The sequence below is a fragment of the Sulfuricurvum sp. genome (genome assembly GCF_019163035.1).
Taxonomy (GTDB): Bacteria; Campylobacterota; Campylobacteria; order Campylobacterales; family Sulfurimonadaceae; genus Sulfuricurvum.
The window spans coordinates 1-44,360 of the sequence record NZ_JAFLKV010000050.1; the positions used below are offsets into that span (position 1 = coordinate 1).

General features: G+C 40.0%; 53 protein-coding genes and 2 tRNA genes. 26 read left to right on the forward strand and 29 right to left on the reverse strand.

Annotated features, from left to right (window positions below; genetic code table 11):
- Nucleotides 1–78 precede the first annotated feature (78 nt).
- Nucleotides 79–1,311, forward strand: coding sequence for a glutamate-5-semialdehyde dehydrogenase (locus tag JZU62_RS04485; RefSeq protein ID WP_295012319.1), 1,233 nt, complete (start codon nt 79–81; stop codon nt 1,309–1,311).
- The gene (locus tag JZU62_RS04490) at nt 1,308–1,880 is read left to right on the forward strand and encodes an ATP-binding cassette domain-containing protein (RefSeq protein ID WP_295012321.1); all 573 of its coding nucleotides are present in this window, start codon (nt 1,308–1,310) and stop codon (nt 1,878–1,880) included. The genes JZU62_RS04485 and JZU62_RS04490 overlap by 4 nt, the downstream gene beginning before the upstream one ends.
- Here JZU62_RS04490 and JZU62_RS04495 read toward each other — a convergent pair whose 3' ends face one another.
- The 8 genes from JZU62_RS04495 to JZU62_RS04530 all read right to left on the reverse strand — a co-directional run bounded on the left by JZU62_RS04495 (nt 1,881) and on the right by JZU62_RS04530 (nt 7,299).
- Nucleotides 1,881–2,576 (reverse strand): lysophospholipid acyltransferase family protein, encoded by a 696-nt coding sequence (locus JZU62_RS04495; protein ID WP_295012323.1) that lies wholly within the window; start codon nt 2,574–2,576, stop codon nt 1,881–1,883.
- Entirely contained in the window at nt 2,557–3,702 is a 1,146-nt protein-coding gene (locus JZU62_RS04500) for a hypothetical protein (protein WP_295012325.1), read from the reverse strand. The genes JZU62_RS04495 and JZU62_RS04500 overlap by 20 nt, the downstream gene beginning before the upstream one ends.
- Entirely contained in the window at nt 3,699–4,373 is a 675-nt protein-coding gene (gene purQ, locus JZU62_RS04505; RefSeq protein WP_295012327.1) for a phosphoribosylformylglycinamidine synthase subunit PurQ, read from the reverse strand. The genes JZU62_RS04500 and purQ overlap by 4 nt, the downstream gene beginning before the upstream one ends.
- A complete protein-coding gene (gene purS, locus JZU62_RS04510; RefSeq protein WP_295012329.1) occupies nt 4,370–4,612 on the reverse strand; it encodes a phosphoribosylformylglycinamidine synthase subunit PurS in 243 nt (80 codons plus the stop codon). Before purS ends, purQ begins: the two co-directional genes overlap by 4 nt.
- Nucleotides 4,613–4,616: 4 nt before the next feature.
- Nucleotides 4,617–5,327, reverse strand: a complete 711-nt coding sequence (gene purC / locus JZU62_RS04515; protein ID WP_295012331.1) for a phosphoribosylaminoimidazolesuccinocarboxamide synthase — start codon at nt 5,325–5,327, stop codon at nt 4,617–4,619.
- A 2-nt stretch (nt 5,328–5,329) separates the two neighbouring features.
- The gene (locus JZU62_RS04520; protein WP_295012333.1) at nt 5,330–6,652 is read right to left on the reverse strand and encodes a S41 family peptidase; all 1,323 of its coding nucleotides are present in this window, start codon (nt 6,650–6,652) and stop codon (nt 5,330–5,332) included.
- A 76-nt stretch (nt 6,653–6,728) separates the two neighbouring features.
- On the reverse strand, nt 6,729–6,932 hold the full coding sequence (locus JZU62_RS04525) for an RNA-binding S4 domain-containing protein (protein WP_295012335.1): 204 nt from the start codon (nt 6,930–6,932) through the stop codon (nt 6,729–6,731).
- 94 nt (nt 6,933–7,026) lie between these two features.
- The gene (locus tag JZU62_RS04530) at nt 7,027–7,299 is read right to left on the reverse strand and encodes an RNA-binding protein (RefSeq protein ID WP_015652803.1); all 273 of its coding nucleotides are present in this window, start codon (nt 7,297–7,299) and stop codon (nt 7,027–7,029) included.
- Between the two features lie 211 nt (nt 7,300–7,510).
- On the opposite strand from JZU62_RS04530, the gene JZU62_RS04535 reads away from it, so the two are divergent.
- The 4 genes from JZU62_RS04535 to JZU62_RS04550 are packed head-to-tail and all read left to right on the forward strand — an operon-like array spanning nt 7,511 to nt 10,463.
- Nucleotides 7,511–9,115, forward strand: coding sequence for an ATP-binding cassette domain-containing protein (locus JZU62_RS04535; RefSeq protein WP_295012337.1), 1,605 nt, complete (start codon nt 7,511–7,513; stop codon nt 9,113–9,115).
- Entirely contained in the window at nt 9,102–9,935 is an 834-nt protein-coding gene (locus JZU62_RS04540; protein WP_295012340.1) for a DUF5718 family protein, read from the forward strand. Before JZU62_RS04535 ends, JZU62_RS04540 begins: the two co-directional genes overlap by 14 nt.
- Entirely contained in the window at nt 9,928–10,134 is a 207-nt protein-coding gene (locus tag JZU62_RS04545) for a DUF1653 domain-containing protein (protein WP_295012342.1), read from the forward strand. Before JZU62_RS04540 ends, JZU62_RS04545 begins: the two co-directional genes overlap by 8 nt.
- Nucleotides 10,131–10,463 (forward strand): translation initiation factor, encoded by a 333-nt coding sequence (locus JZU62_RS04550; protein WP_295012344.1) that lies wholly within the window; start codon nt 10,131–10,133, stop codon nt 10,461–10,463. Before JZU62_RS04545 ends, JZU62_RS04550 begins: the two co-directional genes overlap by 4 nt.
- Here the strand turns inward: JZU62_RS04550 and JZU62_RS04555 are convergent, their stop codons facing one another.
- Nucleotides 10,464–11,672, reverse strand: coding sequence for a diguanylate cyclase (locus tag JZU62_RS04555; RefSeq protein ID WP_295012346.1), 1,209 nt, complete (start codon nt 11,670–11,672; stop codon nt 10,464–10,466).
- 93 nt (nt 11,673–11,765) lie between these two features.
- Between JZU62_RS04555 and JZU62_RS04560 the strand changes: the two genes are divergently transcribed.
- A complete protein-coding gene (locus tag JZU62_RS04560) occupies nt 11,766–12,080 on the forward strand; it encodes a hypothetical protein (RefSeq protein WP_295012348.1) in 315 nt (104 codons plus the stop codon).
- A 23-nt stretch (nt 12,081–12,103) separates the two neighbouring features.
- Nucleotides 12,104–12,490, forward strand: coding sequence for a hypothetical protein (locus JZU62_RS04565; RefSeq protein ID WP_295012350.1), 387 nt, complete (start codon nt 12,104–12,106; stop codon nt 12,488–12,490).
- On the opposite strand, the gene JZU62_RS04570 is transcribed toward JZU62_RS04565, so the two are convergent.
- Nucleotides 12,487–12,882: a rhodanese-like domain-containing protein gene (locus tag JZU62_RS04570; protein ID WP_295012352.1), complete on the reverse strand. Its 396-nt coding sequence runs from the start codon at nt 12,880–12,882 to the stop codon at nt 12,487–12,489. The genes JZU62_RS04565 and JZU62_RS04570 overlap by 4 nt on opposite strands.
- 60 nt (nt 12,883–12,942) lie before the next feature.
- Here JZU62_RS04570 and JZU62_RS04575 point away from each other — a divergent pair, with 60 nt between their 5' ends.
- A complete protein-coding gene (locus JZU62_RS04575) occupies nt 12,943–13,305 on the forward strand; it encodes a hypothetical protein (protein ID WP_295012354.1) in 363 nt (120 codons plus the stop codon).
- Here the strand turns inward: JZU62_RS04575 and JZU62_RS04580 are convergent, their stop codons facing one another.
- The 5 genes from JZU62_RS04580 to JZU62_RS04600 all read right to left on the reverse strand — a co-directional run bounded on the left by JZU62_RS04580 (nt 13,306) and on the right by JZU62_RS04600 (nt 17,027).
- The gene (locus tag JZU62_RS04580; RefSeq protein ID WP_295012356.1) at nt 13,306–13,863 is read right to left on the reverse strand and encodes a manganese efflux pump MntP family protein; all 558 of its coding nucleotides are present in this window, start codon (nt 13,861–13,863) and stop codon (nt 13,306–13,308) included.
- Between the two features lie 60 nt (nt 13,864–13,923).
- Nucleotides 13,924–14,988, reverse strand: coding sequence for an SO_0444 family Cu/Zn efflux transporter (locus JZU62_RS04585; RefSeq protein WP_295012358.1), 1,065 nt, complete (start codon nt 14,986–14,988; stop codon nt 13,924–13,926).
- Between the two features lie 87 nt (nt 14,989–15,075).
- On the reverse strand, nt 15,076–15,996 hold the full coding sequence (dmeF, locus tag JZU62_RS04590) for a CDF family Co(II)/Ni(II) efflux transporter DmeF (protein ID WP_295012360.1): 921 nt from the start codon (nt 15,994–15,996) through the stop codon (nt 15,076–15,078).
- Nucleotides 15,997–16,085: 89 nt separating this feature from the next.
- A complete protein-coding gene (locus tag JZU62_RS04595) occupies nt 16,086–16,271 on the reverse strand; it encodes a hypothetical protein (protein WP_295012362.1) in 186 nt (61 codons plus the stop codon).
- A 12-nt stretch (nt 16,272–16,283) separates the two neighbouring features.
- Complete coding sequence (locus JZU62_RS04600; protein ID WP_295012364.1) at nt 16,284–17,027, reverse strand: polysaccharide deacetylase family protein; 744 nt, start codon at nt 17,025–17,027, stop codon at nt 16,284–16,286.
- 187 nt (nt 17,028–17,214) lie between these two features.
- On the opposite strand from JZU62_RS04600, the gene JZU62_RS04605 reads away from it, so the two are divergent.
- Nucleotides 17,215–19,188, forward strand: a complete 1,974-nt coding sequence (locus JZU62_RS04605; protein ID WP_295012366.1) for an EAL domain-containing protein — start codon at nt 17,215–17,217, stop codon at nt 19,186–19,188.
- Here the strand turns inward: JZU62_RS04605 and JZU62_RS04610 are convergent.
- The 8 genes from JZU62_RS04610 to JZU62_RS04645 all read right to left on the reverse strand — a co-directional run bounded on the left by JZU62_RS04610 (nt 19,169) and on the right by JZU62_RS04645 (nt 24,191).
- Entirely contained in the window at nt 19,169–19,324 is a 156-nt protein-coding gene (locus tag JZU62_RS04610) for a hypothetical protein (RefSeq protein ID WP_295012367.1), read from the reverse strand. The genes JZU62_RS04605 and JZU62_RS04610 overlap by 20 nt on opposite strands.
- Nucleotides 19,325–19,409: 85 nt before the next feature.
- Complete coding sequence (locus tag JZU62_RS04615; RefSeq protein WP_295012369.1) at nt 19,410–20,849, reverse strand: sensor domain-containing diguanylate cyclase; 1,440 nt, start codon at nt 20,847–20,849, stop codon at nt 19,410–19,412.
- 80 nt (nt 20,850–20,929) lie between these two features.
- Nucleotides 20,930–21,610, reverse strand: coding sequence for a response regulator (locus JZU62_RS04620; RefSeq protein WP_295012371.1), 681 nt, complete (start codon nt 21,608–21,610; stop codon nt 20,930–20,932).
- Between the two features lie 12 nt (nt 21,611–21,622).
- Nucleotides 21,623–22,489, reverse strand: a complete 867-nt coding sequence (locus JZU62_RS04625) for a diguanylate cyclase (protein WP_295012373.1) — start codon at nt 22,487–22,489, stop codon at nt 21,623–21,625.
- A 260-nt stretch (nt 22,490–22,749) separates the two neighbouring features.
- Nucleotides 22,750–23,193, reverse strand: coding sequence for a hypothetical protein (locus JZU62_RS04630; protein WP_295012375.1), 444 nt, complete (start codon nt 23,191–23,193; stop codon nt 22,750–22,752).
- A gap of 16 nt (nt 23,194–23,209) precedes the next feature.
- A complete protein-coding gene (locus JZU62_RS04635; protein WP_295012377.1) occupies nt 23,210–23,788 on the reverse strand; it encodes a hypothetical protein in 579 nt (192 codons plus the stop codon).
- 231 nt (nt 23,789–24,019) lie between these two features.
- Nucleotides 24,020–24,094, reverse strand: a tRNA-Glu gene (locus tag JZU62_RS04640).
- A gap of 21 nt (nt 24,095–24,115) precedes the next feature.
- Nucleotides 24,116–24,191 (reverse strand) — tRNA-Lys (locus tag JZU62_RS04645).
- 122 nt (nt 24,192–24,313) lie between these two features.
- Between JZU62_RS04645 and JZU62_RS04650 the strand changes: the two genes are divergently transcribed.
- From JZU62_RS04650 to JZU62_RS04665, 4 genes are all read left to right on the forward strand, one after another.
- The gene (locus JZU62_RS04650) at nt 24,314–24,712 is read left to right on the forward strand and encodes a thioredoxin family protein (RefSeq protein ID WP_295012418.1); all 399 of its coding nucleotides are present in this window, start codon (nt 24,314–24,316) and stop codon (nt 24,710–24,712) included.
- 8 nt (nt 24,713–24,720) lie between these two features.
- Nucleotides 24,721–25,305 carry a pentapeptide repeat-containing protein gene (locus JZU62_RS04655; protein ID WP_295012420.1) on the forward strand — a complete coding sequence of 195 codons (585 nt, stop codon included), beginning with the start codon at nt 24,721–24,723 and terminating at the stop codon, nt 25,303–25,305.
- 41 nt (nt 25,306–25,346) lie between these two features.
- Entirely contained in the window at nt 25,347–25,751 is a 405-nt protein-coding gene (locus JZU62_RS04660; protein WP_295012379.1) for a DUF350 domain-containing protein, read from the forward strand.
- Between the two features lie 66 nt (nt 25,752–25,817).
- Nucleotides 25,818–26,705, forward strand: a complete 888-nt coding sequence (locus tag JZU62_RS04665) for a cation diffusion facilitator family transporter (RefSeq protein ID WP_295012381.1) — start codon at nt 25,818–25,820, stop codon at nt 26,703–26,705.
- A gap of 19 nt (nt 26,706–26,724) precedes the next feature.
- Here the strand turns inward: JZU62_RS04665 and JZU62_RS04670 are convergent, their stop codons facing one another.
- Entirely contained in the window at nt 26,725–27,477 is a 753-nt protein-coding gene (locus JZU62_RS04670; RefSeq protein ID WP_295012383.1) for a transporter, read from the reverse strand.
- A 157-nt stretch (nt 27,478–27,634) separates the two neighbouring features.
- Here JZU62_RS04670 and JZU62_RS04675 point away from each other — a divergent pair, with 157 nt between their 5' ends.
- Genes JZU62_RS04675 through JZU62_RS04705 form a run of 7 tightly spaced genes read left to right on the forward strand, consistent with a single transcriptional unit; the run spans nt 27,635 to nt 35,410 of the window.
- On the forward strand, nt 27,635–27,994 hold the full coding sequence (locus tag JZU62_RS04675; protein ID WP_295012385.1) for a hypothetical protein: 360 nt from the start codon (nt 27,635–27,637) through the stop codon (nt 27,992–27,994).
- Nucleotides 27,991–29,175, forward strand: coding sequence for a TolC family protein (locus JZU62_RS04680; protein ID WP_295012387.1), 1,185 nt, complete (start codon nt 27,991–27,993; stop codon nt 29,173–29,175). The genes JZU62_RS04675 and JZU62_RS04680 overlap by 4 nt, the downstream gene beginning before the upstream one ends.
- A complete protein-coding gene (locus tag JZU62_RS04685; protein WP_295012389.1) occupies nt 29,175–30,224 on the forward strand; it encodes an efflux RND transporter periplasmic adaptor subunit in 1,050 nt (349 codons plus the stop codon). The genes JZU62_RS04680 and JZU62_RS04685 overlap by 1 nt, the downstream gene beginning before the upstream one ends.
- The gene (locus JZU62_RS04690) at nt 30,224–33,280 is read left to right on the forward strand and encodes an efflux RND transporter permease subunit (protein WP_295012391.1); all 3,057 of its coding nucleotides are present in this window, start codon (nt 30,224–30,226) and stop codon (nt 33,278–33,280) included. The genes JZU62_RS04685 and JZU62_RS04690 overlap by 1 nt, the downstream gene beginning before the upstream one ends.
- Entirely contained in the window at nt 33,280–33,567 is a 288-nt protein-coding gene (locus JZU62_RS04695; RefSeq protein ID WP_295012393.1) for a DUF3240 family protein, read from the forward strand. Before JZU62_RS04690 ends, JZU62_RS04695 begins: the two co-directional genes overlap by 1 nt.
- Nucleotides 33,568–34,215 (forward strand): response regulator transcription factor, encoded by a 648-nt coding sequence (locus tag JZU62_RS04700; RefSeq protein ID WP_295012395.1) that lies wholly within the window; start codon nt 33,568–33,570, stop codon nt 34,213–34,215. It begins immediately after the preceding gene.
- Complete coding sequence (locus JZU62_RS04705; RefSeq protein ID WP_295012397.1) at nt 34,205–35,410, forward strand: hypothetical protein; 1,206 nt, start codon at nt 34,205–34,207, stop codon at nt 35,408–35,410. The genes JZU62_RS04700 and JZU62_RS04705 overlap by 11 nt, the downstream gene beginning before the upstream one ends.
- On the opposite strand, the gene JZU62_RS04710 is transcribed toward JZU62_RS04705, so the two are convergent.
- The 3 genes from JZU62_RS04710 to JZU62_RS04720 are packed head-to-tail and all read right to left on the reverse strand — an operon-like array spanning nt 35,407 to nt 36,391.
- Nucleotides 35,407–35,682 carry a hypothetical protein gene (locus JZU62_RS04710; RefSeq protein WP_295012399.1) on the reverse strand — a complete coding sequence of 92 codons (276 nt, stop codon included), beginning with the start codon at nt 35,680–35,682 and terminating at the stop codon, nt 35,407–35,409. The genes JZU62_RS04705 and JZU62_RS04710 overlap by 4 nt on opposite strands.
- Before the next feature lie 54 nt (nt 35,683–35,736).
- Nucleotides 35,737–35,928, reverse strand: a complete 192-nt coding sequence (locus JZU62_RS04715) for a hypothetical protein (protein WP_295012401.1) — start codon at nt 35,926–35,928, stop codon at nt 35,737–35,739.
- Nucleotide 35,929: 1 nt separating this feature from the next.
- On the reverse strand, nt 35,930–36,391 hold the full coding sequence (locus JZU62_RS04720; RefSeq protein WP_295012403.1) for a DsrE family protein: 462 nt from the start codon (nt 36,389–36,391) through the stop codon (nt 35,930–35,932).
- Between the two features lie 102 nt (nt 36,392–36,493).
- Here JZU62_RS04720 and JZU62_RS04725 point away from each other — a divergent pair, with 102 nt between their 5' ends.
- Genes JZU62_RS04725 through JZU62_RS04735 form a run of 3 tightly spaced genes read left to right on the forward strand, consistent with a single transcriptional unit; the run spans nt 36,494 to nt 40,015 of the window.
- Nucleotides 36,494–37,405 carry a VWA domain-containing protein gene (locus tag JZU62_RS04725; RefSeq protein ID WP_295012405.1) on the forward strand — a complete coding sequence of 304 codons (912 nt, stop codon included), beginning with the start codon at nt 36,494–36,496 and terminating at the stop codon, nt 37,403–37,405.
- Nucleotides 37,402–38,928 (forward strand): VWA domain-containing protein, encoded by a 1,527-nt coding sequence (locus tag JZU62_RS04730; protein ID WP_295012407.1) that lies wholly within the window; start codon nt 37,402–37,404, stop codon nt 38,926–38,928. Before JZU62_RS04725 ends, JZU62_RS04730 begins: the two co-directional genes overlap by 4 nt.
- Entirely contained in the window at nt 38,909–40,015 is a 1,107-nt protein-coding gene (locus JZU62_RS04735) for a hypothetical protein (RefSeq protein WP_295012409.1), read from the forward strand. The genes JZU62_RS04730 and JZU62_RS04735 overlap by 20 nt, the downstream gene beginning before the upstream one ends.
- On the opposite strand, the gene JZU62_RS04740 is transcribed toward JZU62_RS04735, so the two are convergent.
- Both JZU62_RS04740 and JZU62_RS04745 read right to left on the reverse strand, forming a co-directional pair.
- On the reverse strand, nt 39,991–40,302 hold the full coding sequence (locus tag JZU62_RS04740) for a DUF2442 domain-containing protein (protein ID WP_295012411.1): 312 nt from the start codon (nt 40,300–40,302) through the stop codon (nt 39,991–39,993). The two genes, JZU62_RS04735 and JZU62_RS04740, sit on opposite strands and share 25 nt — an antisense overlap.
- Before the next feature lie 86 nt (nt 40,303–40,388).
- A complete protein-coding gene (locus JZU62_RS04745) occupies nt 40,389–40,640 on the reverse strand; it encodes a type II toxin-antitoxin system RelB/DinJ family antitoxin (RefSeq protein WP_295012412.1) in 252 nt (83 codons plus the stop codon).
- A gap of 260 nt (nt 40,641–40,900) precedes the next feature.
- Between JZU62_RS04745 and JZU62_RS04750 the strand changes: the two genes are divergently transcribed.
- Together JZU62_RS04750 and JZU62_RS04755 are read left to right on the forward strand one after the other, a co-directional pair.
- Nucleotides 40,901–43,057: a RecQ family ATP-dependent DNA helicase gene (locus tag JZU62_RS04750; RefSeq protein ID WP_295012413.1), complete on the forward strand. Its 2,157-nt coding sequence runs from the start codon at nt 40,901–40,903 to the stop codon at nt 43,055–43,057.
- Nucleotides 43,047–44,147 (forward strand): DNA-processing protein DprA, encoded by a 1,101-nt coding sequence (locus JZU62_RS04755; RefSeq protein WP_295012416.1) that lies wholly within the window; start codon nt 43,047–43,049, stop codon nt 44,145–44,147. Before JZU62_RS04750 ends, JZU62_RS04755 begins: the two co-directional genes overlap by 11 nt.
- Nucleotides 44,148–44,360 lie beyond the last annotated feature (213 nt).

Genomic DNA, 44,360 nt, shown 5'->3' on the forward strand with positions numbered 1-44,360 from the left:
TCTTTGATGAATAGCGCGGCTGTGAGTGTTAATTAAACCGCATTTGTTATAATATCCCTAAGAATAAAGGGAATCAGTATGGAAAACTTTTTAGAAAAAGCAAAATTCGCAAGCCGTGCGTTGGCAATACTCAGCGGAAGTGAACGTAACCGAATATTGCGAGAGATGGCCGAAGCGCTTCGCTCCAATATGATGAACATTATCGAAGCTAATGCGATCGATATGAAAAAAGCTGAGGAAGAGGACCTCTCCTCGTCACTCAAAGACCGCTTGATGCTTGATGAGAAGCGCCTCGACGCGATGGCAGTCGCGATCGAAGAGATAGCCGCTCTAAAAGATCCGATCGGTCGAGTGATCGAGGGGTGGGTCACCGAGGCAGGGCTTAAAATAGAGAAAGTGAGTATCCCTATCGGGGTGGTCGGGATCATTTACGAATCGCGCCCGAATGTCACGTCCGATACAGCGGCACTGTGTTTCAAAAGTTCCAACGGCTGTGTCCTCAAAGGGGGCAAAGAGGCTGAGCACTCCAACAAGATCATTGCTGATGTATTGCAGCAGGTACTGATCCGTAACAATCTTCCCCGTGAACTGATTGCGCTACTTCCTGATTCCTCACGCGAAGGGGTAGCTAAACTGATCAAGATGGACAAATACGTCGATTTGATCGTTCCGCGCGGCGGAGAAACGTTGATTCGATTTGTGAGTCAAAACTCCAGTGTCCCTGTCGTCAAACACGATAAAGGGCAATGCCACCTCTATATTGATAAAGATGCAAATATAGAGGATGCACTAAAAATAGCGGTCAACGCAAAAGTTCAACGTCCTTCCGCGTGTAATTCAATCGAGACACTCTTAGTAGATAGTACGATTGCGACAGAAGTATTGCCACTCTTTAAAGAGGTATTTGATCGTGCTCATACTCAGCTCAAAGGGTGTGAACAGACTCGCGAAGTGATCGCCATCGAGCGAGCGAGTGAAGAGGATTTCGATACCGAGTATTTAGCGAATATCCTCAATATTCGGGTCGTGGATGGTGTGGATGGTGCGATTAGTCACATCGTCCGCTACGGGTCAGGGCACTCTGAGGCGATCATCACCGAAAATATTACGGCGGCGGAGCGTTTTATGAACGCTATCGATGCGGCGGCGGTTTATGTAAATGCCTCGACCCGTTTTACCGACGGTGGAGCTTTCGGATTTGGAGCCGAGGTTGGGATCAGTACCAATAAACTTCATGCTCGCGGTCCGATGGGAGTTGAGGGATTGACGACCTATAAATACAAAGTGTACGGTAAAGGTCAGATTCGTTGAGTCGCGTTTTAGATATCGAAAATATATCTTTTGGATATATAAAAGATACGCTATTGTTCGATAATTTCTCACTCACCCTCAAGGAGGGAGAGATCAAAGCGATAGTGGGATCCAGCGGTGTCGGGAAATCGACCCTGTTTGAACTCATTTTAGGGCATCGTAAGCCTCATCACGGTTCTATCCGATCATTATCCCTCTCTCAAGTGTTTCAGGACCCCTACAGCTCTTTTCATCCTACTTACACAGTACGTGAACAGATTAGAGATGTGACATTGATGGAGGGACGTGAGATTTTAATAGAGCAGATGGGGTTGGAAGAGGCACTTTTGGATACACTTCCTCATAAACTCTCCGGCGGACAGTTGCAGAGGTGCTCTATATTACGAGCGCTGTTGATGAAGCCGAAACTTTTACTCCTGGATGAGCCGACGTCGGCACTCGATAATCTTAATCAACTCGATATTATGAAACTGATTGTAAATCACATCGAGGGGATGGGTGTCTTACTCATTACCCATGATGGAGATTTGGCACAGTGGTGTGCCGATGAGATTGTTACGTTAAAGTAGTTAGTGATAGCGAGGAAGCTCTAGGAGGGCAGAGTCATACATATGTTGCATTTTCTCACGGGTTTCATTGAGCCATTCAGGATTACTTTTATCGGCAACAAAAGAATCCAAATAAATGGCGGTCATAGTTCCTGAGTTGAAAATTTTTCGTTTGTTGCTGAAATGCCATGCAGTGGCGATTAAAACAACTGGTTGAACTTTGAGACTGAATTTATCGGCAACCATTTTGGCTCCCGCTTTGAACGGTTTCATTTGACCCGTTTCAGTCCGAGTTCCCTCAGGGAAAATAGTGATGACACGTCCGTGATCGAGTCGATCTTTACAATCTTTAATCAGTTTAACCAAGGCGGTTTTAGATTCGCGTTCCAGTGCGATATCTTTGGGTAAACGGACAACCAGACCGAAAAATGGTACTTTGAAGAGCTCTTTTTTGGCAACCCATGCTAAATCTTTAGAGGTAATAGTCTCCATAATTCCGATATCGATATCACTTTGGTGATTGATGAGATACATTTGCGCATCAGGATCAGGTGAGCCTTTGATCTGAACGGGGACAAAGACGAGCAGGCGGATAAACCATGCCGAAAATTTTACGGCATAGGGCTTAGGGAGAAGGTAGAACGTAACGATCATCAGTGTCATCCCGCTAAAGATGACGATGACCGCATAGAGCCACTTAATTCGTGCAAATATCACGTTTGTTTACCCATCCCACTTTATCATTACTCAGATGTATTTTGACAAACTCACCCACTTCTTTTTCTGCTTCTAGATGCTCTTCTTGGAGAGTCATCTCAAATATGGTTCCGTTTTTGATCGGAAGTAGGTATACCGGTGCATCTTTTTTGATACAGAGATTCTGATTCGGGAGTAGCACATAGACGATGTAAAACATCGGTAATACAGAGATATAAATATACCATTTATTTCGTCTCCAGTAAAACAATCCGAAAAGGATGGCAACAAAGACTCCCGCCGCACTAATTTTTAGCTCTGTATGGCGTGCATCGGTCGGAGAAAGATCACTTTGACCTGTCGATACGGTATCATCATCCACAACAATAGGGATATTCAACGCTTCATAACGTTGCTTTTTAAGGTTGAAATAAGAAAAACTGAGACTTTTATCGGTATTCGGAATAATCGCATAATAGGTCATTTGCGATTCTCCTACATTGGAAAGTTTAGATTCAAAGCCTTGCTTGATTGCATTGGGGATCGAAAAGTCACTTAGATTACATCGTAAAGCTTTGACGGTGAAAATAACGACGTTACTCTCGTTATTATAAGGGGTTGTTTTATAATTAATCACTTCAAACTTATCAGCTAAAACATTAGCAAATCCGGTAGGAGGGCTTAGCGTGGTTGCACTAATAGCTGTTCCTGTAAGTGTTTCTGATGTTGCACCAGATGTGGTTAGCATTGCAGTGATATCAGGGAAACGAACTGATGCAGATTGAACGAGAAAATAGAAGGTGTCATAGATTCCGTCTTCTTTAACGCTCCGTTTAGGGGTATCACTGAAGATACGAATCCCCTCTTCGTTTTGAAGGGTATATTCAATATTTCCCGATGCCACATCAACGGGAGTGAGTTTGATGTTAAGGGCTATAATCTCACCAACATAAGGGTGCTCAGGAAGATTGGTAAATTCGAGTTTTAGCCCTGTGGAGGAAGAAACACCAGAGAATAGAGTATTGATCTCAGATGAGGGATTTTGATCGGCAGTAGCTTCAACTGAGGGTGCTGGTTCGGTTAGAACGGAGGGCTCAGCGATAAGGATTTGTCCGATAAGACAAAAGAGAAGAGCTAAAGCTTTCAAATGTTTATAAACCCCTCTAACATCGCTCTGCCATCATCAGAACCTAACAGTGCCTCCATCGCCCGCTCAGGGTGTGGCATAAGACCGAAAACATTTTTAGCCTTATTGCAAATTCCGGCTATGCTATCGACCGATCCGTTCGGATTGTCAATTTTTCCTGAGGCATCGGTGTATTTTAGGAGAACTTGATTGTTGGCATAAAGTTCTTTGAGACCTGCCTCATCAATGTAAAAATTACCGTCATGGTGAGCGATAGGTATATTAACCACTTGATCCACTTTGCAATGGCGGAGAAAATCGTTATCGTTCTGGATCACTTTGAGATGATGGTGAGTGGAAATAAAGTGAAGTCCTTCGTTACGTTTCAATGCACCCGGAAGGAGACCGGTTTCGGTAAGAACTTGAAATCCATTACAAATTCCGAGTACTTTTCCACCGTTATCAGCATACGCATTGAGCGCTTTCATAATCGGAGACATTTTGGCGATAGCACCGCTACGAAGATAATCGCCGTAGCTAAACCCACCTGCAACTACAAGGAGATCACACCCTTGTGGGATCGTATCTTCTTTGTGCCAAAGGATTTGTGTTTCACACCCTAATGCGGCAAACGCGTGTTGGGTATCGTACTCGCAGTTTGTCCCTGGAAACTGAACAATGCCGACTTTCATGCTTGAATCTCGATCTCGTAATCTTCGATAACGGTGTTTGCCAAAAGCTCTTCACACATATGGGCTACTTTTTCTTTAGCAGTCGCGGCATCGCTCTCATTCATCTCGATAATGATTTGTTTTCCGACACGAACATCTTTAACACTTTCAAAACCATGACCGCTAAGGGCGTGTTGAACCGCTTTACCCTGAGAGTCCAAAACTCCGTTTTTCAAAAATACGTTTACAATTGCTTTCATATCATTACCCCAATATTCTGTTTAATACTTCTTCGTAAGCGACTTTAAGTCCGCCAAGACCTTGACGAAAACGGTCTTTATCCATTTTTTCACCGGTTGCTAAATCCCAAAAACGGCAGTTGTCAGGACTGATCTCATCGGCAAGGATAATTTTGCCGTTTTCATCACGACCGAATTCAAGCTTGAAATCGACCAAGTTAAGCCCTTTTTCGTGGAAGTAAGGGCGTAAAATAGAGTTAACTTCACGTGCCATTGCACGGAGTTGATCGAGCTCTGCTTCATTTTTAACGAGTTCTAGTATAAGGCAGTGTTGATCGTTGAGTTTCGGATCACCGAGCGCATCGTTTTTGTAGTCGAATTCGACCAAGGTAAACGGCAAGATAGTTCCATCGGCGATACCGAGATTTTTGCTAAGGCTTCCGGTTGCGATGTTACGGACGATCACTTCGATAAGGATAATGTCCACTTTTTTGCAGAGCATGTTGTTATCATCGAGCATCTCTACGAAGTGGGACTCTACGCCGTTTTTAGCTAACATTTTGAACAGTTCGGTTGAAATTTTATTATTCAGCGCCCCTTTACCGGATTCACTATCTTTTTTAGCACCGTTAAATGCAGTCAGATCATCTTTAAACTCGGCAATCACTAAATTCGCATCGTCGGTGCTAAAGAGGCGTTTAGCCTTTCCTTCGTAGATGATATCGCGTTTTTCCATGGTTATTTTCCTTTGACTATGATTAGAGCTTTGATAATATCGACACCCTCTTTAAGCTGAATATCTTTGGTCAGCTGTTCGGTGGTGATAACGGTTTTATTGGTAGCGTTGACTTCGGTAACATCGATCATTCCACCCTCTTTTTCGAGTTCGGATTCCAGATGTTTTTTGAGATCAGATTCTTTGATATTGAACGATTTATCGTGATTTTTGACTTCTCCGGCTACGACTTCAATATCGGGTGCTACACCGACGGCTTGAATAGTTCGGCCGCTTGGGAGATAGTAGCGGGCAATGGTGAGTTTGACCGCTTCACTTTCAGTGATCGGCATAACGACTTGGACGGAACCTTTACCGAAGGTTTTCTCACCGACGATTACGGCACGTTTGAGATCTTGGAGTGCTCCACTGACGATTTCAGAAGCGCTGGCTGAGCCTTCGTTGACTAAAACAACGAGCGGAAGATCGGTGATAGTAGCACTTTTAGTTGCTTTATAGGTGACATCATCTGCTTTGTTGCGCCCTTTTTGGGAGACGATAATTCCCTCATTAACAAACAAGTCTGTTAGTTCAACCGCCTGATCCAAAAGCCCGCCCGGATTGTTGCGAAGATCGAGGATGATCCCTTTGCTTTTTGTGGCATGTTTTTTGATCGCTTTTTTGACATCACTTGCTACTTTTTTGTCAAAGCTGGTAACACGGACATAGAGGATATCAGCTCCTATGGTGCGGGTATAGACAGATTCTACAGTGATGATGTCACGGATAATATGAACTTTGATCGGATCAGCAACCCCTTTTCGGACGATAGTGATATCAATTGGAGTTTTAGGGGCTCCGCGCATCAATCCGACTGCATCGTCAATGGTCATGCTGAGGGTTGACTTAGCGTTGATTTTCAGGATGATATCACCCGCTTTAATCCCTGCTTTATCGGCGGGTGTCCCCTCAATAGGGGCGATAACGGTGAGGGCATTGTCTCTCATACCGACCGTTATCCCTAATCCGCCGAATTCACCGTCGGTTTGGGTTTTAAGGTTATCGTAGCTTTTTTTATCCATGTAGGTGGAGTGGGCATCGAGGTTGGAGAGCATCCCCTGAAGTGATTTATCAATCAGTTGATCGACGCTCAGTCCGTCTACATTGTATTGCTCAACGATTCCCAATACTTTGGTGAATTTGGCTAAGGATTGAAGACGGGAGGCTTCTACAGAGGCTTCGGTAGCTTCGGGAACATTGTTTTTTGCTAACAACGACGTAGAGAGGGCGACGCTAATCGCTACTGCACTAACAAAACCGACTACCATCATTTTTGTGTTTTTCATACGTTTTTTTAACCTTGTGTAGAGCCGTTAAATAAGATCACGAATTATAGTGAAAACTCCATTAAATAACAATGGATCAAATCACTTCGATAACGACATCTCCGATCACAATTTTTTCCCCCTTGATGATCTTGGCGCGCTTTCGGGTTTCGACTTCTCCGTTACGGTAAACATGGGAGTTTTCGATGAGCATTTTGGCCTGACCGCCGGTATCGACAAGGTCTAAAAGTTTAATCAGTTTATGGAGTTCGATATAAGGTTCGGTGAGTGTATAAGTCATGTTAGTATCTTTACAAGTTGAAAATTGATATTATTTAGAAAAAAGGGAAAAGCAAAAGGAGACATGAGAGCCCGATAAGGGCTTCATGATGTGATTACCAGCGATCGCGTGGAGGGCGTGGAGCACGTGGGCGTGCTTCGTTAACACGAAGTGTACGTCCGCCGAAATCGTTACCTTCAAGAGCAGTGATCGCTTTGTTAGCTTCATCTTGGTTCGCCATTTCTACGAAGCCAAAACCGCGAAAACGGCCTGTTTCTTTGTCATTTACGAATTTAACTGAACTAACTTCACCGTATTGTCCAAAAAGATCTTTAAGATCGTTTTCGTCTTTGCCGTAGGGAATATTCCCGACATAAATTTGTGTCACATTGTACTCCGTGGAAAAATCGAACTATAACCAGCATAATCCTTGCGCACATTTTAGCTTTTACAATCTTATGGGAATGTTAAAACTAATTGTGTATTAATAATTAGTCAAAACCCATGTTAAAAGTTTACAAAATCAGACATAAGAGCTTATCTGATAGTAATCTGAATTTAGCTATAATCGCGTAATTTTTATGTAAAGAGTTTTAAGTATGGTACAAGTCACAAGATTAACAATGCGCTTCGGCAGTCGAATTTTATTTGAGGGGATTAACCTCAAACTAGACCGTAACAAACGTTATGGTCTTATCGGTGCAAACGGTGCGGGGAAAACAACATTCCTAAAAATTCTCAGCGGAGAGATCAAAGAGTACGAGGGGGATATCTCCATCGAACCGGGTCTCAAAGTAGGGATTTTAGGACAAAATCAGTTTGCGTTTGAAGATTTCACCATTGCCGATGCGGTATTATGGGGGAACAAACGTCTATATGACGCAATCAAAGAGAAAGAAGATCTCTACGCCAACGGTGATTTCGAAGATGAAAAAACCAATGACCGCCTCGCGGAGTTGGAGATGATTTCGGTTGAAGAAGATCCGACCTATGAGTACGACGTTCAAATCGCCAAGATTTTGGAAAACGTCGGAATTTCGGCAGAACATCATAATGATTTGATGTCAAGTCTCCCTTCCTCGGAAAAATTCAAAGTTCTCCTCGCGCAAGTGCTTTATCCGAAACCGGACGTTTTGTTCCTCGATGAGCCTACGAATAACCTTGATATCGATACCATCGGATGGTTGGAGCGTGAGCTTCAACGCCATGAGGGGACATTGGTTATCATCTCGCATGACCGTCACTTTATCAACGCCGTTGTGACCAACATTCTCGACGTCGATTTCCAAAAAATCCGTGAATTTACGGGAACGTATGATGATTGGTATATGGCGTCTACTATCATGGCAAACCAAATGCAGCTTGATCGCGATAAAAAAGTAAAAGAGAAAGAGCAACTCGAAGCGTTTGTACGCCGATTCTCCGCGAATGCGTCGAAAGCAAAGCAAGCAACGTCTCGTCAGAAACAACTTGATAAATTGACCATCGAAGATATCAAACCTTCAAGCAGACGTGACCCAAGTATCGTCTTTAAACCGAAGCGTCCTATGGGAGATGAAGCGTTGCGTGTAGCGAATGTTTCTCACAGCTATGATGATTTGAATGTTTTACGTGATTTTGATATTCTCGTAGCTCCGGGTGAAAAAATCGCGATTATCGGTCCCAACGGTGCGGGTAAATCAACCTTGTGTAAAATCCTCATGGAAGAGATGAAGCCGACCAGCGGAAGTGTTACATGGGGAGCGACGATTGAATACAGTTATTTCCCGCAAGATACGACCGATAAAATCAAAGGGGACGGAACCCTGTACGACTGGCTTCGCGGGTTTGATCCGAAACGTGAAATCTCCGAGATTCGTAACTGTTTAGGGCGTATGCTTTTCAATGGTGAACAGCAAGAGAAAAGTGTCGAGAAGATTTCAGGGGGAGAAAAACATCGTATGATGCTCTCTAAAATGATGTTAGAGGGGGGGAATTTCCTCGTTCTCGATGAGCCTACCAATCACCTTGACCTCGAAGCGATTATTGCTCTTGGTGAGGCATTGCTTGATTTCGAAGGAAATGTTATTTGTGTGAGTCATGACCGTGAGTTGCTCGATGCGTTCGCCGATCGTATTATTGAATTGCACCTTGATGGTACTTATATCGATTTCAAAGGTTCGTACGAAGAGTTTGCTGAGGCAAAAGCAAGTGGAAGCTTATAAAAATTATGTCGGACTCGGTGTCGCGGGCAACTTCGCCCTCCACCTTGAACAAGCCGGCGAGAGTGTCGATTTCAAAGATATTTTAACCGAAGATCCGAATGGGCCGAAAGGGATGTTCCCTTTTTATGTCCCCCATCGTGAGGGGCAACTCGGTATCTATCCGATCAGTTCCGATACGATCCTCCTCGCGAATGAAACGTGCAATGTCCAGCCTGAGCCTGAAGTGGCTTTGATTTGTGATTTCTTTTACGATGGAGAGGGAAATGTCATCGAAATTACCCCTAAATTTTTCGGTGCTTATAATGATTGTTCCCTACGTAAAGAGGGAGCCGCAAAGATTAGCCACAAAAAAAACTGGGGTGAAGCCTCCAAGGGGCTATCTTCAACTCTAATCCCTATCGATACCTTTGAAAAGGGTGGAATAATGGACAGTTATCGTATCGCTTCGTTTTTGCGACGCGAAGGGATGCTGATGCGCTACGGTGAAGATGTTGAACTTACCGGATACAGTTTCTTTTACGGTAAACTCATCGAGTGGATGAAAAAACAGATCAATACTCAAAGTGATTTCGGTCCACTGGAGTCAATCGGAAGCTATTTAAAAGAAGCCAGAAATCCTGCACATGCGATTATAAGCATCGGTGCTACCCGTTATACCCATTTTGGTGAGACCAATTTCCTAGAAGAGGGGGATGAGGTGATTGTCGTCGTGTATGATAACAACAAATACTGCATGAATCCGATTCTCTCGATGGCTAACAGCAATGCTTTTGAAGTCGAGGGTATTAGCGCTCTCGTTCAGAAGGTTGTGCGTGGTTGAGAAAGGGTTGTACCGTCACTACAAGGGTAAATATTACGAAGTGATCGGAGAAGCAAAACACTCTGAAACCGGTGAAATTCTTGTCATTTATCGACCACTGTACGGTGAACAGGGGCTATGGGTACGTCCAAGCACGATGTTTGAAGAGACCCTGCCAAACGGAGTAAAAAGGTTTACTTACAGCGGAGAAGCTAAATGAGTCGTGGAAGAAAACTTTCTTTCGATTTGGGAGCATCGTGGGGTGAGGGGTGGAGCATGGAAGAGGAGAAAACCGCAAAGGTTTTTACCATTCTTGAGCCCTCTGCGCACCGCCTTGTCTTCCAAAAGGAAAAACGTCGTGGGAAATTGGTGACACTTGTTGGACCTTTTAATCTTAGTGAAGAAGATGCCCAAAAAGTTCTCTCAGTTCTCAAAAAATCGTTAGCTTGCGGCGGAGCATACAAAGAATTTTGGATGGAGTTTCAAGGCGATATTGCCCCAAAAGCACGAGAAGCACTCGAAAAACTTTCTTTTAAATTCAAAAAATAATTACAGCTTATTACTAAATACCACCTGATTACGTCCACGCTCTTTTGCCGCATAGAGGTTAGTATCAGCAGTATGTATAAGGGCATCTTCTCCCATATCTACGGTAGGAACAATACAAATTCCCCCGATAGAGACACTGAGGGTAGGGAGAATTTTGGAGCCTTTGTGCTCTATTTTTAGGTGTTCAATACTCGTACGTACTTTTTCGCCCATAATACGAGCATTTTTACAATCGGTATCACTCAGGATGATTCCGAACTCTTCGCCGCCTAAACGAAATGGGTAATCTCCTGGACGCTGAAGAACTGTTTTAAGTACTTTGGAAACAGCTTGGAGGGCAAGGTCACCTTGCAAATGTCCGTAAGTATCGTTGTATTGCTTGAAAAAATCGATATCGAGCATCATAAAGACAAATGGGGTGTTAGAGCGTAATGCACGTTTAAATTCACGTTCATATATCACATTAAAATAACGTCGATTGAACAGTGCGGTAAGTGAGTCTGTATAAGAAGCCTGTTCGAGTTTGAGATTGAGATGTTTGAGGGTTTCACTCGATTCGATGAGCTGTTGCTGTTGTACTTCAATACGGGAAAAGATCATCCATGCGAGCCCCATTACTAATGTTAAAATAACACCCAAAAAGAAAATAAGCTGCATCACAGCATTTTCATACTGTGTTAATAGCATTGAGTGTTCATATTTGGCTTCAGCGTTTTCATAACTAATGAGTTGAGAAATAGTACTTTGAATAGATTGAATATTCTCATCCATAGTAATAAGAGAGAGCGGATGAGAGCGATCAGGATCATTGATCAAAGAGCGTACCTGAGTAAAATAATTGTTAATACTTTGAATTTGAGTTTCGGTATAAGTTATATATGTCATCTCTTCAGGGCGCTTATGATGGGAAGTGTATGAGCCCCACAGCTGATTAATTCGCTCTAAAGAGGTAACAATCTTATCGCTCACTTGATCATCACTCATGCGTTGGTTATCCCATCGATAGATCGAAGAAGCGAGATCGTTATGGTAGGTAGCATTGATGCTATTCAACTCACTTAGAGGAAGGAGAGAGCCGAAATAGAGAGTATCCATATTTCTTTTAATATTTTGAATATTGATATAACCGATTAGTCCTACTACAACGAGACCAAAGCCCACGAGCAGTAACAAATAAAGTAATTTAGTTTTGAGGTTAAGTGATTTCACGGATTTAATTAATCTTTATTATATGGTTGTGGTATCTAAGCAACTCCTATACCAACAGAGATTATAATTTGATATTTTCAGCAGGAGGAAAATATGGCAAAACGACTCATAAAAGATGAACGGATTAAGACGATCATCCACAACATTGCCGACGATTTTCGTTTTTCTCATGAAACAGGCGATTATGCACTATTGTTTTACAAGAGCGATACGGAAGGGGTGATCCGTGGAGCTGATATCGATACGATGATCGAGTACCTCTCAACAGGACTTTCAGAGTTGCAAGATAATATCCAATGGCGACGCGATTTTCTGAGCGAAAACCACGGGGTCGATGAGATGCGAATGCTCGAAAATCTCGGTGTGATCGAGAAAGAATATCTTGATCTACTGGAATTTTTGCGTTAAGGTATTGAAAAAAGGAGAAGATAATGAATATCAAAACATTATTGGTTAGCAGTTTGATAGTTACATCGCTTAACTCAGCAGAGGATTTTAACAGCGAATTTAGTCATTTTGTTGGGGGAGCTTTATTAGCAGGAGGGGCTACGGCTATTGTCGATCATTATTATCCAGAAGATCGATCCGATAGAGGTACGATAGGATTTGTTATTAGTACGGCAGCAGTCCTTGTGGATCAAAGTATTCAATATGCTGAGTATGGGAATATTAGAGGGCAGTTATTGGATACTGCTGCGCATATAGCCGGTTCAGCGTTAGGGGCATTTATTACGGATGAATATTTTTTGAGTCCTGTAATCCAAAACTCAAAAAGTGAAGGAGAGTATATCGGAGTGAGTCTCCGGCACGCTTTTTAGTGTTTGTAAGGCTCTAACGGGAGTTTTTTCGCTATAGCGTATTGGATCCCCCCTTGTAAATCGATGACGCTGTAGCCCAGCTGTTTATCTAAAAAATTACCAACCATTTGGGTGCGGTTTCCGCTGTTGCAGATGAGGGCAAATTTTTCATTCTTTTTGACTATTTTGTTCAATTTCCCCAAAAAAAGTTCGGCGTTGTAATTACCTTGTTCGTCAAAAAAGGTAATAGGGATGGAACCTTTGATGAGTCCGGTCGTTTTCCACTCAGAGGGAGTCCGGATATCGATAATTTTGATTTTACTATCAAGTAGTTTTTGATCGATTGGCTGGCGGACATATTCGGCACTGAGTGTCGTAATCGTGAGTAATAAAGTGATAAGTGCTAAGCGCATATTGGCTCCTAATAGGTATAATGGCGGTATTGTATCTATGAATGATTAATATGAGGTTTTATGGGTGAATCTAAAACAGAAAATGCAAAACGGCTCCGGTATATTCGGTTACTTGGACGTTTTATTAATGGAATACTCTCTTACCTAGCAAAAAGTGATAACCCAACCAAAGAACAGTATGACCAAAAAGTAGATATGAATTTTCGCTTTTTAGAAAAAAATGAAGCAGTTAAACTCTATAAAGATGAATACCTCGTCCTTGAAGCGCTAGGACAGAAGATTCTTGATTTCCGCGCCAGTGACGAACAGATAGAGACGATCAAAGAGGAACTTTTTTACGCTCAAAACCAGTTGGAAAAACGGGTAAATGCCAGCCGCTATAAAAAATCAAAACACGATAACCATGCAACAGATGGGTGGTGATTAAATAACCCCTAAATGTTCTAAGAGGATCTTGGTTCCCAATCCGATTAGGATAACTCCTCCGAGCATCTCCGCTTTACTCTCCAACAATGACCCCAGTTTTTTCCCGACATACACTGCAATGACACACAATGCAAAGGTGACTAACGCAATCACACCTGCCGCCGTATAGATATCAGTTTGTAAAAAGGCAAACGTTATCCCGATTGCCATTGCATCGATACTGGTAGCGATACCGAGGGTAATGAGGGTTTTAGCGGAGAGATCGGTTACTTCGTCATCAAACTCATTTTGATACGCTTCATAGAGCATTTTCCCACCTAATCCTACGAGGAGTATAAAGGCTATCCAGTGATCAAAGGATTGCACATATTCAGCAAAGCTAATTCCGATGAAATATCCAGCGACGGGCATGGCACCTTGGAAAAATCCGAAAACTGCGGCGGTAAAGATAGCTTTTGAAACTAAAAGATTTTTGTATTTAGAGCCGATTGCAATGGACACGGCGACAGAGTCCATCGCTAAAGCGACGGCGAGGATAAGGAGGGTTTCATTCACGGGAAGTCCTAAGCAATAAGTGCGGAATTATAGCGGACTACATCCCGAATCGTTAAGGTTTTAGGAACAACACGATCCTCCCTTGCAGGATTTATCCTTTTTTTGAAACCGTTCTTGTACTAAATGCCATCCCATAAGCCCCAGCAGGAGAACAGCGGCACCCTCTTGGAGGATTCCGTGATGCTCATATAAGTCTACACTCATATTAATGGAGAAAGATTTAAATAATAGGTCGATGGATGCGCCAAATACAATACTTCCGATTGCAATCACTGAGAGATAAATCACTAAAGCGCGTACTCCCAACATCGATTTGACCGCTCCCATCGTTACGGTATTGGTAGCAGGTCCTGCACTTAAGAAGATAAAGGCGGCACCTGGAGAAACTCCAGCAATGAGGAGAGAAGCGGCTATCGGAAGCGATTCGGTAGCGCATACATACATGGGGACGGCGATCGCTACGGCTATCAGATAGCTTAAAATGAGATTGTCATTAAAAAGTTCTTGAAGATTAGAGGGGATAGCTGCTGTAATAAAGGCACCGATTAATAATCCCCAAAAGAGAGGTTTGCTAAAGCTTCCCAACAGTGTTACCAAGCCGTAGTGAAATACAGCCACTATTGAAAATGGCTTTTTAGCTTCTATTTGAGTCCCTTGGATAATCTTTGGAGTAGATTCCGGTGCTGTCGATGTGAAAACAACCCATTGTTTATTAACCTCTTTTGGCTCAAACATATTCATGAGCATTCCAGCAACAATAGCAATAATGACAGAAGTGAAAACGCGGTAAAGGGTAAATATCCCTCCGAACATCCCAAAGGTCGCCAATATAGAATCTATCCCCGTGATCGGAGTGGAGATCAAAAATGACATCGTTGCCCCTTTAGAAGCTCCGTTACGGCGAAGTGATGCGGCAAAAGGGATAACACTGCAAGAACATAGTGGAAGTGGTGTTCCAAATAGGGCTGCTTTGTAGATAGACCCGTGAGTATTGGAGCCTAAATGCTTTTGAACCCATTTTTCACTGATGATCTGGTGCAATACCCCTGCCGCCAAGAGACCAAATAGGATATAAATCCCCATATTAACACTTAAGTGCCAAAATGCTTCGAAAATCAAATACATCTGATGCTCCTGAAAATAATAACTATTATCGAATTCTAAACATTTTGACTTAATTTGTTCTTATGAAATGAATGGGGCTAAGATAGGTTACTCTTGATTTATCTCAACCGTAATGTGTACCAGCTCTTCATGAATCGATAAAGCTTCACGAAAATCATTTGGACACATTCCATTATTGCTTTGCAAAGAGAGGATAACGGAGTATTTCCCTTTTCCCACTCGCCATACATGTAAATCTTTGATGTGTGCTTCGGGATCAACTTGTACAATTACCTCACGGACTTCTTCAACAACAGGATCATCCATATGGGCATCGAGAAGAATTCGTCCCGTATCCCGTAGCAGTCCAGCTGCCCACACACTCACTAATATTCCCCCTACAATCCCCATAGCCGGATCGAGCCATGAAGCGCCCCAAAGCTTTCCCGCCACCAAAGCGATTATCGCCAATACCGAAGTCGCAGCATCCGCTAATACGTGGAGATAAGCAGAACGTAGGTTGAGATCATGATTATGTCCATGATGATCGTGATGGTGCCCATGGTCATGATGATTATCCCCCAGTAACCATGCTGTGATAAGATTGATAAATAACCCAATTAAAGCAACTATGATGGCTTCGTTGTAGTGGATAGTAACCGGTTCTATTAGACGTTCCGCTGATTGATAAAACATGAATAGAGCAACTGCAATTAAGAAAAGGGCGCTGGTATATCCCGCTAATACCTCGATCTTCCATGTGCCGAATGCAAATCGATTATCTCGTGCATATCGGCGTGCCAAAACATAGGCTCCTACCGAAAGTCCAAGGGCAAGGGCATGAGTGCTCATATGCCATCCATCGGCAAGAAGTGCCATTGACCCGTAATAATATCCACCGATAATTTCAGCGACCATCATTACCACTGTTAAGATAACGGCGTATCGAGTTTTACCCTCAGCTACAGGGTTCCCTTCATCAAACTGGTGGGAGTGATTCCAGCGTTCGGCAGAAGATGAAATGTCCATAAAATTTTGTCCTGTATTAAAAGTAGAGTTTTATATCCTAATAGACTTGAAAGAGACTAAAATATGAGTATTAGTTCAAGAATTACAAATTATTTTCGAGTATTACAATCGGTATCTTTACCAAAAATACATCGCCCATTAAAAATCAGTTTTCGGATAAAAAAGAAAAGGGAAACGGAGGCAAGAAGTCCGCTAATAATTGCATGAGGAATAAGCCCCTGAGAGAAAAAAGAGAGGGTCGCTACGATAAAGGCAAAGGTTAAAATGAGACACATGGATTAACTTCTTCAGGGGATACGGTTAAGATGCTCTTTGACATCACTAAGACGGATAAAACTGAAACTTTGTGCTTTGAGTTTGGTAATACCCTCCACTATACCCGCTCGAGTTCCACTTTCAGGGTGGTTCATGTGAAAAATAACGATATCACCGCTGTGCACACTTTCAAGCTGTTGCGCTACTTTGGCTGGACTAAAGGTTGCCCCTGCATCCCCTAACACACTGAACCCGGCTATTTCAACTCCATTTTTATGCGCTATGGAAACGGCTTGTTCATCGTAATAGGCAGTTCCTGATCGGAAAAATCGTGGCCGTTTTCCCGTGAGTTTTTCGATCAGATCTCCGTTCGCGTTGATCTCATGTTCCACCTCTTCGACGGATGCAGTACCGACTATGTTATAAATGCTTTTTCCATTCACGGAGAGGGGGCGGTGTGCGGTACCGTGATTGGCAATTTCAAATAGAGGATTAGTTGCTAATTGGATAAAAATTTCAGGGTTACTTTGTATCCATCGTGAGTTGATAAAGAGGGTCGCTGGGATACGGTTTTCATTGAGAAAGTTGATAAGTTCGGTATCGTATTGTGAACTTTTTACACTCCCTCCGCATGCATCGAAGGTGAGGGCAATCTGTTTTTTGGGAGAGTTAAAGCTAGTAACAACACCGGTTACATTTTCACCCCATTGTACAGGTTCATCTGCAAATAGATAAAAAGGGATCAAAAAGAGAAATAAAGTTATCAGTTTTGCCATTTTGAATACCTTTGAAGCGATATATAAAATTGTAGCGCAGCTGTAGAAAAGAAGAGCTTTATCCCATTTTAAGAGACACTTTAAAGCTTATCAGATATTATGCTTTAAGATTTTCATAAAAAATATTTAATATATAAACGTTATAAATATTATTATATTTATAACGTTTATAAAAAAATGGAAAAACATGTCACACAAAACGACCTATACAAAGATCGCTGCAAAAATCATTTTTGTAACCATGTTTTTGACCCTAATTGTTGCCTATTTTTATGGTGAGTATATGAAAAAGGATGCCATTTCCAATCTAGCCCATATTGATGCGAAAAAAACGAGTAAACTTGTTTTTGAAGCGCTCTATTCTGCGATGCAGAGAGGATGGAACAAAGATGATTTAGAAGAGATTATTAGTCGTCTTAATAGTGTTGATAAGAATATGAAAGTTAATGTATATCGAAGTGCAATCGTTGCAGAGCGTTTTGGAGAAATCGAAAAAGATAAGCTAGCACGTGAATCAAATGTTGATATTGTAAAAGCAATTAAAGGCACGGAAGTTCTAAATATTTCCAATTCAGAATTTATCAAATTCTATTATCCCGTCGTTGCGAAAGATGCTTGTTTAAAGTGTCACACAAATGCTAATATAGGAGATGTTCTAGGTGTGATCGATGTATCGTATCCTATTGATGATTTGAAAGTTTCACTCAGTGAAATGATTAACTTTTTCATTATCTTCATCATTGTATTTTCACTTATTGTCTATTTGGCTATTTTTATTGAACTTAAACAGTATTTGATTAAACCGATTAAAAACTTTGCGAATGTCATAAAGAATATCACCGCATCACATGATATGAAAAAACGGGTAGAGGTGAATGATAATATCGAAGAGATTGACTCGATAAAAGACATTTTCAACAGTATGCTCGACTCAATAGAACACCAATTTTATTTTGATAGTTTAACAGGGCTAGAAAATCGGAGAATGTTGACCGAGAAACTCGAAGAGAAGCAGAATGTTTTTTTAATGATTATTAATATTGATGGGTTTCAAGAGTTCAATGATCTTTATGGAGATCCTGCCGGAGATTTGATTTTACAAGAGTTTGCCCTATTTTTACAAGAGATAATGCCTAAAAAAGAGGGACTTTATCGATTGCATTCGGATGAATTCGCCCATTTGTGCAACAGTGGTATGGATATCCATGAGTTTAAACTTTTTGCATCATTGGTAAGTGAAAAAATTTCCCAAAAAAGTTTTACGATCAGTGAGAAAGGGGAGATCAGTTTAAGTGCAACCATTGGTATATCTTATGGCTCTGAGTTATTGCTTATGAATGCGGATATCGCTCTTAAATTGGCGAAGAAAAATAAAAAGAATTTTTTGATTTATGATGAGACGATGGCGATGGCAAAAGAATATGAGAAAAATTTTGACTGGACAAAGCGTCTCAAAAAAGCGATTGAAGAGGATAGAATCGTCCCTGTTTTTCAACCAATTGTTGATACTAAAACCGAAAAAATAGTGAAATATGAAGCGCTGATGAGAATAGTAGACGATCAAGGGTTATTTATAGCACCGATCCATTTTCTGGAACTTGCAAAGAAAAATAAACTGTATCATCAGCTAACCAAGATAATCATAGAAAAAACATTCAATAAATTTGAGAACTTGCCCTATATAGTATCGATCAATATTTCGGTGGAAGATATTTTGAATAAAGAGATATACAACTTTATCATCAAAAAATTAGAAGAGAGTCAGATAGGGGAAAAAATTGTTTTTGAGATTATAGAATCGGAGGGGATCGAAAACTTTGATCAAGTGTTAGAGTTTATCAATGATGTCAAACGATTCGGTGTCAAAATCTCTATCGATGATTTTGGTACAGGATACTCGAATTTTGAGTATCTTATGAAATTAAAAGTAGATTATATAAAAATAGACGGGTCGATGATCAAAAATATCGACAGCGATAAAAACTCGCAGATGATTACAAAATCGATCGTTAGTTTTGCAAAAAGTATGAATATCAAGACCGTTGCCGAGTTTGTCCACTCTAAAAATGTATGTGAAAAGGTCAAAGAAATGGATGTCGATTTTTCACAGGGGTATTATTTTGGAGAACCGACCGATTTGATTATTCCGTTTTCTCTTTGATATAATTTGCCCCTTGGTTCACTTTAGACTTTGTCCAATCGACTGAGTTGGTGGTATCTTCTTTAACGCCGTTCCATGTGGCGGCACAGCCTGATAAAAAAACTAAAGTTAGTAGAAGAGAGAGTATATATTTCATGAGATTACCTCTGAGCTTAAAATTATAAAATTTTATCTCAAGAATGTTAACGTAGAAAAAGGGATTTGATTCTGGGGTGAGAAATCTACTCTGTTTCTATACGATTTTTCCCAAGCTCTTTTGCCCGATACATTGCCGAATCAGCCCGTGAGAGGATAGTCTCTATCGCATCAGCGGTACGAGCGGTGGCAATCCCGAAGCTTGCGGTTATATGAGAGGGTGTGAGATGAATGAGGTGTGCATCTTCTTCGAACGCTTTACGTAGGGTTTCAGCAATCACCTCGGCACTCTCCTGATCGGTATCAATCAGCCCAATGATAAATTCTTCACCTCCCCAGCGACCTATGATATCAGTACGGCGTAGGCGGTTTTTAAGAAGCTCGGCAATTCGGATTAGGACATTGTCTCCTGCCTGATGGCCTAGTGTATCGTTGATCATTTTGAAATTATCGATGTCGAAAAAGATAAGGCTTAGCGGATTGCCGTTTCGTTTACTGAGGCGGAGAAAATCATTAAAGGAATCATTGAAGGCACTTCGGTTCATTAATCCGGTTAGGGTGTCGTTACTTGCCATAAATTCGAGCTTTTTGTTGTACCCTCGGATTGTTAGGAGAATAATGAGGGTGATTATGACGGTCATTAGCAGTGATATGGCTAGATTCATATAAAAAGTTTGGCGTACGTTTTTGATAAAATCATCCAGTTTTGCTTCAACAATAAGGTATAAATTGAGTTCGGGAATGTACTTGGTTTTGAGAAGATAGTTTTCGCCATTTTTTTGATATTCGAGTATTTTGGACTCTTTGACGATGATTTGATCACTAATTCTATGCAGTTCTGGCGTATCGGAAAGATTTTTGATTTTGGAGTCACTCCGTTCGGATAAAATAATTTCCCCTTTTTCATTGACGAACATTACGGTGAAATTGTACTCCTGACGAAACCGCTTGAGCATATCGTTGATGTAGGATATTTTTAGTCCGATTCCCGTGGCTCCAACGAAATGGTACTCGTTGTCGTAGATTTTATGGTTGATAAACATGATGAGTGAGTTGTCCAGATTGTTATTGAAATCAAGATTGATTTCATTATCTCCTTGCACCTTTTTAAAATTAAAATACCATGCATTATCGGGTTTTGAACTGTTGAGATGTTCGAGAAAACCGCTTTGCGTGTAGTAGCTTTGGGTTTTTTCTGAAACTAAAAATGCGACGAACATGCCGTATTTATTATTGATCGCTTCGAGATAACGGATGATTTTTTCACTGTTTTGCTCATCGTTTATGAGCCAGTCTTTTAAAAATGTGTCATGTGCCATCATCGAAGCGACGAGGTTGGGCTCTATGATGTGTTTTTGGATCTCGGTGTAGATATTATCGACTGTCAGAGGGAGCGATCGGGTTTTGAGATCGGTTTCAGTGGCGTTGAGAGAAACCATAAAATTAATGAGTGAAATACTGATCGAGAGGGTGATCATTAGCACCGATATGGTGATGACGATGTAAAAATTATTTTTGATTTTCATAAAGACTCTTTTAGTACGGTATAAAATAGTGATAAGTTTAGCATGATTTTATAACGAATGCATTATGCAGAAGAAGAGTATTACAAATCAATCTTATATCCTATGCCGTTTACATTGGAAATAATATTCGGGTAGCTTTTTTTCCTTATTCCACGAACCAATGTCCGAAGGGCATCCATACTCATTAAACCCTCTTGCCAGACAACAGATTCTATAGCACTGTAGGGGACGATTAGCCGTTTTTTATTTAAAAGAAATTCGAGAAGAAAATACTCTTTTTTGGATAATTGTATTAATCTGCCGTCGGTATGATTAATTGTTTTATTAATCGGATCGTAGCTAAATCCTTCTTCTAAAACGGTATAGGTTGAAGATCGGCAGTTAAGAATTGTTTTAACACCTATATGAAGCGCATCAAGTAAATCATTGTTTTTAAGGGGTTTGTGGAGATAACGAGTAGTATTTAAGTTAATTGCATCGAACAGCATCTCTTGGTTACTGTACGCAGTTGTCATAATGACAGGGGTCAAAACATCTTTTTGGCGAAGGCATCGGACGAAGTCTAATCCATTTTCGTTATTGAGTTGAAGATCGATTAAAATCATATCCACTTTTTGGGTTCTAAAAAGGTCACATCCTTTTATAGAATTATTTGTTTCTAAAACTTTTAATCCATTTTCACGGATAAAGTGCGAGTTTTTTTCTCGGAGTTCAGAGTCGCTTTCGATATAAAGAAGGGTAAAATTATTTGATCTGAACATATATACTTCCCATTAGAATTCTCCCAAAACACTCTGGTTTCGACCTTGGATTTTTGCCTTATACATTGCAGTATCTGCCGCTTTTATCGTATTTCCGATAGGGATATCTGGATTTGCTTGGCTGATTCCAATGCTAAGGGTAATAGGGCGATTCAGAGCAAAATCATATTCATAGGTACGGTTGCGAAGTTTTTCAGCGATTGGTAGGGCTGTGTTGAGGTCCGTTTGATCCAAAATTACCAGAAACTCTTCACCTCCCCATCGGCAAAAAATATCACTGGCACGAAGTGTATCCCGGATAAGAGCAGAAAATTCGATTAAAATTCGGTCTCCTTCTAAATGGCCGTATTGATCATTAACCGACTTAAAGTGATCTAAATCTATAAAGAGAATGGTAAATGTAGAGTTATCAAAAAAAGCTTGCTCAACTTTTTGAGTAAGTAAAATATGAAGTTTGGCTCGGTTGTAAATCCCAGTAAGAGGATCAATCTCAATTTTTCGACTGAGTTCTTTTTGTTCTGTAATATTGGTATATATTCCAATATAGCCAAGAATGCCATCATTACTTTGCAGTGGTTCAATGCAGACTTTGCTCCAATATTTCGTGCCGTTTTTCTTTTTATTTTTGATCTCTCCACACCAAGTGTTTCCTTGATTGATGGTATTCCATAAATCATCATACAATTCTTTCGGTGTATCTGGATGGCGGACAGGTTTATGTTTAACTCCGATCAATTCATCTCGGGCAAATCCGGAAAGCATTTCAAACCCCTTACTAACATCAACAATGACACCGGTAATATCAGTCGTAATAGTGACCGAATTTCGATCCAGTATTTCTGATTTGAGTTGTTCGAAATGCGTTGAATTATTGATCAAATTTATTCCCTTTTGAAAATAATTGTAACCATTGATTATGAGATTTTAATGACCTCGTATAGTATCGGTAAAAAGTCATAAAAAAATCTTAGAATAAAGAGAAGTGAAAGAAATATTAAAATCAGTGAAAAATTGGTAAAAAAGAGATTGAAAAAGTATTTTTGGAAGTTTTATAGTGGTGACCCCAATGAGAGGGTATCACCTTCAGAATCTAATAGTAAATCAAAGATACGATACATCCTTGCGTATCAAATCATATTTTATTCTGGAGTAGGTGCTAAATCAATACCTTCTATATTACTTTCAATCTTATCACTACATTGAACTGTTGCGACTTGTTTTCTATTTATGAAAACGTTAATACCTGCTTCAATTGCATGACTTTCATTCATTCTATCAACGCCCCAAAAAACATTATAAACAGTATTTGCATTTGGTATATCTATTGAATAGGACATGAATGATCCCATACCATTCCACTGCGTAGTCGTTACTTGTTGACGAGGAACATTAATTACTAATTCAGGTTTTGTTTTAGGTTTTCCGAAAGAGTATTCAATAGTGGATTTATTATCGCAAACTTCAATTTGCTTTCCCTTCTTGGTCATACAATAAAAAATAGTATTGCTATTATTAGAGCATGAACCATAAAGTGACATTCCTAAGAGTGATAAAAATGCAAATAAACGTATAATGCGGTTCATTTTCATATCCTTATAATTATTTGCATTCCCATTCTTCAGCATACGCGAATGACTTAGATTCTAATAGTTTATCATCAAAAAACAATTGACCAACTAATACATCTGTTTTATTAACTTTAATTGTTTTAGATGTTTTAAATATAAATGGTTCAAAATCTCTAACTGAAGAACCTTGTTTTGTCAACTTTTCATTTAAAAATGTTGTAACTCCAGCTTGACCCTCGTTTACTTTACATGTTTTTTCAAGAATTTGCTTTTCTTTACAAGATTCATAAAAAATGTCGCCAACCTTAATACCATTAGGGACTGATTGAAACTTAACCGTTTGCTTATAATCTTCACCTTCAGATGAACATATTAATAAAATGTTATATAGATTTTTACTTTCTGCTATGACTTGCAATATTTGACATCCTGCTTCTGTACCAAATTCAATATCTTTGCTTCGGATAGTGAGAGGTAAAATTGTGTACTGAAGCTGACAAGTTGCTTGTTCCCCTGGATTGGTGTATTTGCCAATTAAACTTTTAGGGATCTCAACAGCACTTAAATTTATGTTTATCAATAGGAATAGTGTAATCCATTTATATATCATAGGATCCTCTTTTTTAGTTATATTAAAATATTATCGAAGGTGTGTTGCATCTATGTTGCAATTACCACTTGAATGGGCACTTGGATATAAAAAACCACATGAAATATTCTTTGCTAAAATAGTTCAATGGATTGATGACCTCGAAGCTACATTACAAAATTAATTATATTACATTTGAAGGCTGAATGGACGTTATGAAAATTTGTATTTTAAGGAGATTGTTTTAAAAAGTGGTGACCCCAACGAGATTCGAACTCGTATGGCCAGAATGAAAATCTGGAATCCTAACCATTAGATGATGGGGCCACATAAATGTGGTTGAAAAAGTGGTGTCCCGTGATGGATTCGAACCATCGACCCCTTCATTAAAAGTGAAATGCTCTACCAGCTGAGCTAACGGGACGTAAATAACAACAAACTGTTTCCAGATATGAGTTTGTGGACGGGAATTATAGCGGTTGTCACCTTTTTTGTCAATAGTAAGTGAGGAAATAGGATATTATATAGAACTTAATGAATCTAGGAGTGACGATATTGAAAACACTATTTTTAAGTTGTTTGGTAGTTTTGAGTCTTTGGGGGGGAACCATCCAAAATGATGAGCAGTTCAAAACGGCGGTTGCGTCTATGGGAAGTGCGGACAAATTGGTATTGATGATCTATACGACCGATGATTGTCCTGAATGTGCTTATATGAAGAGAAAAGTATTTCATGAGAAGACGGTGGAACGGTATCTGAGTCAAAATTTCGTGGTCATCGAGAAAAACATTCATAAAAGCAAACTTCCCGACGGATACGATTATTTCGGCATTCCAACGATGTTTTTTATCGATAAAGCGGGAAATAAAAAAGAGACGATCATCGGAAGTAAACGAGCGCAACCGTTTTTGAGTGAGTTACACCATATCCGAGGGATCAAATGAGAGGGTTGATGTTAGTTCTTTTGGTGGGAGTTTCTTTGAGTGCCTACGATGCGGAGCATCTGAAAAAAGCGTTGGAAGAGAAAGAGTGTATCGAGTGTGACCTGCGGGGGGCGAATCTGAGCAAGATCGACTTTAGCGGATCCGATTTTCACGGCAGTGATCTAAGCTATGCCGATTTACGCGGTAGTGTGTTTGAGATGGGAGATTTCAATGATGCCAATCTCAGCGGTGCCAAAGCCGAGGGGACTGTGTTTTGGAAAGCTTCATTGGAACGAAGTGACTTGCGCGGAATTCATGCTAAGGGGGCAAACTTTAAAGGGACACATCTGAAGCAAAGCAATTTGAGTAAAGCAGATATTCGCAATGCTAAAATATGGAAAGCCGATTTTACCGATGCAATTTTGAAAAAAACTGATTTGCAAGGTTCGGAGATTGGAGGATCGAAATTTATTCGTAATGATCTGCGCTTTACAAAGATGAAAAACACATTGTTGTGGGAAACTCATTTTAGTGATGTGATAATGAATCAAATACAATGTCAGCATGCAGTAAAAGAAGAGGCAATATTAGATGAAAATGTGACGTGCCGTTAGTTGTTTTAAGCTATCATTACCTTCTAAAATAAAGGATAACAATGTTTTTAGAGTATTTTTTCTCGTTTGGTCTTTTCTTTCTCACCGCATTGGCAGTTTTTGGTCTGTTTCTTTTTCTTTACGCAAAAGTTACTCCGTATGATGATTATCAAATGATATTCGGTGAAAACAATACCGCATCGGCTCTCGGTTTTGGGGGCGCGGTGTTAGGGCTTAGTATTCCGTTATACAGTGCATTGGTCCATTGTGTTTCGTATACCGATTTTGTGATGTGGGCAGGTGTTGCGATGTCTATACAGCTTATTTTCGCGTTTATTCTCACCCGTATGCGCGGTAAATTTTCGGTTGAGAAACATATCCGTAACGGTGATCTCTCCGTCGGTGCTTTTATGGCATTTATGTCGATTGCTATCGGTTTGATCAATGCCGGTTCGATGAGTTACTAAAGTCATGGATAGGATACTTTTTCTCCCCCTTATTTCTACTCGCTTTCAACCCAAAGGCTCTTACTAATGTCAAAAAGTGTCAAAGCAGCTTTGGCTGCTAATGGTATTATCGCTATAGCTAAAGGTCTTGCCGCATTTTTTACTGGATCAGCCTCAATGTTGGCGGAAGCGATCCACAGCAGCGCCGATTGTGGTAATCAGGCTCTCGTTTTGCTCGGACAAAAGCAGGCAGCACGAGGGAAAACGGAAGCTCATTCGTTTGGACAAGGAAAAGCGAACTTTTTTTGGTCGTTTGTTGTTGCGGTTGTCCTTTTCTCCCTTGGCGGAGTGTTCTCGGTTTATGAGGGGATTCACAAAATTATGGATCCCCAAGAGATTCAAAATCCATGGCTTATTGTGGGAATTATAATCCTTGCGGTAGTTCTTGAGGGTGGAGCACTAAAAGTTGCCCTCAAAGAGAGCGGAACAAAACTCAAAGATATTTTTAAAACGATTGAAAAAAGTTCCTCTTCCCATATTTTGGTTGTTTTGATCGAAGATTCGGGTGCATTGGTCGGACTTTTTATTTTAGCACTTGGGCTCATTTTTTCGCTGTATGTTCATCCTATTTTTGATGGGATAGCGGCTTTGATGATCGGAATTTTACTGTTATCGCTTTCGACGCTGTTGTTCGTTGAACTCAAAAAATTACTCGTCGGTGAAAGTTTGGATCGTGAGACAATCAAACAAATCAAGAACTTGCTCAAAGAAGAATCCAATGTTCTTGTCCATATCAATTCGGTACGGAGTATGTTTATCGGTTCTGAGGAAGTTTTATTGGTGATTTCGATGAATGTCAAAGACGATAAACTGGGATCTGAAATCGAGCAGGATATCAAAGAACTTAAACATAAAATCCAAAAGATGCTTCCTCACCATAGGCTTGATATTTATATTGATGTGTTTGAGTTTTGATTTATAAAGAATACTACTATTAAAAACGTGAAGCGATTCCAAAACCAATAAAATTAGATGAGTATCTTGTTAATCCGACACCAATATTAAAGTCCAGCTGAATATCGTTATTCAAAAGATAGGTCATTCCTCCATCTAGGACTCTAATATCATGTAAACTTCCTTCTGAAGGCATTACCGTATAGATTTCAATAAAACTTCCAATGATTTCGGTATGGTTAATAGAGGTACCGATAGCGAATTGGGTATCGTATACTCTGTTGTGATCGATTTGGGATGAACTTGCCAGCAGCGTACCAAATAATGTGTTGTTATCAGATATGGCGTAGTCCCAAAGAATACCTACTAAAGGATCCGTACTATCAGATGTTGAGGGAGTGGTTCCGGTTGGAAGAGAGAGGATTCCAAGTGCTGTAAAATTGTATTGTGCACTTTCATAAAGTTTGTATTTTCCTCCGATAGATAAATCGGCTTTAGAGGTTACATTAGGTTGTTCTTCTTTATCAACATTTAAACCATCCCAAAGTAGATCTAATTCAGCTTTTTCTGAAAGACCCGTGCGTAACACCATTAGTGGAAATGTATGTGATGATAATTTTGTATCATGGTTATTAAACGCATACTGATAACCAAGCTCTACATTAACAGTATTAGGCTTAAGTGTTTGGGTTCCTGTTGAAAAGCCGGGACGATCCGCAACAATAGGATGTTCGCTTCCAAAAGAGGTGATAGCGGGTATTAGCAAGAATACCAAACGGTATTGATTTTTCATATTTTTTTCTTTTTCATAATAAAATTATTAATCCAATTGTAGTCTAGAGCAGATTAAAAAAGTCTCCCAATTTTTTCTCTTACCAAGTCTCTCATGATTTTCTCACGCTGAATTCATAGAATACCATTTATAAATCTTTCTATTATGAGGCAAAATCATGAAACTTACCCCATTTATATCTCTAGCATTTCTTTCCATATCGCTCTATGGAGCTATGGGCTCATCAGTTAGTGTTCCAACACAAGAACATCTGAAATATACCTTTGGAAATCATAAAAATCATCCCGTCCAAAAAATGGAAGAACGTCAATGGTATCAATCGATAGCTCCAATGAAAGAGGAAGAAATTCGTGATCATCTCTCTTCTCAGAAGTATATTGTTCGTGATATAAAACTGCGTGATATTGCTTCGGAATTAGTGTATCAAATATACGTTACAGACACGAATGCAAAATTGTTATGCCTATATGTTGATCCTACTAATGGTTCGATTTTAAAAACGGAACCGCTCCAATGAAATATGGATGGGGATACATTTCCATTCTGATACCGTTTTTGGGATACGGGGTCAGTTTTAACGACCTCTCAGAACGTGCTTATTCTGTTTCAGAGAAAATGATTCAGTCCAATGGCCGCATTAATACTATAAGTTTTGAAAAAGCTTCCATTATGGCTTCTGAACCTATGAGTATCGAAACATCGTCGCGGAGAATCAAGGGGGATGATCCTATTAACAGTGGTACGGAATATGCGGTTATGGTGGATTATTCGCTTAAAAATCCATCACTTCGTTCGGCGCAGGAACATGAATTTGAATTGTTGAAAAAAGGGACAAAGGAAGAAATCGCCGCCCAAAAGGGACATATTCAAATCGGTTTAAAGCGAGATTGGCTTCAGTACGGGTTGGAACAAGAACGCAGTTCGATTCTTGTTCAAAAACGTGATTTTTCCTATAAAGCCTACCTTGCCGGAGAGAAAAAATTCAAAGCCGGACGGTTGTCGCAGATAGAATTGTTGCGTTTAGATAGTGAGTATCGCGCTACACTTCAAGAAGTATCATCTGCGCTAATGGAAGCTGAACACGCTCAATTCCGCCTGAGAGAAACGGTAATGATGAAGGATGAAGTCATTATCGACGATATGGAGTTCAGATTTATAGAATCTAGCGCTTTAGAGGATCGTCTCAAAGAGACTCCATTGTTGAAATCACTGGATAATCGCATTGAAGCATTGGATGGAGCAATCGCAATCGTGAGACATTCAACTGTTGAATCAGTATCTATCGGGGTCGGAATAACGCAAGAACCTACGCAGAATAGTGTCGATTTTCGTCTCACGATTCCCTTGGCGTTTAGCAGCAAAAATGAGAACAAAATCGCTGCATTGATGAGTGAACGGAGCGCTATAGTTCATTTACGGGAAGTAAGTAAGCAAAAGCTTCAACTCAGTGTCGCTGGATTGGTAGAGCACTTGGGCGAGCGTGAAGAGAGAATTAACGTATTGCGTGAAAATGAAAAACATTATGAGACTCTTTTTGCAATGGCACAAAAAGGGTATGACGGGGGCGTTATGGGGCAATTTGAATATCTTGCTTCCAAAAATGCTTACTATGATGCACGATTGCGCACACTCGAACTGAAACAAAGCTACATTCAAGAGATGGCTGAAATAGAAGAGAAAATAGGGAGAGTTTGGTAATGAAAAAAAGTTTATTGTTACTCATGATAGCAACGGCAGCAATGGCGCAGATCACGATCAGTGAAGCACAGATGAAAAAAATGGGTATTACGGTCGAACAAGTACGAATGATACAGTCGGAAGCGATGGGACCTTTTATTGGAACATTCGATTACAGTGATAAAGGGGCAAAAAATTATAGTTTAAGTTCTGAAGCTACTGTGTCTGAATTAATGAAACAAATGGGGGATAATGTCAAAAAAGGGGAAGTGATTTGTACGATAGCCTCATCTGAGTTACTTGCGAGCAGTTATGAGCTCAATGACCTTCGAAATCGTCTTAGATTAGCCCAAGAATATGCGCAAAAAGATCATACTCTCTACAAAGATGGAGTGATTTCATTACGAGAATCACAAAAGAGTAGTTTAGACGTGATGAGTTTAAAATCTAAAGTAGCTGAAATTGAGAATCGTTTTATCTTTTCAGGTGCAGATATTCGCCCAAAAAATGGAATGATGTTTACCATACGGGCACGTCAAAGTGGCATTTTGGCACACGCACCGCTCAAAGCGGGAGAAAAGGTTGAACCATTTGTCCCTTATCTGAAGATTGTCAGCGGCAATGCACTGAGTGCATATATTAAAATCCCCCCTAAAATGATTGGTAGTATCTATAAAGGGGCATTGGTAAGTGATAAGACAGGAGTAGAAGCAGGACGGATCACGGCGATATCCTCTTCTGTTGATGTCATGAATAATTCAGCTACTGCAATAGCTGTTTTAAATTCAAACAATCATTATCGGGCAGGAACATCAGGGGAATTTTATATCGCTTCTGTTCAAATGGATAAATGGATGTTATTGCCTCGATCTTCCGTTACAAAATACAAGAAAAATGATATCTGTTTCATTAAGACAGCAGGTGGTTTCAAGGCTCAACCAATTCAAATTCAAAAAATTTACAAAGAACACATAGCTGTCAAATCTGAGGGCTTAAATGCGACATCAATGGTTGCAAGCGACGGGATCATTACCCTCAAAGGTGCGTTAAGCGGATTGGGATTTGAATAATGCTTAATTCTATTATTGAATTTTCACTCAAACAACGTCTTATTGTTATTCTCCTCTCTTTAGCGTTATTTGGGTATGGCGTTTACTCTTTTTATAAAATACCGATTGATGCTTTTCCTGACATTTCATCGACACAGGTTAAAATTATTTTGAAAGCACCGGGAATGACACCGGAAGAGGTTGAAAACCGTGTGGTTAAGCCGCTGGAAGCAGAGCTTTTGGGACTTGAAAATCAAAAACTTCTCAAAAGTACTTCAAAATATGCTATTGCGGATATTACGATTGACTTTGTTGATGGTAGCGATATTTATCGTGCCCGAGCACAGGTCTCTGAAAAACTTGCATCACTTTTGCCGACACTACCTAAAGGAGTTAATGGGGGTATGGCACCTATTACTACCCCATTAGGCGAAGCTTTTATGTTTACAATTGAAGGGAATTTGAGTCAAAAAGAGAAACGTGAACTTCTTGATTTTGTTATTCGTCCGGTATTGCGAGGGGCAAAGGGTGTTGCCGATGTTAATGCGCTGGGCGGTGAAGCACGTGCTATCGTAGTGCAACCTGATTATACGGCAATGCGAAATTTGGGAATACCTCTGAGTATGTTGCAGGAGACATTGGAAAAAAATCTTAAAAATGACGGGGCGGGACGGGTAGATACAAATGAAGAGAGCTATTTGGTTAAAGTTCAAAGTGGTGTCAAAGATGCGAGTGAAATTGCCAATATCACGATCCATTCGCATAATGGACCGATTCGAGTAGGTGATTTTTGTGAAGTAAGAGATGATTCGAGAACACGCTTGGGATTTGTGACGAAAAATGGTGTGGGTGAAGCAACTGAAGGGCTTGTGCTAACACTTAAAGGGGCGAATGCTCAAGAGACTATTGCACAAATCAAAGAGAGACTTGATCAACTGAAACCAATGCTTCCAGCAGGTGTAAGTATTGTCCCTTTCTATGACCGAAGCAATTTGATTGAGAAGGCTGTCGGTACAGTTTCCAAAGCCTTGATTGAAGCTATTGTATTAGTCATTATTCTTTTAATGGTTTTTTTAGGCGATGTACGTGCGGCGATTGCAGTGAGTGTAATTTTACCGTTTTCAATTGCAATTGCTTTTTTACTAATGAAATATTTTGGATTAAGTGCCAACTTAATGAGTTTGGGAGGATTGGCTATAGCCATCGGTATGTTAGTCGATTCTGCTGTTGTCGTTGTTGAAAATTCCTTTGCAAAACTCAGCGAGAACGATACATCACTTCCGAAATTGCATCAGGTGTATCGTGCCACAAAAGAGGTAAGTACAGCAGTTTTCAGTGGTATTTTGATTATAGCGGTTGTATTTTTGCCGCTATTGACACTGGAAGGGCTAGAAGGAAAATTGTTTGCCCCGGTAGCAATGACTATCGTTTTTGCACTGTTTGGTTCACTTTTTCTATCTTTAACACTCATTCCGGTTGTTTGCTCTCTGATATTAAAAAATACTCCGCATAAAGAGACGTTTATAGGAAACTTTTTTACCCGTCTTTATGCACCAATGTTAGATTTTGCAATGAAACGTACAAAAGTGCTTTTTAGTGGAGCTATCGTATTTTTAATTGTGAGCTTTTCGTTGTTTGCTTTTGTGGGGAAAAGTTTTATGCCGACTTTGGATGAAGGTGATATTATTTTAGGAATTGAAACTCCTCCTTCCATTTCACTTGAAAAATCTAAAGAACTCAATCTTGCAATACAACGCACAATATTAGAAGATGTACCGGAGATTCAAACGATTGTTGCACGGACCGGATCCGATGAACTCGGACTTGACCCTATGGGGCTAAATCAAACGGACACGTTCATTACCTTAAAACCCGAAGAAGAGTGGGAAGCTAAAAATAAAGAGGAAATCAAAAGTAAAATTCAAGAATCACTTAAAAATTTTCCGGGGATCAGTTTCAGTTTTACTCAACCGATTGAAATGCGAATCTCTGAGATGTTAACAGGTTCACGAGGTGATTTGGCGGTCAAGATTTATGGAAGTGATATTGATAAGCTGAATGAGCTCAGTCAAAATATCGCTGATACTCTTAATGGAATCAATGGCTCATCCGAAGTATTTACGACACTTAATGAAGGGGTGAATTATCTTAGTGTAAAGCCGAATCGAACGGAATCTGCGAAAACAGGTGTTGATACTGCTGAGCTCGAACTCTTTTTGAAAACAGCCTTGGAAGGAGTTACGATTGATGAACTTTCGATCGAAAACACTCGAATCCCGGTATTGATGCGATTTGAGAGTGAAATTTCACAGGATATGGAACTTTTTAAATCTCTTGAAATTCCGCTGATTGAAGGTTTCTCAGTTCCTATTTCCAGTGTTGCCCAAATTGAAACCAATGAGGGAGCTTTGAAAGTAGATCGTGAAAACGGACAAAGATACAGTACGGTACGTGCTAATGTTGAGGGACGTGATTTGGTCGGATTTGTAGAAGAAGCCAAACAAAAAATCGATTCCAATGTCAAACTTCCTAAAGGATATAATATTGTGTATGGGGGACAGTTCGAAAATCAGCAGCGTGCAGCTGCTAAGCTAATGACGGTTGTCCCGATCAGCATAGGGGTTATTTTTCTAATTCTTTTCTTTACGTTCCGTTCAGTGAGTTCTACAGCTCTTATTTTGCTCAATATTCCGTTTGCAGTAACTGGAGGTATCATCTCATTGTACTTCAGCGGAGAGTATCTCTCTGTTCCGGCATCTGTCGGATTTATTGCACTCTTTGGAATTGCAGTACTCAACGGGGTTGTAATGGTCAGCTATTTCAATACCCTTTTGGGTAATGGTTATTCGATTGATGATGCAGTACAGGAGGGGGCACGTAGACGGCTTCGACCGGTTCTTATGACAGCCTTTATTGCTGCTTTAGGTCTTTTGCCGTTGCTGTTTGCCTCAGGAGTCGGGAGTGAAATACAAAAACCGCTGGCGATTGTTGTATTAGGAGGATTAGTGACATCTACTATTTTAACGCTTCTTATTTTGCCGCCTGCCTTTAAAATGATTTATAAAAGGGGAAAATAATGTATTTAAACGGAATGGATATTTACTTTGAAATCACGAATAAAGACACATTAGTTGATTTGTTATTAGAAGAAGGATATGATGATTTTTATTTTTTCCCTTGTAAACGCTACAGTGCCGGAGCCTTTTTAGTAAGTGCCGAAGAGCAAGTCAGTGCAAGACGAGATTTTGGGCTGTTTCGTCTTTTTTTACATGAAGCAGAAGCTGTAGTCCTTTCTGCCGCTATAAAAAGAGAATTAAAAGATAAAACTATCAAAATATTTATGAATGGGTTAAAAGAGCTATAAATGCGAATATTGATTGCAGACGATGAAAAAGAGCTCTTGGAGTTGTTAAGGTACTCTTTGCAAAACGAGGGGTGGCTTGTTGATGCTGTGAGTGAACTAAATGAGGTAAAGAGTCACCTTGACGCATTCACTTATGGGGTGATCATTTTGGATCGAACATTTCATGGTAAAGATAGTGTGAAAGAATTGATTCACTATGCCAAACAACAAAATCCATCACAGCCTATTCTGATTCTAAGTGCACTGGGAAGCGTCGATGATAAGGTGCAAGGATTAGAATTCGGGGCAGACGATTATCTCGAAAAACCGTTTGATGTCAAAGAACTAAGAGCGCGCATCATTGCTCTTTCACGTCGCTTTTCACCAAAAATTTTACATCTTCAGGGTTTTGACTTTGATCTTGTTCGTCAAAGTATTCAAAAAGAGGGAACCGAGATTGTTCTTTCCAAAAACGAGCATACCTTACTGTTTTATCTTCTAAACCATAATTCTGTCGCTTCGCGTGACGAAATCATGGATGCACTTTACGATAATCCTCAAAATGTTACTCCAAATGCTATTGATGAATTAGTAGGTCGTTTGCGTCGTAAGCTGCATCCATCGATAATTAAAACGATAAAAACGCGAGGTTATCTCATTGAAATTTAAGTGGGCAGAATCACTAAAGATCAAAATATCATTTGTCTTTTCAATGCTTATTGCTATCGCTTTCAGCCTCAATTGGATGGTAGCATCGGAGACAATTAGGGGAGAGAAGGTTGCTGATTTAGAAAAAGTACTTAAACACGTTTTGGTTGAGAGTACAGAGGAATATATTCACTTTCCTTTGACACCAAAAAGTGATTTGGCTTTTTTATATTCTATTCCACATACTGAGATGGTTTTAAAAGAATCAGAAGCAAGTCATCTTCAGTTTGTGATCACGAAAACCCCTTATTTTCGTCAGCAAACACAAATTGCAGTAGCACATCTTCTTTCTAATGGATATTACATTAATGCTATTAGTGATAGTGAAAAAGTTAATGTGTCTGTTCATAAATATGCCCACAAACTTCTCATACGCTATCTGTTTTCATTATTGGTTATTTTGCTGATCAGTATTTTTTTACTTGATTATTATATGAAGCCCTTATCAATTTTAGCGCAAAAAACACGAGAGTGGAACAGCAAAGAACCGTTTGATTTTTCCCTTGATAATCCGGGCACGGAAATTGCCGAAGTATCGAAAGGATTTAGCATGCTCATTCACCGTTTGGAGGTTTTTCGTAGTAAAGAGGCAGAATTATTTAAAGAAGCAGCGCATGAGTTAAAAACCCCGTTGGCTTTGATGCGTTCACGTCTTGATGTATATCAGAACAATGTGAAGTATGAAAAACAAAAATTTACGGATGATTTAGGACATGATCTACAACGGTTAACAGCTGAACTTAAAAATATACTATTTTTGGAAGGTTCTGATTTTGAAGAAGAAAGTATCGTTGATGTCGTTCAAACGGTCAAAAATCTGAAGACTAAAATGGGCATTTTGATTCAGCGTAAACAGTTAGTGTTGAAATTACCTAGGGAGAGCTTTTCGATTGTAGTCTCTGAAAAATTACTTTTAAAAGTCCTTAGTGCACTGCTTGAAAATGCGATTACCTATGCCAACGAGAATACCATTGTAGAGATTGGATCCGATCCAACCATGAAAAAAATATGGATAGGTAATAGTATTGGTGCTGAAAAATACTTATTCAGTTCCAAGATAGGGGAAAAAATTTTAAAAAGGTTGAGTCGAGAAATAGGATTTACGTATACTATTACACAGGACGAAGAGTATTTTCGAATCGAATTAGTATTTTAAAATAGATAATCGGCAATAATCCTCACATTGGTCTCATCATACGCTTTGTTTTTATACAGCGATGTACTCTCACTGTCATAGTTGATGGTGGCTAAACGAGTTCGTAAACGAAATTCTTTGTACAGCTGATAGGTCGCATCGATGTTGCACTCGTTCGAATCGGGTCGATAGGTGAGGACTCCGCCGTAGGCTTCCGCGCGAGCATTTTCACGCTCTCCGTCGATTTGCAGATCGGTGTAGGTGATAAAGGCTCCCCATCCCATCTTTCTCATACCGTCCCCCCGTACCTAGTAAGCTTTGATCGCCGATACGGGTGTATAGAGCGATCAGGCTCCACTCACCCTTCGTTCTAGAGTGAGGGCAGTTCGGTCGATCCGAAGTTCGCGGTCTCCATCGTACCAAAAAGCACTGAGTTGGCTGCTCACTTTGCCGTCTTTGAAGATATCCTCCAACTCTTGTGCGGAGGATGAGGTGCTTAGAGCAATGCATCCAATAAGTAGAATGATTTTAGTTACCATTTTAATGAATCGGCACGTACGCAAAGTGTTCATTTTGTTTATCGATGAGACCGATCGTAGAACTTGGGGTTAGTTTCACAAAATCGTAGAGGGTGTTCTTATCGATTTTTTTGCTCTTCATTCCTGATTCACACATGATGAACTCCACTTCGTAATTTTTTGTCATTGCGGTGAGCCGTTTGCCGAGTTGATCGTGGGCTTTGATGAGGATTGTATCATTTTTATAAGGAGAATTTTTCAGATCGTTGATAAAAAATTTATAGGCATCACCATGTATGACAACGGCGACATCGAGTTTTTCGAGGTTGTTCTCGTAATGGGTTTTGTTAAACGCGATACCGCTTAAAACTTTTTTTTCAATAGCTTCAATTTTTCCACTGGTGAGATCAAAAACCACTTTTTTAACCCCTTCTTCGGCAAATAGCATCCCACATAGTGCGAGCGTAAGGAATAATTTTTTCATTGATGAGCCTTTTCGTGAAATTAAAAAGGATTATAGATGAAGAGTGTAAAAATAACGAAAAAATCTCAATAAACTTAATCTTCAAATCGGTATAATCGACTCATGAATATCTGGTCATTTGATTTTGCGTGGGCATTTTTAGCGCTCCCTCCCATCCTCTATTGCCTGTACGCGTGCAAAATCATCCCCCAAAAGCGCTATTTTCCCCATCTGCAATTTTTCGGCAATCCTAGTAAATGGCGAAATCTTGAGTGGTTGCTCAAAGCGCTTGCCGTGACATTGATGGTGGGGGCGTTGGCGACTCCCGTCGTGGTCGATTTTTCCGATCCGCGCAATCGTAACGGGATCGACATCGTCCTAAGCCTCGATGCCAGCGGGTCGATGAATGCCTCGGGATTTGGTAGTGATGAGAGCCGTGCTACACGATTTGAGATCGTCCAAAAAATTGCAAGCGATTTCGTCATGAAACGGCGTGAAGATAACGTCGGGGTGGTGGTGTTTGGGGATTTTGCCTTTATCGCGACCCCCGTGACCTATGAGAAAGAGATTATAGCCGAGATGATTGGCTACCTCAGTCACGGTATGGCGGGGCAAAATACCGCTATCGGCGAGGGGGTAGCGCAGGCGGTGAGAGCGCTCAAAGATTCCAAAGCCAAATCCAAAGTGATTATCCTCCTCACCGACGGAGAGCATAACAGCGGTGCGATCTCCCCCAAAGAGGCGGTAGCGATGGCGCAAAAAGCTAAGATAAAACTCTACACCATCGGGATCGGTGAAAAGGGGGAGTTTGATAGCAAACTTTTAGCCCAAATGGCGCGTGATGGCGGGGGGGAGTATTTTAGCGCGACCAATGAAAAGGAACTCAAAGCGGTGTATGATCAGATCGATACGCTGGAGCGCTCCCGCATTAAAAGTGCCGAGCACACCTTTTTTGAACACTATTTTCAGTACGCGGTGGCAGGGGCATTGCTCATTGTCCTGTGGTTAGGTTGGAGAAGGAGGGTCAAAGGATGAGTTTGTTATCTCCGATGTGGCTATATGCTCTTATCCTCCTCCCCCTTTATCTCTGGGGGGCACGTTGCTATGGCTGGCATAAGCAATTTTGGCTTACGCTGAGTGTCTTCTTTTTGATCCTCTCCCTCACCCGTCCCGTAATACCAGAAAAACCGATCAGCGTCGAAGAATCGGGAAGCGATGTGATCTTAGCCGTCGATGTGTCGTATTCGATGAGGGCGACCGACGTTGCACCCACACGTCTGGATGCGGCGAAGCAGGTTTTGAAACAAATCGTTGCACGTGATCGAAAAGATCGCTTCGGGGTACTTGCCCATACGACGAGTGCGATTATCCTCTCCCCTCTGACTAAAGACACCGAACTTCTCGAACACCTCTTCGGCTCGCTCGATGAGTCGCAGATTATCACCAAAGGGACAGAGGTGATGAGTGCGTTGGAATTGGCGCGTAAAATGTCCCATGCACAGCACCCGTTGCTCGTCCTTTTTACCGACGGAGGAGATCAACTCTCGTATGAAAAAGAGTCTGCGTATGCCGAGGAAAAGGGTCTGAGGGTGTGTATCGTGATGCTTGCCACATCAGGTGGCAGCACTCTGCCTAGCGAAAACGGCTCGCTCAAAGATGAAGAGGGGCATATCGTCGTAAGTTCACGCAACGATGCGATTAATGCCGTCGCTGAACAAAGCGGGGGGAAAGTGATCGATGGCGCCGATGCGGACGCAGTGATCGAGTGGATCGAACGTGAACGGAGTGAAGATTTTGCAGGCGAATCTACAGTGACACGCTATGAAGAACTTTTTTATTTTCCTCTGGTGCTGGCGTTGATCGCATTTGTACTGGCGTATACGAGTGTAGGGGAGAGGGTGAGTAAAGTTCTTATCCCTTTGCTCGCACTGGTAGGTATGAGTGCCCATGCGGGAGTACTCGATTATCCCTATCAAACCTTAGGAAAATATGAGTATTCTCATGGAAATTATGAACGTTCGGCTCAGTGGTATTATCATATCGATTCCCCACAGGGGAAGTTTAATCGTGCGGCTTCTCTTTACAAAGGGGGAAAATATGCCGAAGCACTGGCGGTGTATCGCCAGGTCCGATCCAATGATCCGATCTTCAAATCCAAAATCTTTTACAATATGGGTAACGCTCATATCCGCCTCAGCGAGTTTGAAAACGCTCGTCAAGCACTGCTCAAATCGCTAACACTGCGCTATAGCCGCCAAGCCGATCAGAATCTAAAAGCGATTGCCATAGCGCAAGAGCAAAAATCGCTCAATGTCCGTAAAGAGAAAAAAGATCAATTCACCTCGGATGAGAACAAACCCACGGGTGAGGGGAAAAAAACCAAAGAGGGGGGAGCATCGAATATGCAAAGCGATATAGCCTCCTCCGGTGCGGGAGATGCAGGGAAAAAGGCGCAAGCAGATCCCCGTTTTTCTACGTCGCAGGGCAAAGCCGCTCTTAGTTCCAAACAGTATGAATTGATCAATCAAAGGAGTGTCCATGAAACGAAGCCTTGGTAGGCTAGTCGCGCTGATGATTCTCAGTGTGTCCGGATGGGGGGCAACCTATCAGTGGAAGGTGCTCGAAGCGCCGCAAAGTCTCTACGTCCAGCAAAGCGGTGTGGTGCGGTATGAGTGTACCTTTTCAACCAATGCGGCGGACTATACGATTGCGTTTCAACCGAGCGGAAATGAACGCTATAAAGCCTCTATCTTAACCCAGCGTGATCGGATCGTGGAGGGGAAACGGGTACAGACCTTTGATGTACTGATCACCCCGACCCAAGAGGGGAGCGTTGAGGTTGCATTGGATGCGCTGATGCGTCATACGACGTTTGCATCGATCGAGAATGCCTCCATCGGTCGCGATAACGTCAAAAAATACGATTTCGATGATGAGAGTGCCCATCTGCCCAAAGTTCTGATTGCCGCACAAGCCAACGCAGCGGCACTCAGCGGAGAGCTATCTTTGGAAGTGAGAGTCGATAAACGAAGTGTGGTGGCTCACGAACCGGTTCATCTGAGCCTCTATATCCGTGGACGCGGGAATCTCGATCAATACATCCCGTATGAGCTAAACATCAGCGGCGTCAATGTGTTCGCCGAAGAGCCGACACGTGACATTACCCTCGATACGGCTGGATTTTCGGGGGAGATACGTCAGGAATTCGCCCTCGTGAGTGAACAAAGTTTTGTGATTCCGAAAATCTCTATCGAGGTGTTTGATACCCAAAGCCAAAAGATCAAACGGCTCTATAGTGAGGCGGTAGCGATCGAAGTGGCACAAGGATTCGAGCGCACCAACCTCCTCGATCCTCCCGCTTTGCGTGATTGGAGTTCTTTGGCTCGTTTTGCTCTCTATGGATCACTGGTGCTTGCAGGGGTCGTGTTGGGTGAAGTTGCACGAAGAGTGTGGAAGATGCGACCTCGCAGAAAACGAAAGCAGTTTTACGATGATGCCAAAACCTCCAAAGAACTTGTGATGCTTCTCGCTCTCTCAGGGGAGAGGGTGTACGAGCCGATTATCGCCGAACTCGAAGCGGGAACACTGGATTTGCGTGAAGCGAAGAAAAGGTTAGACGCTTATCCCGCGCGCTCAAGCGTGTAAAGAGATCGGACACTCTCTTCTATCTCTTTTTCATGATCGGTAGGAGCGGTACTGTTGCTTTTGGAGATAAAATAGAGATATTCAGGGGCAATATCAGCTCCGTTACTCCAACTGATCGTACCGCAATCAATAAAAAAAGATTGAAAAAACTCTAAATTATGCAACGGTTCAAATATCTCTCCCTCTAATTCACTACTCAAATCCACCAATCGCTCAATGGTTTGATTAAATACGAGTTTGATTCTGTAATCACCTGCATAGTGTGCGTCAGTCACTTCTAAAATCATTTTTGTCTCCTATTTTAGAGGTTCGATTGTTTTGGGTAGTTTTTTAAACCCTTTTTTAAACGATGCCGTCCGAAAAATATCGTATTTCACGAGAGTAAATCTCGTTTTAACGCTTCCATAGAGGTGAATTTTTCACCCTTGCGCTCTTCGAGTTCTTGGAGGGCTATTTTCATCCGCTCGCTTGGAACTTTGAGTTCAAAAGGGATGGAGTGGGTGAGGGCAACTTGTTTACAAAAGAGGTTGATACCGTCGCTCAGACTCATGCCGTATTGTTTCAACACAGCGGTAGCAATCTCTTTTGCATCGTTGTCGATTCGGATGCTGGTACTGGTACGCATGGCAAACTCCTTTTTTATTATTGTACCACAAATGGGGTGCAAAATAGAATTTCGATGAATTAAGGGCATAAAAGATACCATTAAAACACATATAAATTTTGCCGTTCGCCCTGAGCTAGTCGAAGGGTAAAACGGACGGTTTGTCATCCTCGGGCTTGACCAGGGGATCCATCCCAAAAAAAGAAAAACAAAATTAGGAATTTGGATGAAATTAGTCTATTTATGGGTTGAAGTTGTGCAAAAATCATTAAGGAAAAATGATGAATAGAGAAGAAGCAGAATTAAAATTAAAACAAATTTTTGGATTCGATCATTTTTTTGATGATCAATGGAAAACTATTGATAGAATATTACAAAAAAAGAGAGTGTTACTAATAGAAAAAACGGGATTTGGAAAGTCTTTAACTTTTCAATTTCCAGCCACTCAATTTGATGGTTTAACAATAATTTTCTCCCCTTTAATCGCTTTGATGAGAGACCAAATAAAATCTCTCAATGAAAAAGGTATTAAAGTCGGGTTAATTAATAGTGGCGAAACTGATGATGAAAACAACCTTACAATTCAAAAAGCCATTAATAATGAACTGAAAATTTTATATATTGCTCCTGAACGACAAGAAAATAGTATATGGCAAGAATCGGTATCAAAAATGAATGTATCGTTTGTTGTAGTTGATGAAGCTCACTGTATATCCTCTTGGGGACATGATTTTAGACCAGCGTTCAGAAGAATTATTAACTTAATGCAGATACTACCCGCAAATATACCAGTCCTTGCTACTACTGCTACCGCAACAATAACTGTAGCACAAGATATAAAAAATCAAATTGGTGGAGATATTGAACTCATTCGTGGTGATTTACTTCGTGAAAATTTAAAACTTAATGTCATTCATGTAAATAGTGAGGAAGAGAAGATGGCTTGGATTTCAAACTATCTTGAAAGAATTGATGGTAATGGTATTGTTTATACAGGAACGAGAAGTAATGCAGAAATTTTTTCGAAATGGTGTGAAAGTGAAAATTTAAATACAATTTACTATCATGGAGGATTAGATAGTAATAGTAGAAAATCGGTTGAAAAAGAGTGGATGAATAATAAGTTTAAAGCTGTCATATCTACAAATGCTTTAGGCATGGGCATAGACAAATCAGATATACGGTTTATTATTCATACGCAAATAACACAATCACCAATCCATTATTATCAAGAGATTGGAAGAGCAGGACGAGATGGAAAAACTGCTGAAATATTTTTACTTTTTAACCCTAATGATACAGAGCTACCATTAAGTTTTATTAATGGGGCAAGACCATCTTTTGAAAAATATGGAAAAGTTATAAATGCTTTAAAACAAGAGTCATTAGGCGAAAAAAATGTTGAAAAGAAAACTAATTTAACAAAGAAGCAAGTAACAACTATTTTAGCAGATTTAATCGATCAAAAAATTATTATAAAAAATAAAAATAAAAAATATGAATATCTATATAATGCACCACAGCTTGATTTTAGCTCATTTGAAGTTTTAAGAAATCATAGATTGGAAGAATTTAATAAAATGCTTGAATATATTGATACTGATCAATGCAAAATGCTTTATTTGTGCAACTACTTAGGAGATACTAACTTCGATAATTGTGAAATTTGTGATAGTTGTTTACATAATAAAAATCAATTTTCAATGAGCGAAAATGATAATGAAAAAATTAAACGATTTCAAGAAAATTATTTTCCAGTTTTAGATGTTTCAATTAAAAAAACAAAATTAAAAGAGAAATATATTATTAAATATGTTAAAGATAAAGAATATGATGTATCTTTAAATAATCAATTGTTATCAGACAGTGAATATGTTAGATTGAGTTTAGTTGATAAAAAAATATTTGATGAATTAATGCTAGAAGCTTATAGTGAACTAAGGCTTATTAATGGTGTAGCTTCATCATATTATGGTTTCTCAAATGTTGGAGTAATAATCCATAAATGTAAATATGAGAATGGTGGTGATTACCCTATAATATTATTACAACAAACTTTAAGAGCCTTTGGAAAAACTTTTAAAGAGCAAAAATTTGATTTAATTATGTTTGTTCCTCCCACAAAATCAGGAAAACTTGTAGAAAATTTTGCAAATAAAATAGCTTCTACTTTAAAACTTCCTATTGCATCACTTATAAAAATTAAAGAGACTAAAGAGCAAAAAATATTTCAAAATGGAGCATTAAAAACGGAAAATATAAAAGATGCTTTTTGGACAGATACTGATGTCAATGGATTATCGATTTTACTTATAGATGATATTTTTGATAGTGGTGCGACAATGAAAGAAATTGGTAAAATGCTTACAAAAAAAGGTGCAAGGGTTATTGCACCTCTAGTTATAGCAAAAACTGTAGGAGGAGATATTGAAAACTGATTTAGTTTACTGGATATTATTTGCCCACTTGCCGAGATGGACAACATTAAAAATAAATAAGTTACTTGTTGATATTTTACATCATCAAAAAATGACATTTGAAATGTTTTTTGACCTTTCATATGATGAATGGAGTAAAACATTCAATCTTGATGCTAAAGAGATAGGTGATTTACAACAAGCACGTAAAGAGTTAGCTAATTATGCTTTTTTACTCGAAGATATGTTAAGTCAAGGATATGAACTTATTCCGTTTAATTCAAGTGAATATCCAAAGATTTTAAAAGATAATCTGAAATTAAAATTTTCTCCTCCACTCCTTTACATCAAAGGGAATAAAAACCTTTTTAATGAGGATACAATCGCAATTGTTGGTTCAAGAAGTGCTGATAATATCTCTTTAGAGTTTACAAAAAATATTGCAATCAATGCTACTAAAAAATATCAATGTGTTGTGAGTGGTGGAGCAAAAGGGGTTGATGAGGCAGCACTGGAAAAGAGTGTAAATGCAAATGGTCATAGTATATTGGTTTTACCTCAAGGCATTTTAACAGCATCCTCGTTTATGAAGAAATATTATAAAAGTATTGTGGATGGAAATTTATTGATAGTAAGTGCTTTTTTCCCAAAAGCTGGATGGAGTACCGGTCTTGCTATGGGAAGAAATAAATATATATATGGATTATCAAAAGAGATATATGTTGCTCAATCTGATACTAAGGGTGGTACTTGGTCTGGTGTTTTGGAAGGATTAAAAGCAGAGAGAACGATATATATTAGAAAGCCTCAAGAAAGTGAAAATAATGCAAATGATTTATTGATTTTAAAAGGTGGGAAAGCCGTTGACATCAAGGGCAATCCAATAGAAATAGATCAAAGTAATGAAATATCACTTGATGATAAAATAAAAAAAGCCATTAAAGATGTAGCTCTGACAGCGGCAGAAATTAAGGAAAAAATAAATTATGATATTGATAGCAGAAAATTTTCATTATATTTAAGTAATTTGCCTTTTATAAAAAAAGAGAAAAAAGGAAATCTTAATGTATTTTTTTACAAACATGAAACAAAACAATTGAGTCTATTTTAAAAACATTAAGCGTGAGGCATTTTACGTAAAAGCTTTAATATGATCAACTAAATTATCTAATGATTAGCAAGCTTTTTTATACAAACTCATCAGCGAAGAGTTGGGTTTGATATAGGAGAGGAAGATATAAAATGCCGAAGATGGATCCCGTATCCAGTACGGGATGACGAGATAAGTCGCTACACAAATAGAAACCTAAAAAGAAACAAGGTA

Coding starts and splice junctions, on each gene's coding strand:
- JZU62_RS04485 (WP_295012319.1), top strand. CDS start 79: ATGGAAAACTTTTTAGAAAAAGCAAAATTCGCAAGCCGTGCGTTGGCA.
- purQ (WP_295012327.1), bottom strand. CDS start 4,373: ATGAAAGTCGGCATTGTTCAGTTTCCAGGGACAAACTGCGAGTACGAT.
- purS (WP_295012329.1), bottom strand. CDS start 4,612: ATGAAAGCAATTGTAAACGTATTTTTGAAAAACGGAGTTTTGGACTCT.
- purC (WP_295012331.1), bottom strand. CDS start 5,327: ATGGAAAAACGCGATATCATCTACGAAGGAAAGGCTAAACGCCTCTTT.
- JZU62_RS04520 (WP_295012333.1), bottom strand. CDS start 6,652: ATGAAAAACACAAAAATGATGGTAGTCGGTTTTGTTAGTGCAGTAGCG.
- JZU62_RS04525 (WP_295012335.1), bottom strand. CDS start 6,932: ATGACTTATACACTCACCGAACCTTATATCGAACTCCATAAACTGATT.
- JZU62_RS04535 (WP_295012337.1), top strand. CDS start 7,511: ATGGTACAAGTCACAAGATTAACAATGCGCTTCGGCAGTCGAATTTTA.
- JZU62_RS04550 (WP_295012344.1), top strand. CDS start 10,131: ATGAGTCGTGGAAGAAAACTTTCTTTCGATTTGGGAGCATCGTGGGGT.
- JZU62_RS04560 (WP_295012348.1), top strand. CDS start 11,766: ATGGCAAAACGACTCATAAAAGATGAACGGATTAAGACGATCATCCAC.
- JZU62_RS04565 (WP_295012350.1), top strand. CDS start 12,104: ATGAATATCAAAACATTATTGGTTAGCAGTTTGATAGTTACATCGCTT.
- JZU62_RS04570 (WP_295012352.1), bottom strand. CDS start 12,882: ATGCGCTTAGCACTTATCACTTTATTACTCACGATTACGACACTCAGT.
- JZU62_RS04575 (WP_295012354.1), top strand. CDS start 12,943: ATGGGTGAATCTAAAACAGAAAATGCAAAACGGCTCCGGTATATTCGG.
- JZU62_RS04585 (WP_295012358.1), bottom strand. CDS start 14,988: ATGTATTTGATTTTCGAAGCATTTTGGCACTTAAGTGTTAATATGGGG.
- dmeF (WP_295012360.1), bottom strand. CDS start 15,996: ATGGACATTTCATCTTCTGCCGAACGCTGGAATCACTCCCACCAGTTT.
- JZU62_RS04595 (WP_295012362.1), bottom strand. CDS start 16,271: ATGTGTCTCATTTTAACCTTTGCCTTTATCGTAGCGACCCTCTCTTTT.
- JZU62_RS04600 (WP_295012364.1), bottom strand. CDS start 17,027: ATGGCAAAACTGATAACTTTATTTCTCTTTTTGATCCCTTTTTATCTA.
- JZU62_RS04605 (WP_295012366.1), top strand. CDS start 17,215: ATGTCACACAAAACGACCTATACAAAGATCGCTGCAAAAATCATTTTT.
- JZU62_RS04610 (WP_295012367.1), bottom strand. CDS start 19,324: ATGAAATATATACTCTCTCTTCTACTAACTTTAGTTTTTTTATCAGGC.
- JZU62_RS04615 (WP_295012369.1), bottom strand. CDS start 20,849: ATGAAAATCAAAAATAATTTTTACATCGTCATCACCATATCGGTGCTA.
- JZU62_RS04620 (WP_295012371.1), bottom strand. CDS start 21,610: ATGTTCAGATCAAATAATTTTACCCTTCTTTATATCGAAAGCGACTCT.
- JZU62_RS04630 (WP_295012375.1), bottom strand. CDS start 23,193: ATGAACCGCATTATACGTTTATTTGCATTTTTATCACTCTTAGGAATG.
- JZU62_RS04635 (WP_295012377.1), bottom strand. CDS start 23,788: ATGATATATAAATGGATTACACTATTCCTATTGATAAACATAAATTTA.
- JZU62_RS04655 (WP_295012420.1), top strand. CDS start 24,721: ATGTTAGTTCTTTTGGTGGGAGTTTCTTTGAGTGCCTACGATGCGGAG.
- JZU62_RS04660 (WP_295012379.1), top strand. CDS start 25,347: ATGTTTTTAGAGTATTTTTTCTCGTTTGGTCTTTTCTTTCTCACCGCA.
- JZU62_RS04665 (WP_295012381.1), top strand. CDS start 25,818: ATGTCAAAAAGTGTCAAAGCAGCTTTGGCTGCTAATGGTATTATCGCT.
- JZU62_RS04670 (WP_295012383.1), bottom strand. CDS start 27,477: ATGAAAAATCAATACCGTTTGGTATTCTTGCTAATACCCGCTATCACC.
- JZU62_RS04675 (WP_295012385.1), top strand. CDS start 27,635: ATGAAACTTACCCCATTTATATCTCTAGCATTTCTTTCCATATCGCTC.
- JZU62_RS04680 (WP_295012387.1), top strand. CDS start 27,991: ATGAAATATGGATGGGGATACATTTCCATTCTGATACCGTTTTTGGGA.
- JZU62_RS04685 (WP_295012389.1), top strand. CDS start 29,175: ATGAAAAAAAGTTTATTGTTACTCATGATAGCAACGGCAGCAATGGCG.
- JZU62_RS04690 (WP_295012391.1), top strand. CDS start 30,224: ATGCTTAATTCTATTATTGAATTTTCACTCAAACAACGTCTTATTGTT.
- JZU62_RS04695 (WP_295012393.1), top strand. CDS start 33,280: ATGTATTTAAACGGAATGGATATTTACTTTGAAATCACGAATAAAGAC.
- JZU62_RS04700 (WP_295012395.1), top strand. CDS start 33,568: ATGCGAATATTGATTGCAGACGATGAAAAAGAGCTCTTGGAGTTGTTA.
- JZU62_RS04710 (WP_295012399.1), bottom strand. CDS start 35,682: ATGAGAAAGATGGGATGGGGAGCCTTTATCACCTACACCGATCTGCAA.
- JZU62_RS04715 (WP_295012401.1), bottom strand. CDS start 35,928: ATGGTAACTAAAATCATTCTACTTATTGGATGCATTGCTCTAAGCACC.
- JZU62_RS04720 (WP_295012403.1), bottom strand. CDS start 36,391: ATGAAAAAATTATTCCTTACGCTCGCACTATGTGGGATGCTATTTGCC.
- JZU62_RS04725 (WP_295012405.1), top strand. CDS start 36,494: ATGAATATCTGGTCATTTGATTTTGCGTGGGCATTTTTAGCGCTCCCT.
- JZU62_RS04730 (WP_295012407.1), top strand. CDS start 37,402: ATGAGTTTGTTATCTCCGATGTGGCTATATGCTCTTATCCTCCTCCCC.
- JZU62_RS04735 (WP_295012409.1), top strand. CDS start 38,909: ATGAAACGAAGCCTTGGTAGGCTAGTCGCGCTGATGATTCTCAGTGTG.
- JZU62_RS04740 (WP_295012411.1), bottom strand. CDS start 40,302: ATGATTTTAGAAGTGACTGACGCACACTATGCAGGTGATTACAGAATC.
- JZU62_RS04745 (WP_295012412.1), bottom strand. CDS start 40,640: ATGCGTACCAGTACCAGCATCCGAATCGACAACGATGCAAAAGAGATT.
- JZU62_RS04750 (WP_295012413.1), top strand. CDS start 40,901: ATGAATAGAGAAGAAGCAGAATTAAAATTAAAACAAATTTTTGGATTC.